Below are 54,011 nucleotides of genomic sequence, written 5' to 3' on the forward strand. Positions count from 1 at the left end.
TGGTCGCGGAATGCGACACCGCCCGGCCGACCACATTGCCGAAGAACTTGGTGCCGAACAGGCCGGCGATCGCCGAGCCCGCGAGCGGCGCCAATGGCACCGCCAGCAAGAGATTAGGGTTAATAATTTGCCCCGCCATTTTGAACCTTTGTCGTATTTATCAGGAGATCAGGAGGTTGACAGACAAACCGCTTAGCCCTTCAGGCTGTCGAGGTCTTCCACGTTGATCGTGTCCAGGTTACGGAACAGGACCACCAGGATCGCCAGGCCGATCGCCGATTCGGCGGCCGCGACAGTCAGGATGAAGAACACGAAGATCTGCCCTGCCGCGTCGCCCAGATAATGCGAGAACGCCACAAAGTTCAGGTTCACCGCCAACAGCATCAGTTCGATGGCCATCAGCAGGATGATGATGTTCTTCCGGTTCAGGAAAATGCCGATCACGGAGATCGCGAACAGGATCGCGCCCAGGATCAGGTAATGAGCGAGCGATAAAGTCATTGCGCCTCCTTGGTGTTCGCTTGTGCCGCGGCAGCGGCGGCGGCGACGGCCGCGGCAGCGGCGGCGGCGACGGCCGCGTCGTCGATGGCCTTCTGGTTCACCACAGGCATCTTGACGATCTTCAGGCGGTCGTTACGCTTGACGCGGACGGCGAGGCCCGGGTCGATTGCTTTGGTGTCCTTGCGCTTGCGCAGGGTCAGCGCCACGGCGGCGATGATGGCGACCAGCAGGATCAGGCCGGCGATCTCGAAACCGTAGATGTACTGGGTGTAGATCAGGCGGCCCAGTTCGTGCGTGCCGCCGATGTGGCCCACGGCCGTTTCGGCCGGCGCATCGGCCTGGCCCAGGAAGCCGCGCCACAGGACGGCGGCCATCTCCAGCACGATCAGCGCGCCGACGCCCGACGCCACCGGCAGGTAGCCCCAGAAACCTTCGCGCATGCGGTCGATGTTAATGTCGAGCATCATCACGACGAACAGGAACAGCACCATGACGGCGCCGACGTAGACCAGTACCAGCACGATGGCCAGGAACTCGGCCTTGAGCAGCATCCAGATACCGGCAGCGTTGAAGAACGCGAGCACCAGGAACAGCGCGGCGTGCACCGGGTTCTTGGCGGTAATGACGCGCAACCCGGCCAGCACCATCACGGCCGAGAAGACGTAGAACAGAACAGTTGTGAAATCCATGACTTTACGCAGGAGCCCTTTTGTTATTAGCGGTACTTGGCGTCAGCTTCGCGCGCCTCGGCGATCTGCGACTCGTAGCGATCGCCCACGGCCAGCAGCATTTCCTTGGTGTAGTACAGGTCGCCGCGTTTCTCGCCGTGGTATTCCAGAACCTGGGTCTCGACGATCGAATCGACCGGGCACGATTCTTCGCAGAAGCCGCAGAAGATGCACTTGGTCAGGTCGATGTCGTAGCGGGTGGTGCGGCGGGTGCCGTCCTCGCGCTGCGCCGACTCGATCGTGATGGCCATCGCCGGGCACACGGCTTCGCACAGCTTGCACGCGATGCAGCGCTCTTCCCCGTTCGGGTAGCGGCGCAGCGCATGCAGGCCGCGGAAGCGCGGCGAGATGGGGGTTTTTTCTTCCGGGTACTGGACCGTGATCTTGCGCGAGAACGCGTACTTGCCGGTCAGGGCCAGGCCCTTAATCAGCTCGGACAGCATCAGGCTGCCGAGGATCTCTTTAACTCGTGTCATTTTGTGTGCTTCCTTACTTCCAGATGTTCCACGGCGTCTGCATCCAGCCAGCGACCAGCACCAGCCAGATCAGGGTCAGCGGAATGAACACTTTCCAGCCGAGGCGCATGATCTGGTCGTAGCGGTAACGCGGGAACGTGCCGCGGACCCAGATGAACAGGGAGACGATCAGGAACATCTTGGCGAACAGCCAGAAGAAGCCGCCGAAACCGCCGCCGAATTCGAGGAACGAGAACGGTGCGGCCCAGCCGCCCAGGAACATGATCGATGCCAGTGTGCCGACGAGGATCATATTGGCGTACTCGGCCAGCATGAACATCGCGTACGACATGCCCGAGTATTCGACCATGTGGCCGGCCACGATCTCCGATTCGCCTTCCACCACGTCGAACGGGTGGCGGTTGCACTCGGCCAGGCCGGACGTGATGTAGATGATGAACAGCGGCAGCAGCGGCAGCCAGTTCCACGACAGGATGTTGATGCCGTGCTCGACGAAGTAGCCGCGGGTCTGGGCGCCGACGATGTCCGAGAAGTTCAGCGAGCCCGACACCATCAGCACGACGACCATCACGAAGCCCATCGGGATTTCGTACGAGATCATCTGCGCCGATGCGCGCATGGCGCCCATGAACGAGTACTTCGAGTTGGCGGACCAGCCGGCGATGATGATGCCGTACACCTCCATCGACGTGATCGCGAGCAGCAGCAGCAGGCCGGCGTTCACGTTGGCGAGGGCAGCCTGCGGGCCGAACGGGATGACGGACCACGCGGCCAGCGCCGGCATGATGGTCATCAAGGGGCCGATCACGAACAGGCTCGGCGTGGCTTTCGCCGGGATCACGATTTCCTTGAGCAGCAGCTTCAGGGCATCGGAGATCGGCTGCAGCAGGCCGGCGGGGCCCACGCGGTTCGGGCCGATACGGATGTGGATCCAGCCGATCAGCTTGCGCTCCCACAGCACCAGATAGGCCACGAGGCCCATCAGCGGCAGCAGGACGACGACGATTTTCAGCAGCGTCCACACGAGCGGCCAGGCCGTCGTGCCGAGCAGGCTCGCGCCGCTGCTGTTCAGGTTGTTGATCATGTCAGGTACCGACATTTTGCTTGGGCTCCCCTGCTTTATGCTTTAGCTACATTGATCGGACCGAACATATCGCCCAGTACCGAAGTCGATTCGTGGGCGGCCGCGACACGCACGACGTTCGCCGGCAGGCGCGCGTCGATCGTTGCGGTCAAGACCACACTGCCCTGCCCTTGCGACACCGTCACCGCGTCGCCGGCCTTCACGCCCAGCTTCTCCGCCAGCTTGGCCGAGATGGTGGCCAGCGGCGCCTGGCCGTCGGCCGTGCGCAGCAGCGGTTCGGAACGGCGCGCGACGGCGTCGGCGAAGTGGATCGGCACATCGGCCAGGCGTTCCAGCTGCTCGCCGTTGCCGAAGAAGGCGCCGGTGGGCGCGATCTTGGCGACGTTGTTCAGCTTCGCGGACAGGTCCGTGTTGCCTTTGCCCAGGGCTTCGTCGCGGATCGTTTCCGAATTCTCGTAATCGAAGCCCGAGAGGCCCAGCAGGTTGCCCAGCACGCGCAGCACTTTCCAGGCCGGACGGGTCTCGCCCAGCGGCTTGACGGTGCCGTTGAAGCTCTGTGCGCGGCCTTCGCAGTTGACGAACGTGCCGGCGGTCTCGCTGAACGGCGAGATCGGCAGCAGCACGTCGGCGTAGTCGGTGCCGTGCTTGAACGCGGACATCGCGACGACCATCTCCGCGCCACGCAGCGCCTTGACGGCTTGTTGCGGGTTGGCCGCATCCAGTTCCGGCTCGGCGTTCAGCAGCACGTACGCTTTCTTCGGCTGCGCGAACAGGTTCGCCGCGTTCTTCGACGTGGCGTTCACCAGGTAACCGCCGACCGTGTTGGCGGCGTCGACGAAGTAACCGAACTTGGCGCCGGTCTGTTCAGCGATCCACTCGGCGACGGCGTGCAGCTTCGATGCCTGCGGGTGGTACATCGCGGCATTGCCCAGCAGGACGGCGCCCGGCAGGTCGGCAGCGTTCTCGACGACCAGCGTCGCGGCCACGGCCTTGGCGGCATCGCCGGCGGTCACGCCTTCGAAGCCTGCCGGCGCGGCAATACCTTTTGCTGCAGCGACGGCGACGGCGATTTCCGTCAGCGCCGCGAGCCAGTCGCTCGGTGCGGCGATGATGCGGTTCGCGGTCGGGATCAGGTTGTCGTCAGCCGAGCCGTGGACGATCGACAGCTTGGCGCCCGATTTCACGGCGGCGCGCAGGCGCGTCGCGGCCAGCGGGTGGTCCTTGCGCAGGAACGAGCCGACGACCAGCACGCGCGCCAAGGTCGACAGTTCGGCGATCGGCATGCCCAGGTGCGGGACCACTTTACCGTCCAGCGCGAAGTCGGTCTGGCGCAGGCGGAAGTCGACGTTCTCGATGCCGAAGCCGCGCATGGCTTTCTGCAGCAGGAACAATTCTTCGACGGTCGAGTGGGCCGTGCCGATGGCGGCGATGCTGTCCGCGCCGTGCTCGTGGCGGATGTTGCGCAGGCCGTGGGCGACGTATTCCAGCGCCGTCTGCCAGTCGGTCTCGATCCACTTGCCGTCCTGCTTGAGCATCGGCGTGGTCAGGCGCGAGGCGTTGTCCAGCGCTTCGTACGAGAAGCGGTCCTTATCCGACAGCCAGCACTCGTTGATGTTCTCGTTTTCCAGCGGCAGCACGCGCATGACCTTGCCGCCCTTGACCTGGACGATCAGGTTCGAGCCGAGCGAATCGTGCGGCGACACCGAACGGCGGCGCTGCAGTTCCCACGGACGTGCCGAGTAGCGGAACGGCTTGCTGGTCAGCGCGCCGACCGGGCACAGGTCGATCATGTTGCCCGACACTTCCGAGTCGACCGACTTGCCCACGAACGTCGTGATTTCCGAGTGCTCGCCGCGACCGACCATGCCGAATTCCATCACGCCGGCCACTTCCTGGCCGAAGCGCACGCAGCGGGTGCACTGGATGCAGCGGCTCATCTCTTCCATCGAGATCAGCGGACCGGCTTCCTTCGGTGCCACGACGCGTTTTTCTTCCGCGTAGCGCGATTCGCCCTTGCCGTAGCCGACGGCCAGGTCCTGCAGCTGGCATTCGCCGCCCTGGTCGCAGATCGGGCAATCCAGCGGGTGGTTAATCAGCAGGAATTCCATGACGGACTTCTGCGCCTGCACGGCCTTGTCGCTGTGCGTGCGCACGATCATGCCCGGGGAGACCGGGGTGGCGCAGGCAGGCAGCGGCTTCGGCGCTTTTTCCACTTCCACGAGGCACATACGGCAGTTGGCCGCGATCGACAGCTTCTTGTGGTAGCAGAAGTGCGGGATGTACGTTCCCAGTTTGTTTGCGGCGTCCATCACCATCGAACCTGGTGGGACTTCGACTTTCTTGCCGTCTAATTCGATTTCAACCATTTGATCGTTACCTGACCTGGTTTAGAGGTAAGTCGGCACCAGGCAGTGCTTGTGCTCGACGTGATATTCAAATTCTTCGCGGAAGTTCTTGATCATGGCGCGAACCGGCATCGCGGCGGCATCGCCCAGTGCGCAGATGGTGCGGCCCTGGATGTTGTCGGCGATCGAGTTCAGCATGTCCATGTCTTCCGGACGACCCTGGCCATGTTCGATGCGGTGGACCATGCGGTACATCCAGCCCGTACCTTCACGGCACGGCGTGCACTGGCCGCACGATTCCTCGTAATAGAAGTAGGACAGGCGCAGCAGCGACTTGACCATGCAGCGGGTCTCGTCCATGACGATCACGGCGCCCGAACCCAGCATCGAACCGGCCTTGGCGATCGAGTCGTAGTCCAGGTCGGTCTGCATCATGACATCGCCGCGCACGACCGGTGCCGACGAACCGCCCGGGATGACGGCCTTGATCTTCTTGCCGCCACGCATGCCGCCGGCCAGTTCCATCAGCTTGGAGAACGGCGTGCCCAGCGGGACTTCGTAGTTGCCCGGACGCTCGACGTCGCCGGAGATCGAGAAGATCTTCGTACCGCCGTTGTTCGGGCGGCCCAGCGCCATGTACTCGGCGGCGCCCAGGTTCAGGATGAACGGGACGGCTGCGAACGTTTCCGTGTTGTTGATCGTGGTCGGCTTGCCGTACAGGCCGAACGAGGCCGGGAACGGCGGCTTGAAGCGCGGCTGGCCCTTCTTGCCTTCCAGCGATTCCAGCAGCGCGGTTTCTTCGCCGCAGATGTAGGCGCCGTAGCCGTGGTGCGCGTGCAGCTGGAACGAGAAGCCCGAACCCAGGATGTTATCGCCCAGGAAGCCGGCGGCGCGCGCCTCTTCCAGCGCCTCTTCGAAGCGCAGGTATTCCTGGAAGATCTCGCCGTGGATGTAGTTGTAGCCCACGGTGATGCCCATCGCGTACGCACCGATGGCCATGCCTTCGATCAGCGCGTGCGGGTTGTAGCGGATGATGTCGCGGTCCTTGAACGTGCCCGGCTCGCCTTCGTCGGTGTTGCAGACGAGGTATTTCTGGCCCGGGAACTGGCGCGGCATGAAGCTCCACTTCAGGCCGGTCGGGAAGCCCGCGCCGCCGCGGCCGCGCAGGCCGGACGTTTTGAGGTCGGCGATGATCTGCTCGGGCGTGATCTTCTCTTCCAGGATGCGGCGCAGCGCGGAATAGCCGCCGCGCTTGACGTAGTCTTCCAGGTGCCAGTTGTCGCCGTTCAGGTCCTTCAGGATCAGCGGATTGATGTGGCGGTCGTGCAGGCTGGTCATTTGTTCAGTTCCTCCAGCAGGGCGTCGATCTTCTCGTCCGACATGAACGAGCACATGCGGTGGTTATTCACCAGCATGACCGGCGCGTCGCCGCAGGCGCCCATGCATTCGCCTTCGAGCAGCGTGAACTGCCCGTCTTCGGTCGTGTCGCGGAAATTGATGCCCAGGGCATCCTTGATGCGCTGGGCGGCGCGCTCGCCGCCCGACAGCGCGCACGGCAGGTTGGTGCACACGGTGATCTTGTGCTTGCCGACCGGCTTGATGTTGTACATGTTGTAGAAGGTGGCCACTTCCTGCACGGCGATGGCGGGCATGCCGATGTAGTCGGCCACTTCCTGCATCGTTTCCGGCGACAGCCAACCCAGTTCGACCTGCGCGTGGGCCAGCGCGGCCATCACGGCCGACTGGCGCTGGTCGGCCGGATACTTGGCCAACTCGCGGTCGATTTTTTTCAAGCACTGCTCAGATAACATAATCTTTTCTACCCTTCTTATCGGTCGATCGAGCCGAACACGATGTCCTGCGTGCCGATGATGGTGACGGCGTCGGCGATCATGTGGCCGCGCGCCATTTCATCCAGGCTCTGCAGGTGGACATAGTCCGGGGTGCGGATCTTCAGGCGGTACGGCTTGTTGGCGCCGTCCGAGACGATATAAATGCCGAACTCGCCCTTCGGATGTTCGACGGCCGCGTAGGCTTCGCCCGGCGGGACGTGGAAGCCTTCGGTGAACAGCTTGAAGTGGTGGATCAGCGATTCCATGTTGGTCTTCATGTCCACGCGCGACGGCGGGGCGACCTTGTGGTTGTTCGTCATCACCGGGCCCGGGTTCGCCTTCAGCCAGGCGACGCACTGCTTGATGATGCGGTTGGCCTGGCGCATTTCCTCGACGCGCACGAGGTAGCGGTCGTACGAGTCGCCGTTGGTGCCGACCGGGACGTCGAATTCCACCTTGTCGTAGGCGGCGTACGGCTGCATCTTGCGCAGGTCCCAGGCGATGCCCGAGCCGCGCAGCATCGGGCCCGAGAAGCCCATGCCCATCGCGTCTTCCGGCGTCACGACGCCGATGCCGACGGTACGCTGTTTCCAGATACGGTTGTCGGTCAGCAGGGTCTCGTATTCGTCGACATAGCCGTCGAAGCGCTTCGTGAACGACTCGATGAAGTCGAGCACGGAACCCTGGCGGGTCTCGTTCAGTTCGTCGATGGCCTTCTTGCTGCGCAGCGGCGATTCGCGGTGGCGCGGCATCACGTCCGGCAGGTCGCGGTACACGCCGCCCGGGCGGTAGTAGGCCGCGTGCATGCGCGCGCCCGACACGGCCTCATAGACGTCGAACAGGTCTTCGCGGTCGCGGAACGCGTACAGGAACGGGCCCATGGCGCCGATGTCCAGCGCGTGCGCGCCCAGCCACATCAGGTGGTTCAGGATGCGGGTGATCTCGTCGAACATCGTGCGGATGTACTGCGCACGGATCGGCACTTCGATGCCCAGCAGCTTCTCGATGGCCAGCACGTAGCCGTGCTCGTTGCACATCATCGAGACGTAGTCGAGGCGGTCCATGTACGGCACGGACTGCAGGTAGGTGCGGGTCTCGGCCAGCTTCTCGGTCCCGCGGTGCAGCAGGCCGATGTGCGGGTCGGCGCGCTGGATGACCTCGCCGTCCAGCTCCAGCACGAGACGCAGCACGCCGTGCGCTGCCGGGTGCTGCGGACCAAAGTTCAGGGTGTAATTTTTAAGCTCAGCCATTATTTCATCCCGTAGGTTTCTTCGCGGATCACGCGCGGGATGTTCTCGCGCGGCTCGATCGTCACGGGTTGGTAGATCACGCGTTTCTGCTCGGGGTCGTAACGCATCTCGACATAGCCCGAGATCGGGAAGTCCTTGCGGAACGGATGGCCGATGAAGCCGTAGTCGGTGAGGATGCGGCGCAGGTCGCCGTGGCCCTCGAACAGGATGCCGAACAGGTCGAACGCTTCACGCTCGAACCAGTTGGCGTTGCGCCAGATGCCGGTGATCGAGTCGACCAGCGGCATGTCGTCGTCCGGGCAGAACACGCGGACGCGCACGCGCCAGTTGTGCTCGATCGACAGCAGGTGCGATACGACCGCGAAACGCAAACCGTCCCACGTGCCTTCGCCGTAGGACGAATAGTCGACGCCGCACAGGTCGACGAGTTCCTGGAAACGCAGCGCGGGATCGTCGCGCAGCTTCTGCATGGAGGCCAGGTAGTCGGCGGCCTTCACAACTACCGTTACTTCGCCCAGCGCCACGGTAATGGCAGCGCCCTCGCCCAGAGCATTCTTCAGGGCGAGTTCGAGGGCTTCGATTTTTGTCGTCATGGTTGAAACCGGCTTGGATTATCGCGCGATGGTATTGGTGCGCTGGATCTTATTCTGGAGCTGGATGATGCCGTACAGCAGAGCCTCGGCGGTCGGCGGGCAGCCCGGGACGTAGACGTCGACCGGCACGATGCGGTCGCAGCCGCGCACGACGGAGTACGAGTAGTGGTAGTAGCCGCCGCCGTTGGCGCAGGAGCCCATCGAGATGACCCAGCGCGGCTCGGCCATCTGGTCGTAGACCTTGCGCAGTGCCGGCGCCATCTTGTTGCACAGGGTACCGGCCACGATCATCACGTCGGACTGGCGCGGCGACGGGCGGAACACGACGCCGAAACGGTCGAGGTCGTAGCGCGCGGCGCCCGCGTGCATCATCTCGACCGCACAGCAAGCCAGGCCGAACGTCATGGGCCACATCGACCCGGTGCGTGCCCAGTTGATCAGCTTGTCGGCTGTGGTGGTGACAAAACCTTCGTTTAAAACGCCTTCAATAGCCATGGCTTATTCCCAATCAAGGGCACCTTTCTTCCAGATGTACCAGAAGCCGACGACGAATTCGACGATGAACACCATCATCGTGACGAATCCGGTCCAGCCCAGGTCGCGCATCGAAACGCCCCAAGGGAAGAAGAATGCCGTTTCCAGATCAAACAAAATAAACAGGATCGCGACCAGGTAGTACCGGACGTCGAACTTCATGCGCGCGTCTTCGAACGCTTCGAAGCCGCATTCATACGGGGAGAGTTTTGCCGCATCCGGGCGATGGGGACCGACCACGCGGCCGAGGACTTGCGAGGCGACGCCGACGACGGTGCCGATCACAATGAAGAGAAGAACGGGGAAATAGTTCTCGAGGTTCACGATGAAGCCTTAGTTGAACGATCGGTTGAAAAAACACTGCAGGGGCTGCAGTACCGCATCGCGCAATCCTGGCTTTTTGCCTACACCAGGATCGTACGACTGGAGACACTGAATCATCCGCTTCGCGTTGCCGATCCCGACCTTCGAGGCTCGCCGCACGTTCGTACGACCGGGCTTCTCGGGCCAGAAGCGCCGCCGCTGGGACGGTTCTTCAAAGCCTCCGACAGATCCTCGTAAAAAAGCCAGCTAGGCCTGAGAGCGGAAGCTCATGCGCCCTAGCTGGCTTCTTGTATCTTGGTGCCGACGGCGAGACTCGAACTCGCACAGCTTTCGCCACTACCCCCTCAAGATAGCGTGTCTACCAATTTCACCACGTCGGCTGGAGACCAGTATTCTACCCTGCCTTAGCAGCATTTTTCAATGCTCAAATTGCGCTAAACCAAGAAAAAATACTCTTTTTCCCAACTTTTCAAAATCCGTGTTTACGACGACCGAGTCGGGAAAGCCGGTCGCCGGCGCTGGCGGACCGAAGCCCGCCGAATAGTACACCACCCTGCGTGCGCTTGCAGGAAGTGGCTGCGCCGCAAAATTACTTGGCGGGCGCGGGTGCCGGTGCGGCCGGCGTGGCGACGCCCGGCACGTCTTGCGTAGCGGCCGGAGCCGGCGCCGCAGGTGCGGCAGGCGCAGGAGCCGGCGTGGTGGCCGGGACGGCATCGCCGGCGCCGGCGGGCACCTTGTTCGCGGGAACGGTCACGTGTTCCATCACGCCGCCGCCGACGCTCGCATGCGGACGGTTGGTGCCGAAGTACGCCAGGCCCAAGGTCGACGCGAAGAAGATCGCGGCGGCGACGGCCGTCGATTTCGACAGGAAGTTCGACGAGCCGCTGGCACCGAACAGGCTGCCGGACGCGCCGGAACCGAAGGCGGCGCCCATGTCGGCACCCTTGCCGTGCTGGACGAGCACGAGACCGATGATGGCCAGCGCGGAGACGACCTGTACGACGACGATCAGATTGAACAACACGTTCATTGTTTATTCCATTCCAAGGTTGACTACTACGTTTGCAAAAAACTTTGCTACTGCGTCGTCCCCGCGAAGGCGGGGCCCCATACCGAGCCGACCAGGCACGCTCGGCATGGGCTCCCGCCAAGGCGCCCGGCTAGGGCGGGAACGACGGTTTTGCCTCATCTCCCGGACTGGAATTCCAACCCGGAACAATCAGGCCGCGTGAATGATGGCAAGAAAATCTTCCGCCTTCAAGGCCGCGCCGCCGATCAGCCCGCCGTCGATATCCGGCTGGGCCAGCAGGTCCTTCGCATTCTCCGGCTTCATGCTGCCGCCGTACAGGATCGGCACGACGTCCGCCGCCTCCGCATTGCGCGCCCGCAGTTGCGCGCGCAGCTGCGCATGCACTTCCTGCGCCATCGCCGGCGTCGCGTTCCGGCCGGTGCCGATGGCCCACACGGGCTCATAGGCCACGACGATTCTATCCACCGATGCCGCGTCGAGCGCTTCCAGCACCGCGTCAAGCTGGGCGCCGACCACCTGCGCCGTCTCGCCCGCTTCGCGCTGCTCCAGCGTTTCGCCGACGCACACGATCGGGGTCATGCCCTCGGCCAGCACCGCCAGCGCCTTCTTCGCCACCAGCGCGCTGTCTTCGCGATGGTAGGCGCGGCGCTCGGAGTGGCCGACGATCACGTAGCGGCAGCCGAACTCGGCCAGCATCTGCGCGCACACCTCGCCGGTGTAGGCGCCGGGCGCATGCATCGACACGTCCTGCGCGCCCCACGCGACCGGCGTACCGGCCAATACTTCCTCGCACTGCTGCAGGAACGGGGCCGGCACGCACACGGCACAGGAAGCGCGCGCGTTACCCAGTCCGGCCACGATGCCGTTCAACAGCGTCACGTTGGCTGCGCGGCTGCCATTCATCTTCCAGTTGCCTACGATGAGTTTGGCGCGCATCACAACCCCACGGTCAAATAACCCGCTATTGTAACGGGCGTTGAAAAACCGGTCAAACCGGGCCTGGCATGGTTGTTCAGTTCTTTATTCATTGTATTGTTCTCAGTTCCCGGCGACATTCAGCATGATCTTGCCGACGTGCGCGCTGCTTTCCATCAGCGTATGCGCGGCGGCCGCTTCCTCGAGCGGGAAGGTTTGATAAATGACCGGTTTGATCTTGCCCGCCTCCAGCAGCGGCCACACGCGCTCGCGCAGCTCGCGGGCGATTTGCGCCTTGAACGCCACCGGACGCGGGCGCAGCGTGGAACCCGTGATGGTGAGACGGCGGCGCAGCACCTGGCCCAGGTCGACGTTGGCCTTCGCGCCGCCCAGCAGGGCGATGATGACGATGCGGCCGTCGTCCGCCAGGCAGCCGATCTCGCGCGCCACGTAGTCGCCGCCGACCATGTCGAGCACGACGTCGACGCCCTTCCCGTTCGTCAGCTCCTTGATGACGGCGGCGAAATCCTCGGTCTTGTAATCGATCGCGCGTTCGGCGCCCAGGTCTTCGCAGGCACGGCATTTATCCTTGCTGCCGGCCGTGGCGAACACGCGGTGGCCGAGGGCCTTGGCCAGCTGGATCGCCGTGGTCCCGATGCCGGAACTGCCGCCCTGCACCAGCAGCGACTCGCCCGCAGCCAGCGCTGCGCGCTGGAACACATTGCTCCACACGGTGAAATAGGTCTCGGGCAGCGCCGCCGCTTCGAGCGGGGACAGGCCCTTGGGCACCGGCAGGCATTGCGCCAGCGGGGCCGCGCAGTACTCGGCATGCCCGCCGCCCTGCACGAGGGCGCAGACGAGGTCGCCCTTCCGGAATCCGCTGTCGCCGAGGTCGCCGTCGACGATCTCGCCGGCCACTTCGAGACCCGGCAGGTCGGACGCGCCGGGCGGCACGGGATACTGGCCGAGCCGCTGGAACACGTCCGGCCGGTTGACCCCGGCCGCGAGGACGCGGATAAGGATTTCACCCGGCTTCAACTGCGGCACGGGGCGCTCGCACAGCTTGAGCACCCCGGGCCCGCCGGGTTGGATGATTTCTATTGCACGCATGGCATACCCTAGTTAAATAACTAGCAATTGTACGCGAGCGGACCGGATCGCCCAATATGGCCGCGCCAGAAAATGGCCGCTAACGCTAACAATGAGCAACAAAATGCTCAGATGCGCGCAAAATGTAGTAAATTTACTGCAAATATGTGAGATCGTGTAGTAACCACGCCAGGCGGCGGACGCACGAAACGACACCGCCAGCCTCGAAGGGCTGGCGGTGTCGGAAACGTTGTGTGTGCGATACAGAACGGCCAGGCAGCATGCGAACTCACCGGCGGCGCCGGCGGACGCCTGCCTGCGGCGTTCAGGGCACGCGCATCACGTCACTTCTTGTTGTCGTTCTTGTGGCTCTGCGAGCCGGCCTTGGCATGCTGCTCCGGCGTGCCGCCGCGGGTGCTGTTGCCGCTCTGCTGGCTGCCGCCGCCCTGGCTCTGCTGGCTGCCGCCGTCGTTCTTGTGGCTCATCGAGCCGGCACGGCGTGCCTCTTCCGACGTGAACTCGTGGGCGTTGCCCGAAGCGTGGGCAGCCTTGCCGCCTTCCGAGGCGATTTCGCGCTGCTTCTGCGGGTCCATCGATGCGAAACCGCGGTTGCTGGTGTCGCCGCTCTGGTTGTTGCCCTTGTTGCCGCCTTGGTTACCTTGGTTTGCCATGATTGCCTCCAAATGGTTGAGTTGTCGTACTGCTCATGAAAACTGCTTGAGAGGTCACAATCGTAGTCCCGACGAGGCGACCGGGACACCAAGGATTCGCCATGCGCGCGTAGGACAATGCCTCATACCTGCGTCGGTATCCTCCTTAGATCAGGAAGCAACTCAACCGTTCAGGAACCGCCGCCGCCCGTGTGCGACGACGTCGGCAGCGGCATGCCGGGCTTCCAGTTGCGCGACATCGCCTGCGCCTCGTCGATCTGCTCCTGGGTCATCTGCTTGACGAGCGAGGCGCGCTGTTCGATCGCGTTGCGGTGCCCGTTGGCGGCGGCGAGGTTGCACAGCATGTAGGCGATGACGAGGTCCTGGGGCATCCCCGCCACGTGGTAGCGGTACATCAGGGCGAGCGCGTGCTGGGCGTCCGGATGGCCCTGCTCGGCGGCCTTGCGGAACCATTGCACGGCCAGTTTCTGATCCTGGGGGACGGCATTGCCGGTGTAGTACATGGCGCCGATGACGTACTGCGCATCGGCCTTGCCCTGCACGGCGGCCTTGTAGTGCCAGGAAAACGCCTGCTTGTAGTCGCGCGGCACGCCGCGGCCCATGTAGTACATCAGGCCGAGCAAATGCTCCGCGTCCGCGTTGCCGGCCTTGGCAAGCGGCGTGATTTCCTTCAGGGCCAGCGCGTAATTGCGGGCATTGTAGGCATTGGCGCCTTCCGCGAGGCCGGCCATCGCACTACCGTGCAGGCCCAGCGCGAACAGGATCGCAACGGTCTGTTTTCTCATTGTCTCGTTCGGATCGTGAGGCCTTCGCCTCTTTATTCTTTTACTTCGAGATACGTCTATTTCCAGCTCACCTTGCCCAGCCCGTCGACTGCGACCTTGCGGTTCTGGGGCTTGCCGTACACCGTCACCGACCCCATGCCGGACAAGTTCAGGTTCGCGGTCTGGCGCGCCGTCACGCTCGCATTGCCGAGGCCGGACAGGTCGATGTCGACGGAGTCCGCATTACACTGCTGGGCGTCCAGGTTGCCCAGGCCGCCGAGGTCCGCCTTGAGCCATTTGGCGCGCCCGGCCAGCGAGATATAGCCGGCCCCCTGCAGATTCAATTCGATACCGTCCCCGTTCAATCCCTGCATCTGCATGCTGCCGATGCCGCCCAGGCTGGCCCGCACGAGCCGGTAGCTGCTGGAAATCTTCATCGAGCCGGCGCCGTCCAGTGTCAGGTCCAGTTCGTCGCCCGAAAAGCCGGTGATCTCCGTCGTCCCCAGGCTCTCGGACGTCACCGCGCGCAGCGCCGGCAGCACGAGTTCCGCATGCAGCGACCCGGTACGCACGTGCCCCCGGATGTCCGTATCGATGTGCAGCGTATCGCCGCTCTGCGACGTGACCGTCCGCTGCAGGTAGCGCGGTTCGCCCGTGAGCGTCAGCGCCGGCGTGCCGCCCTGGCGGATCTTCAGGTCGACGGCGCCGTCCACATTGACCCGCACGACGCGGGCATCGACGGGACGCGTCTCGGTCGCGACGTCGGGCGCGGCGTGCGCGGCACCGAGGGCGGCACACAGGGCGGCGCCCACTGGAGCGAGCGCGAAAATCTTGTTCATCCGAATCTCCGAATCCTGTTTTTGTTTTGTGAAGGTAAGTAGGTTGAAAACAGGATACGCGGACCTACCGTGCCCACCCAGCGGATTGCGACGAACTGCAAAAATGACCGCCTGAGCGACACGGGGACGTGGCTGGCATGCATAAGCCAGCCGGTCATTATCGCGCGCCCGCATGCGTCCAAATGTCACCGTTTGTCACCGTTTGTCATCGATGTATGCATCAACAAATCATGCCATTCATGCATTTGTTGCGTTAAGATAAATTTGAAGCCCCCAACCCATAACGATAAAAGGTGATCAATGCGCTTGCGCCACGTGCCCGCCCTGCTGGCCGGCTTGTCGCTCTCGCTGACCGCGTACGCCGCGACCAGCGACCAGTGGACCCTGCCGGTCAACGTCAAGAAGCTCGACAACGGCCTGACGGTCGTCGTCTCCGAAGACCATAGCTCGCCGACCGTCGGCGTGTCCGTCGTGTACCACGTCGGCATGCGCCTCGAGCCGCGTAACCGCACGGGCTTCGCCCACTTGTTCGAGCACCTGATGTTCCAGGGCACGCCGAACGCGCCGAAGGGTGTGTTCGACCGCGCCATCACGGGCGGCGGCGGCCGCAACAACGGGTCCACGCGCCCCGACTTCACCAACTACATCGAGACGGCGCCCGTGTCGTCGCTCGAGCCGATCCTGTGGCTCGAAGCGGACCGCATGAAGACGCTCGACTTCAACCCGGCCACCTTGAAGAACCAGCAGGACGTGGTCAAGGAAGAGATCCGCGTGAACGTCAAGAACCAGCCGTACGGCGGCTTCTACTGGCTCGACATCAGCCAGCTCGGCTTCCAGAAATGGGAGAACAACCACGACGGCTACGGCAGCTTCGAAGACCTCGAAGGCGCCAGCCTCGACGACGTGCGCGCCTTCCACCGCGACTACTACGGCCCGAACAACGCCGTGCTGGCGATCGCCGGCGACGTCACGCCCGCGCAGGGCTTCGCGCTGGCGCAGAAATACTTCGGCGGCATCCCGGCCCGGCCCGGCCCGAAAGGTTCGGATTTCTCGGAAGGCTTGAACACACAGGAAAAGCGTATCGAGCAAAGCGACGCGCTGGCCCAGGTACCGGCCGTCGCCGTCGGCTGGAAGGTGCCGCCGCAGGGCAGCCCCGACCAGGCCCCGATGGCCGTGCTGTCCGAACTGCTGGCCGGCGGCGACGCCTCGCTGTTCTACCAGAACATGGTGAAGGGCCGCGAGATCGCGCTGAACGTCCAGGGCGGCTTCGGCCTCACCGGCCCGTTCGAGTACGGCGGCCCGACGCTGTTCACCGTGTTCGGCCTGTACAAGCCGAACAGCAGCGCCGACGCGATGCTCGCCGCGATGGACGAGCAGATCGCGAAGGTCGCCAAGGGCGGCGTCGACGCCGCGACGCTGAAGCGCGTGAAGACCCGCATGCTGGCCGACTGGAACAACGACCTGGAAAACATCCTGTCGCGCGCCGACACGCTCGCCAAGCTGCAAACCTTGTGGGGCGACGCCAACGTCGTCAACAAGGTGCCGGGCTGGATCGAGGGCGTCACGTCCGCCGACCTGCAGCGCGTGGCGGCCACGTACCTGACGAAGACGAACCGCACCGTCATCGACCGTAAGCCCGCAGTGAAGCCGACAGTGAAGAAATGAGGAGCGCCCCGATGAATAAACTGATGCTGACCATGATCGTGGGCGCTTTGTTCGCCCATTCGGCCCAGGCGGTCGACGTGCCGAAAGACGCCATGCCGGCCGCGATGCCGGCCTATGCGAAGGACAAGCCCCTGCCCGTCCCGCACATCGGCAAGAAGACCCTGCCGAACGGCCTGCAAGTCTGGATCGTGCCGCGCACCGGCATCCCGCGCGTGGACATGGTGCTAGCCGTGCGCGACGCCGGTCTCGCCGCCGACGATGCGGCTCACCCGGGCTTCGCCAACCTGCTGGCCGGCCTGCTGAACGAAGGCACGGCCAAGCACGACTCGCGCGCGATCGCGGAAGGCGCGCAAGGCATGGGCGGCTCCGTCGCGGCCAGCGCCAGCGCGGATGGCATCTCGGTCCAGGCCAGCGCCCTCGCGTCGCAGGCCGGGCCGATGATGCAGCTGCTGGCCGAAGTCGTGCGCACCCCGTCCTTCCCTGCCAACGAAGTGGCGCTGGCGAAGGCGAACGCGCTGCAAAGCCTGCGCGTGTCCGAGACGCAGCCGCGCTTCCGCGCCGAGCGCGCGATCAACCGCGCCATCTACGGCGACCACCCGTACGGCCACACGACGCCGACCGCGGAATCGATCGAGTCGACGACCGAGGAACTGCTGCGCGGCGAGCACGCGAAGCGCTTCCGTCCGGAGCGCGCCCTGCTCGTGATTACGGGCCGCATCAAGGAAGCCGACGCGTTGAAGCTCGCCCGGCAGGCGTTCGGCGACTGGAAAGCGAGCGGCCCGGCCGCGGCCGAGACCCGCAAGGCCCCATCCAGCGCGAAGCCGGTGCACGTGCTGCTGGAGCGTGGCGGCAGCGTGCAGTCGACGATCCGCCTGGGCAGCCCGGGCATCGCCGCGACAAGCACCGACCAGATCCCGCTGCGCCTGGCCAGCACGATCCTGGGCGGCGGCTTCTCGAGCCGCGTGAACATCAAGCTGCGCGAGGAAAAGGGATACACGTACGGCGCCTCGGCCGGCGCGCGCCTGCTGCGCGAAGGCGGCAGCATCGTCGGCGGCGCGGACGTGCGCAACGAGGTCACGGGCGCCGCGCTGACGGAGTATTTCAACGAATACAAGCGCATCGGCGCCGACGAGGTCTCGCCGGACGAGATGCGCATGCACAAGCGCTACGTGGCGGGCGGCTACCTGCTGAGCAACCAGATGCAGCGCGCGGTCGCCGGCACGCTGGCCGCCAACTGGCTCGTGGGCCTGCCGGCCGAGTTCCTGGGCCAGTACGTGCCGCTGATCGAAAAGGTCACGCCGGAGCAGGTCCGCGACGTGTCGAAGAAGTATTTTGCGCCGGAGAACCAGTCCATCGTCGTCGTAGGGGATCCGAAAGCCGTCAGCGAGCAGCTGAAGGCGTTCGGGGATTTTACGGTGACCGACAAGTAAGCCGTTCCGTGCGCACGGGCCTCCCGGGTCGAACCCCGGGAGGCTTTATTTTTTCGCGGATTGCTTCGACCCGCCGCTCGACGACTGCTTCGTCTCGCCGTGTTCGGCGCGCTGCTTGTTCACGATGCGCGACGCGACCTCTTCCTCGCGGCCGGGATAGCGGTGTTCCTTCTTGAATTCCGTCTCGAGCTTCTTGTACTCGCGCTCGCGTTTCGGGCTGGCTCCCTTGGGCATGATGGCCTCCATTGGCTGCATTAGTGGCGCCAGCTTAGGCCGATGGAGTGCGAATGTACGTGCGCTGACGCACGTTGAACGCGTGGACGGCCGAGCCGCCCACGCGTCCAGCCAGCTCAAAGGCGGCCGAAAGATCAGCCCTGCAGGGCTTTCTCCAGATCCGCCAGTTCGGCCGGCTTGACGAGGTGCGCGTCGAAACCCGCCTCCTGCGCCTTGCGCCGGTCCTCCGGCGAACCGTAGCCCGTGTGCGCCACGAGCCGGATGGAGGCCAGCTGCGGCTGCCGCTTGATCATGCGCGCCAGCTCGTAGCCGTCCACGCCCGGCAGGCCGATGTCGAGCACGATCACGTCCGGCCGCAGCGACAGCGCCATCTGCACGAGGTTGCCCGCATCCGCCGTCGTGTGGGCCTCGTAGCCCATCTCGGCCAGCAGGAACGCCATCATCTCCATGGCGTCCACGTTGTCGTCGACGAGGAGGACCTTGCGCCCGCCGGACGACGGCGCCGGTTGCGTCGACGGGGCATGGACCGCATCCGTCCCCACCGCGGCCGTGCGCAGCACCGGCAGTTCGACGGTGAACGTGGAGCCGAGCCCGATGCCCGGGCTCGTCGCGGACAGCCGGCCGCCGTGCATCTCGAGCAGGCGCGAGACGAGCGACAGGCCGATGCCGAGGCCTTCCGGCGCGCGGTCCGGCGGGACGGCGGCCTGGGCGAACATGCCGAAGATGCGCGACAGGTTGTCCTCGGCGATGCCGATGCCGTTGTCCTGCACGGCGATGCGCACGGCGCCGTCAAGCAGCGTGACCTCGACCTTGATGCGGCCGCCCTTGGACGTGAACTTGGCCGCGTTGTGCAGCAGGTTGCCCATCGACTGCGCCAGGCGCACCGGGTCGCCCATCAGCCAGATCTGGCGGTCGGGCTGGATCACCTCCAGCTTGTGCTCGCGCGCCGCGATCAGGGGGCCGGCCGTCTCGACGGCTTGCGCGATCACGCCTTTCAAGTCGACTTCTTCCTGGCGCAGCGCGATCTTGCCCTCGGAGATGCGCGCCACGTCGAGCAGGTCGTCGACGAGGTGCGCGAGGTGGTCGACCTGGCGCGTGATGACTTCGCGCGCGCGCGCCTGGCGCTCGATGGCGCCGTGGCCGGACGCGCCCAGCAGCGCCGCCGCATTGCGGATCGGCGACAGCGGATTGCGCAGCTCGTGCGCGAGCGTCGCGAGGAATTCGTTCTTGTTGGCGTCGGCCGCGCGCAACAGCGCTTCCATCTCCTTGCGGCGCGTGATGTCGCTCGTCACGCGCGCGACGCGATACACCTCGTCGCGATAGTCGCGCACCGGGAACAGGCGGTCGCGCATCCAGCGCAGCGAGCCGTCCGGCAGCGTGACGCGGAACTCGGCGTCGTAATGCGGCGCGGACGGCAACCGCTCCCACAGCGACGCGACGTAGGCGCGGTCGTCCGGATGCACCGCCGTCATCCAGCTGGACGGCTCGCGCGTAAGTAGCTCGACGGGACGGCCCCACATCGCCGCGTACCCCGGGCTCACGTATTCGAGCGTGCGCGCCGGCACGGAGAACATCCAGAACACGTCCTCGATGTTGTCGGTCAGCTGGCGGAAGCGCTCCTCGCTCTCGCGCAGCGCGCTCTGGGTCTGACGCATGCGCAAGAGCGCGTTGACGTTGGCGATCAGCTCGTCGGCCTCGATCGGCGCGGCGAGATAGTTGTCGGCGCCGCCTTCCAGCCCGCGGATCTTGTCGGCGCGGCCCGTCAGCGCGGCCGACGTCTGCAGCACGAGCACCATCGCGCTGTCCGGATCGGCCTTGATGCGGCGGCACACTTCGATGCCGTTGATGTCCGGGAGCTTCACGTCGAGCAGCACGAGCGCGATGCCGCCGCGCTTGACGACGGCCAGCGCGTCGGTGCCATTGCTCGCCTCGACGACCTCGAAGCCGGCGCTCTGCAGGATGCGGGTCTTGGCGTAGCGGGCGCCGTCGTTATCGTCGACGTTGAGGATCAAAGTCGGGGTAGTCATGGTGCGTTCCTCAGATTCCTTCGTTGCGCGGCGAGGGTTGGGCCGGGAAGAGGCGCGGCAGCACGAGGCTGAACGTGGAGCCGGCGCCTGGCTGGCTGACCACGTCCACACGGCCGCCGAGAAGATCCGCCAGCTTGCGGCACAGTGGCAGGCCGAGGCCGGTGCCCTTGCTGCGCCGCTGCAGCGGATGTTCGATCTGGCTGAACTCTTCGAAGATCAGCTGCAGGTTGTCCGGGCTGATGCCGATCCCGGTATCGGCCACCGCGAAGGTGATGGTGTCGGCGGCGCGGTCGTGGAAAGCCGACACGGTCACCGCGCCCTGCTCGGTGAATTTCAGGGCGTTCGAAATGAAGTTGCGCAGCACCTGCGAGATCTTGCCCTCGTCCGAATCGAACGGCTCGGTGAAGTCGGAGTACTCGAAGACCAGGTCGACTCTCGCCTCGTCGACGAGGGGGCGCAGCATCGCCTTGAGCGCGCGGAACAGATTGTCCACGACGACGGGCGCCACCTGCACCTCGACGCGGCCCGCCTCGATCTTGGCCAGGTCGAGCAGGTCGTTGACGAGTTCCGACAGGTCGGCGGCGGCGGTCTCGATGAAGCGCACCTGGCGCTCCTGCTCGGGCGTCAAGTCGCCGTCCATGCGGTCCAGCAGCAGCTTGGCCAGCGCGCGGATCGACGACAGTGGCGTGCGCAGCTCGTGGCTCGTGTTCGACAGGAAGCGCGACTTCATCTCGTCGGCGCGGCGCAGACGCTCGGCCTTGTCCTCGATCTCCGCGTACAGCGCGACGATGCCGCGGTTCGTGTCTTCCAGCTCGCGCGTCAGCGACAGCAGGTCTTCCTGGCGCTCGCGCAGCTCGGCCAGCGTGGTGACCAGCTCGCGGTTCTGCAGCTGCAATTCGTTGTAGGTGTTCGCGACGGGGCTGTCCTTGGCCAGCTGCGCCGCGATCTCGGACAGGCGCCCGGAGCCGACCCACGACTGCGGCGGCAGCAGCTTGCGCATGGTGATCACGCCCTCCGCCGCCTCGCACTCGTCCATCAGGCGGTGCGCCGTGACGACCGCGTCGTCCTTCAACGGCATGCCGTTGCCCGGACCCTGCGCGCCGCTACCGGCGCCGATCGTCACCTCGAGATACTGGCGCCGCTCGACGTCGCGGATGAGGAAGTTGGCGCGGCCGCCGAAGCCGGCCTGGCTGGCGCCGCGCGCCACTTCCGAGACGGCGGTGGCGATGCGCACCTGGTCCTGCTGCGAAAACCCGAGCAGGTGCGAGACCTGGCGCGCGCGCTGGCGCACGAGCACGATGTCCTGTTCGTTGCCCAGGCCGATGGCGAGGATGCGCTGCACGTTCGTCATGTGATTCTCCGGCGCGCGACCAGCACCATCGCGTCGTCGCGGCGGCGGATGAAGTCGCGCATCAGGATGGCCGCCACGAGCGCGGGCGCGCGCGCGCGCAGGCCGGGATAATCGTCCAGGTCCCACTGCGTCTGGATGCCGTCGGAGGTCAGCACGCACAGCGCGCCGGGCGGGAACGGGGCCGTGAATTCCTGCACCTTGCGCATGTTGTGCCCGACGATGCCGTTGTGCGAGACGAGCGCGCGGCGCACCGTGCCGTCGTGGACGATGGCGTTCACGTTGCCGATGCCGGCGAAGCGCACCTCGCCGACGCCGTAATCGACGCGCGCGACGGACAACGCCGCGCCGCGCGTGATGCGCAGCAGGTCGTGCGCCGTGTGCAGCACCTCGGAAGGCAGAGCGGCGGGCCGTTGTTCCAGCGCCTGGATCGCGCCCGCCGCGGCCTTCGCCGCTTCCGGACCGTGACCGAGACCGTCCACGCCGAGCAGGGTCGCGCCGTCGAGATTGCAGCTGACGGCCCAGCCGTCGCCGCACGCTTCCTCGCCCGCGAGCGGCGTGCACAGCGCGCCGACCTCCATGCCGCAGGGCTCCGGCGGCGTGGTGCCGCGCCACACGCGCATGAAGAACGCGGCGCCGCGGCCATGCCGGGTCCAGACGTCGAATTCGTCCGACTGGCGGCGCAGTGCGCCGAGGCCCGTGCCCGCCGTGCCGGCCGTCGAGATGCCGTCGCGCAGCGAAAATTCGAGGTCGCCGATGCCGGGTCCGTTGTCGACGGCGACGACGTCCACGCCCGGCATCGCGACGCCGGACTGCGTGCGCATGATCGTGACCGTGCCCTCGCCCGCGTGCTTGAGGATGTTGGTGGCGGCTTCGGTGATGACGATCGCGAGGCGGCCGGCCTGGACGTCGTCGAAACCGAGCGAATCCGCCAGTTTCTGTCCGGCGCGGCGCGCGGCCGCGACGTCGCTGGCGTGGGTTACGGAGAAGTTGAGCTGCGGAGACAGCGAGCTGATCAGCGTTTCCATTTGACGACCGACACCGCAGTGCCCTCCCCCGCACGGGAATCGATGTCGAATTCGTCGACGAGGCGCTTCGACCCGCCGAGTCCGAGCCCGAGGCCGCCGCCCGTCGTGAAGCCGTCGCGCAGCGCCATCGCGAGGTCGGGGATGCCAGGGCCGTCGTCGACGAAGATCAGGCCGACCCCCTTGCGGAAGCCGTCCGTCAGCACATCGAGGTAGACCATGCCGCCGCCGCCGTACTTGAGCGTGTTGCGCGCCAGCTCGCTGGCCGCCGTCACCAGCTTGGTCTGGTCGACGAGCGACAGCGCGATCGCGACGGCGCGCTCGCGCACGTGCTTGCGCAAGGCGACGACGTCCTCGTCCGAACGCAGCGGCAGCGCCGTGCGTTCGGTGCGATGCGGGCGGTGCCGTTCGAGCAGCTCGGACGCGAAGCTCACCGCATTGTTCAGAGCCGCGCTCATCAAAAATTAGTCTTTCCCAGCAGGGCCATGCCCTTCTCGACGTTGAGTGCCGTCTTCACGCCGTGCAGCGTGAGCCCCAGCTCGACCAGCGTGATCGCGACGGCCGGCTGCATGCCGACCACCACGGTCTGCGCATCGAGCACGCGCGCCATCGCGGCCGTGTTGCTGATCATGCGACCGATGAACGAGTCGACCAGGTCGAGGGCCGAGATGTCGATCAGCACGCCCTTCGCGCGGTCGCGCACGATGCGTTCGGTCAGGTCGTCCTGCAAGGTCATCGCCAGGCGGTCGTGCATGTCGACCTGGATCGTCACCAGCAGCAAGTCGCCCATGCGGAGAATCGGGATGCGTTCCATGCGCGGTCCTTACGCGGCGGCGGCGTGGCGCTTGACGACCGACGTGCCGGTGCGCTCCAGCGCGATGAGGAATGCGTCCGCCAGCGTGGCCTTGGTGACGACGTCCTCGAGGTTCACGCCCAGGTGCACGATGGTCTGCGCGATCTGCGGGCGGATGCCGCTGATGATGCAGTCGGCACCCATCAGGCGCGCGGCCGCGATGGTCTTCATGAGGTGCTGCGCCACGAGCGTGTCGACGGTGGGCACGCCGGTGATGTCGATGATGGCGATCGCGGCGCCCGTGTCGACGATCTTCTGCAGGATGTTTTCCATCACGACTTGCGTACGCGCCGAGTCCAGCGTGCCGATCAGCGGCAGCGCCAGGATGCCGTCCCACAGCTTCACGACGGGTGTCGACAATTCCAGCAATTCCTGCTGCTGGCGCACGATGATCTGGTCGCGGGCGCGCTGGAACACCTCGATGGTGTACAGGCCCAGTTTGTCGAGCAGCGAGCTGATGGTCCAGGACGCGCTGGCCAGCGCGGCCGGATCGTTCGCGAAGCCCTGGTTCAGGCGCGCAAACACCGGTTGCTTCAGCGAGAACACGAACGTCGCCGTCTCGCTCGGGGTCGAGCCGCCCCTGGCGCGGGTCGACGAAATCTCGCTCAGGATGTCGCGCACCTCGTCCCACGAACGGTGCTCCATGTTCTGCAGCTCGCCGCCGCGCGTGGCGGTGGAGAAAGCGGCCAGGAATTGCTGGCAGTGCTTGCGCAGCTGTTCTTTCGAGACGGCATTCGACCGCAAGGTCAACGCTTCGAGCTGCTCGATCCACTCCGCGCCGATGTCGGCCTGGTGATCCTGGATGAGCTGGCTGATGCGGTTTGCGTAGTCTTGGCTCGTCATCTGTTGTCCTTTTTCGTCGTGAAAAGTTGTGCCCTATGGAGACCTTTAGGTTCCAGGCAACTCTGTCAAATGACCAACTATACCATCCATTTCCTGGACTACACGACACGATAGGCGGGGAAACCTGAATTTATTTTGCAGTTTAAGGACGCGCGGCGTCACACGTTTCACCAACTCGTAACTTGGGGAAATTTCTTTTAGTAAAAGCGGAAGGGGGGTGAATTCTGCGGGGGGACGGGCGTCCCGTGCAGGACGCGGCGGGGGTAGGCGGCGAAGGATTACAGACTGCTGCTACAGCAGGCGACGCCGCCATGGAGGGCGTCGCTGCTGATTGACACGACCATCAGACGGTGCGCTTGGCTTTCTGTGCGGCCGTCAAGCGCTTGCCGACGACCACGATGGTGATGGCCGGCGCTTCCGGGGCCGGCGCTTTCACGAAAGCGGACGTGGCGGCCAGTTCGAGCGGGGCGGCGGGCGCCGCGAACGCGTTCGCCAGGCTCGTGGCGACGACGACTGCTGCGATAAAAACGAATTCCATGTTTTTTGCGACGTTCATTTCTCATCTCCGTTTCGTTGGACTGTATGGACAGTATGCGAATGGATGAGATATAAATCCAATTTCATGTTCAAATACTGGTCATTCCAGTTTGCAATATCTCGGTTGCGCGCAATGACCGAGATATCAAGCGTGTCAATGACCCGTTTTGATCTCATGAATAAAGCGACCATAAAAAAACCGCCAGGCTCACGCACTGGCGGTTTTGTTCGGCCGAACAGCCGGCTGGGGGCTTACTGCGCCACAGCCGCGTCATCCGCAGCCGCTGCCTTCATCGACAGCTTCAGGCGGCCGCGCTCGTCGGTCTCGAGGACCTTCACGCGCACCTGCTGGCCTTCTTTCAGGTAGTCGGCCACGGCGTTGACGCGCTCGTTGGCGATCTGCGAGATGTGCAGCAGGCCGTCCTTGCCCGGCATGACCTGGACGATGGCGCCGAAGTCCAGCAGCTTCAGCACGGTGCCGTCGTAGGTCTTGCCCACTTCGACCGATGCGGTCAGCTCTTCGATGCGGCGCTTGGCTTCCTGGCCGGCGGCGGCGTCGACCGAAGCGATGGTCACGATGCCTTCGTCGGTGATGTCGATCTGCGTGCCGGTTTCTTCGGTCAGCGCGCGGATGACGGCGCCGCCCTTGCCGATCACGTCACGGATCTTCTCCGGGTTGATCTTGATGGTGATCAGGCGCGGTGCGAAGTCCGACAGCTCGGTCTTCACGGTCGGCATGGCCTTCTGCATCTCGGCCAGGATGTGGTGGCGGCCTTCCTTGGCTTGCGCCAGTGCCACCTGCATGATTTCCTTCGTGATGCCCTGGATCTTGATGTCCATCTGCAGCGCCGTGATGCCGTTCGCGGTGCCGGCCACCTTGAAGTCCATGTCGCCCAGGTGGTCTTCGTCGCCCAGGATGTCGGTCAGGACGGCGAACTTGCCGCCTTCCTTGATCAGGCCCATCGCGATGCCGGCCACGTGGGCCTTCATCGGGACGCCCGCGTCCATCAGCGCCAGGCAGCCGCCGCAGACGGAAGCCATCGACGACGAACCGTTCGATTCCGTGATTTCCGACACCAGGCGGACCGAGTAGCTGAACTCTTCCGGCGCCGGCAGCGCGGCGACGAGCGCGCGCTTGGCCAGGCGGCCGTGGCCGATTTCGCGGCGCTTCGGCGTGCCCACGCGGCCCGTTTCACCGGTGGCGAACGGAGGCATGTTGTAGTGCATCATGAAGTCGTCGGTGTACTCGCCCATCAGCGCGTCGATCTTCTGGCTGTCGCGGCCGGTGCCCAGCGTGGCGATCACGAGGGCCTGGGTTTCGCCGCGGGTGAACAGCGCGGAACCGTGGGTACGCGGCAGGACGCTGGTGCGGATCGAGATCGGACGCACGGTGCGGGTGTCGCGGCCGTCGATGCGCGGCTCGCCTTCCAGGATCTGCGAACGCACGACCTTGGCTTCCATGTCGAACAGGATGTTGCCGACTTCGGCCGCATCCGCTTCGATGCCCTGCTCCGCCAGGCCGGCCATCACTTCACCGGACAGCGATTTCAGTTTCTCCTGGCGCGCCGATTTTTCGCGGGTCTGGTAGGCGTCGCGGATCTTCGCGTCGGCCAGTTGCGCGACCTGGGCAATCAGGGATTCGTTCTTGGGTGCCGGTGCCCATTCGACTTCCGGCTTGCCGCCTTCTTCGACCAGCGCGTGGATCGCGTCGATCACGGCCTTCATCTGCTCGTGGCCGTAGACGACCGCGCCCAGCATGATTTCTTCCGACAGCTGCTGCGCTTCCGATTCGACCATCAGCACGGCGTGCTCGGTACCGGCGACGACCAAGTCCATCTGCGAGGTCTTGAGCTGGGTGGTGGTCGGGTTCAGGATGTACTGGCCGTTCGCGTAACCGACGCGGGCCGCGCCGATCGGGCCGTTGAACGGGATGCCGGCCACGCACAGGGCGGCCGAGGCGCCGATCATCGACGGGATGTCCGGATCGATTTCCGGGTTGACCGACAGGACGTGGATGATTACCTGGACTTCGTTCAGATAGCCTTCCGGGAACAGCGGACGGATCGGACGGTCGATCAGGCGCGACGTGAGGGTCTCCTTCTCCGACGGACGGCCTTCACGCTTGAAGAAACCGCCCGGGATCTTGCCGGCGGCATAGCTCTTCTCGATGTAGTCGACGGTCAGCGGGAAGAAATCCTGGCCCGGCTTGGCATCCTTCTTGGCCACCACGGTCGCGAGAACGACGGTGTCTTCGACCGACACGAGGACGGCGCCACTGGCTTGACGGGCGATCTCGCCGGTCTCGAGGGTGACGGTATGGTCGCCGTACTGGAAGGTTTTCGTAACTTTGTTAAACATGGGTAATCCCTTTCTATTTGCCGACAGATTTTCAGGCGCTGTCGTTCACCTCAACTACTTTTTCCTACTTTTCTTTCGGGGTCAGAGCCCGGTTTTCACGGGTGTGCCCTGACCTCGACTGACTTCCAACTTACTGCAGGGTAAAACTCAACAACGGCTAAAACGAAAAATGCCCGCGGCAGTGAAACTGACGCAGGCATTTCGAAGCTTGAGCCGTCTGGCGCAATGCTCGGGAACTGCTGATTACTTACGCAGGCCGAGCTTGGCGATCAGGTCGCGGTAACGGTTCAGATCCTTGCGCTTCAGGTAAGCCAGCAGGCTCTTACGACGGTTGACCATCATGATCAGACCACGGCGGGAGTGGTGATCCTTCTGGTGTTCCTTGAAGTGGCCGTTCAGTTCGTTGATGCGGGCGGTCAGCAGTGCGACCTGGACTTCCGGCGAACCGGTGTCGTTCTGGCCACGTGCGTTGTCCGCGATGATCGCGGCCTTGTTGATGTTTTCTACGGTCATGATGTTGCCTTTCACATGCGGTGCAAGAGTCGGAACCCAGCGCACCGTGAATTGATAAAAATCCTGGCCGGAAGGCCAAGACCGGGAAGTATAGGGGAAAACGCGAGGCGAAGCCAGTTTTTCCGCCGCTTCCGCTAAAATCCCCCAGGTTGGCGATGCCGTTTTGGCATGCCCGATGACGCGACCATACAATGACCACTCAGACCAAGATCCTTGCCGCCTGCGCCCTCGCCCTCTCCCTGTCCGCCTGCGGGACCTTCAGCCGCACGCCGCCGGCCGGCACGCCGCTGGCCGAGGTGACTGCGAAACTGGGCAGGCCGGACGCCGTCTATCCCGATCCCGACGGCGGCCAGGTACTGGAATACCGCGGCCAGCCCATGAGCCAGTACCAGCACATGGCGCGCATCGGCGCCGACGGTCGCCTCGTGTCGTACGACCAGGTGCTCACCAGCGCGAACTTCGCCAAGGTGCAGCCCGGCCGCTGGATGAAGGACGACGTCCTGCGCAACTTCGGCCGGCCGGCCGAGATGGGGCGCGAGCGCGCGAACGGCTACGAGGTGTGGTCGTACCGCTACAAGCAGGACGGCGTCTGGGATTCGTACATGAACGTTTATTTCAACGGACGGGGCGAGGTACATCACATGGACAACACCCCCGACCCGCTGCTCGACACCCGCTCGAAAGGCATGTGACGCCGATGACTACCTCGTTCCCTTCCACCTTGCGCGCGGCCGGCGTGGCACTCGCCGCCGCGCTGGCCCTGTTGGCCTGCACCACGCTGTTCCGGCAACCGCCGCCCGCGGGCGCGCCGCTGGCTGAAGTCACGGCGGCATTGGGCCAGCCGAACGCCGCCTATCCGTTGCCGGACGGCGGGCAGATGCTCGAATACCGCGGCCAGCCGATGGGGCAATTCCAGTACATGGCGCACATCGGCCCGGACGGCCGGCTGATCTCGTACGACCAGGTGCTCACCAGCGAGAACTTCGCGCAGGTGAAAGTCGACCACTGGACCCGCGATGACATCCTGCGCCACTTCGGCCGCCCCGCCGAGATCGGGCGCGTGCACGTGCACAACTACGAAGTCTGGTCCTACCGCTACAAGGAAGCCGGCGTGTGGAACTCGCTGATGAGCGTGCACTTCGACGAACAGGGCGTCGTGCGCCAGATGCTCAACGGACCGGACCCGATGTACGACGAGCGCTTCCGCTTCCGCTGACCGCTCGCGCCGGCACCGGCGCAACAATCTGTGAGAATCCGGCGGCGGGCGCTGGCTATACTGGGGCGATATGTTCGCCACCGCTCCTGCCCTGCCGCCGCCGCGCGACCGCCGCCACGTCGGCATCGCGATGACTGTTCTCGTGCATGCCCTGCTGATCCTGGGCTGGCAGGCGACGCGCCACACGTTCACCGTCGCGCCGGAACCGCGGCGCACGACGATCCAGTGGATACGGTTGCCGGCACCGGCCGTGCCGACGCCGCGCCGCGAGGAAGAACGTGCGGTGCCCGCCCGGTCGCACGCGGTTGCGCGCGCGAACGCGATCACGCTGGCGCGGCCCACCGCGCCGGCCACACCGCCCACCGTGAACGCCCCGGCCGCGGACGCACTCGCGCCGCCGGCGCCGCCCGCCCCGCCCGCCGCCGGCACGCTGCTGGAACGCGCGCGCCGCGACGCCGGCGCCGTCGACCGCGCGCTGCGCAAGGAAAACCGACCCTACATCGTGGCACCGCCGGACAGTCCGCAGATCCGCATGCGCAACGGGATCGCGGCCGCGGCCCGCCTGGCCCCGGGCATGGACGAACTGGTTAACAACACGGGCGACGGCGCCCGCCGCACGCGCATCGTCACGGGCGGCAGCACCTATTGCATGACGGAGCGCTCGCCCGCGACCAGCATCGACATGATCGAGAAGCACGGCAAGTGGCGGCAGACCAACTGCCCGGAGCACGAGTCGACGGCCAACGCACAGGAATGGCGCACGGCGCGCGACTGAATGGCGCACGGCGCACGACCGATACCCGGCTATTCGGCCGGCAACGTGCTCCCTCGACAGACCTGCTGCAATGCAGCAATACGTCGTTAATGCCCAACAGATTTAGAACAAAAAAATATATTGACCGACAAAGCGGGAAAACGACGATACAGGTCAAACATGTGGCGCGCACGATTGAAAACGCGCTTGAAATCTCGCGAAAAACGTCTAGCCTAACGAACTCGCGCTTGAACGCACTTTTGCAGTGCAGCGCGATTGTGCGGTGCAGTATCGTCGATATCAATTGACTTTAAGCATCTTTGTGCCAAGGCATCGCATTTTATAGAGCGGATACACTTTTATGAGGTCATCCATGTTCCTATTCCCGCAATCCGTTACGCCCGCAGTTCGTTCGCACCTGGATGCACAGGTCGCCTTTCTCAACGATGTGTCGAAGTCGTTCTCGCGTTCGATCCAGAACATCGTCGAAGCCAACATCCAGCTGAGCCAGACGCTACTCGAAGAGACGAATATCGCCAGTCAACAACTGTTGACCACCACGCGTCCGACCGAGGCGCTCTCGGCCGCCGCATCGCGCGCCCAACCGGCAGCGGAAAAGCTGCGCGCCTACCAGCAGCATCTGTCGCGCGTCGTGGCCGACTCCCAGGTCGAACTGGCCCGGGTCGCCGAGCAGCACGTGCCCCAGACGTCGCGCACGGCCAAGTCCCTGGCCGACGAGGTGGCACGCGCCGCGTCCGAAGAAACGCAGAACAGCCTGCGCACCCAGCAGGACACGCTGAAGAATTTCCGCGATCCGTTCCAGCAGGGTGACGCGAATAGCAGTATCCACCGCGGCAACCTGCAAAGCGCCGGCAACGGCGCGGAGGGCGGCGTGCACGTCGAAGCCGATGCGCGCGACGGTACGTTCCGTGGCAACGTCCAGGGCGGCGCGCAGGCCGGTCAACAAGGCCAGCAACAAGGCAAGTCTGGTACGAAGGCAAGCTGACGCCGGCAGAAAACGACGACGGGACCGTCAACGGTCCCGTTCCATACGATGCCCCGCCCGGGGCATTTTTTCTTGGCCCCGCGTCAGCGCCGCTCGCTGGGATCGAGCGTTTCCTCATCCGTCTGGATGATGCTGACGGGCTTGCCCTTGGCGAGACGCCACAGGTACACGGCGTAGCCGGACAGGCCGTACATCACGAACAGCGGCCACAATACCTTGGGCGGGTCGATCGCGAGCAGCGCCAGCGCGAGGGCGATCAGGAACACGACGATGAACGGCACCGACTTGCGGAAATTGACGTCCTTGAAGCTGTAGAACGGGACGTTGGTGACCATCGTCAGGCCGGCGAACAGCGCGATGCCCCACGAGATCCAGTCGACCTTGCGCGCGCTGACGTTGATGTCCGGGTCCGTCATCATCATCACGAAACCGACGACGAGGGCCGCCGCGGCCGGGCTCGGCAAGCCCTGGAAGAAGCGCTTGTCGACGACCTCGATGTTCGTATTGAAGCGGGCCAGGCGCAGCGCGGCGCCGGCGCAGTAGACGAAGGCGGCGATCCACCCCAGCTTGCCCAGGCCGCGCAGCGACCATTCGTAGATGACGAGGGCCGGCGCGGCCCCGAACGACACCATGTCGGACAGGCTGTCGTACTGCGCGCCGAACTCGGATTGCGTGTTCGTCAGGCGGGCCACGCGGCCGTCCAGGCTGTCCAGCACCATGGCGATGAACACGGCCCAGCAGGCGTGGTCGAAGCGCTGGTTCATCGCCATCACGATCGCGTAGAAGCCGCCGAACAGCGCGGCCGTCGTGAAGGCATTCGGCAACAGATAAATGCCCCGGCGCGGGCGGGCCGCGGCGGCGTCGGACTTGCGGACGCGGCTGAAGCGGGCGAAGCGTGGCGCCTTGATGGCGCCTGGTTTGCGGCGTCGGGGAAGTGTCGGCATAGGTTTCTTTTTCTAAACAATGCGCCGGCGGCGCGGACCACGTCATTATATCTTTGGCACCCCCGTGTTAGCGAACGGCTACCGTCAGCGGAATTTCACCTTGCCGACCAGACGCATCTGCAACGTCGTCTCGCCCGGCTCGAAGCTCGGTTCCGGCATCTCGGCCGCATCAAAGCGCTTGGCCGACATGCGCATCATCGCCGGCGCCGCCGCCTCGGCCTGCCCGCCCGCGTAATTGCCGCTCCCTTCGAAGTCGACCGTGTCGATGACGGCATCGCCCACATTGCGGCCCATCGCGCGCGCGATGGACGCGATGCGCTCGTTCAGGTTGCGGTATGTCGCGGCGATGCGCTCGTCGTCGAGGCGTTTCGCCAGTTCCGGGCTCAGGTGATAGTCGATGCCGTTCAGGTTGAGGATCTTCTGCGCCGCGGCGGCCGTCCTGGGCAGCGCCTGCAGGTTGCGCGTCTTCACTTCGAGATATTGCCCGACGCGCCAGCCGATCGGCGCGCGGCGCGCGGCCTGGTTCGCCAGCGGGCGCGGGCCCTCCGGCGCTTCCGGATACACCGGGTATGTGTAGTAGCCGACGGTCTTGAGCTGGGCTTGCGGGTCTTCGTGGCGCACGACGTCCGTGCCCTGCTTCATCTTCTGGTTGACGCGCGCGGTGGCCGCGGCGCGGTCCTTGTCCTGCTCCTCGACGGCGAACGTGACGGTGGCTTCGTCGTTGGCATGCTTCACTTCGCCGAACGCGGGCACGATGACGAGGGTGCCGCCCGTGGCGGCGGCCGGGGCCGTCTGGGCTTGCGCGGACAGCGCGACACTCAGCGCCGACAACAGGGCGAGTTTTTTGATGGACATCGTTGTTCTCCTTGATGGCATGCGCGGCTGCTGCCGCGGCAGGAGAACGATAACCGGTTTGGCGCGAAAGTCGAGTTTATGTAATGGAAAGTTGCAAATGATTGCAAACGAAGGACACAAAAAAAATCGCCCCGGCAAGCGGGGCGACTTTGATATCAGCTGAGAATGCCGATCAGTTCTTCGACTGGTCGACCAGCTTGTTCTTGGCGATCCACGGCATCATCGCGCGCAGCTTGGCGCCGACTTCTTCGATCTGGTGCTCGGCCGTCAGGCGGCGGCGCGAGATCAGGGTCGGGGCGCCGGCCTTGTTTTCCAAGATGAAGGACTTGGCGTATTCGCCGGTCTGGATGTCCTTCAGGCACTGGCGCATCGCGTTCTTGGTGTCTTCGGTCACGACGCGCGGGCCGGTGACGTATTCGCCGTATTCCGCGTTGTTCGAGATCGAGTAGTTCATGTTGGCGATGCCGCCTTCGTAGATCAGGTCGACGATCAGCTTCAGCTCGTGCAGGCACTCGAAGTAGGCCATTTCCGGCGCGTAGCCGGCTTCCACCAGCGTCTCGAAGCCGGCCTTGATCAGCTCGACGGTACCGCCGCACAGCACGGCCTGCTCGCCGAACAGGTCGGTTTCGGTTTCTTCACGGAAGTTGGTTTCGATGATGCCGGCCTTGCCGCCGCCGTTGGCCATCGCGTACGACAGGGCGATGTCGCGCGCTGCGCCCGACTTGTCCTGGTAGACGGCGATCAGGTGCGGCACGCCGCCACCCTGGCGGTAGGTGCCGCGCACGGTGTGGCCCGGGGCCTTCGGTGCGACCATGATGACGTCGAGGTCGGCGCGCGGCACGACCTGGCCGTAGTGCACGTTGAAGCCGTGCGCGAACGCCAGCACGGCGCCCTGCTTGATGTTCGGCTCAACATTGTTCTTGTACACGTCGGCGATGTTCTCGTCCGGCAGCAGGATCATGACGACGTCGGCGGCTTTCACTGCCTCGTTGACTTCAGCGACCTTGATGCCGGCCTGCTCGACCTTGCTCCACGACGCGCCGCCGCGGCGCAGGCCGACGGTGACGTTGACGCCCGATTCCGTCAGGTTCTGGGCGTGTGCGTGGCCTTGCGAGCCGTAGCCGATGATGGCGACATTCTTGCCTTTGATGAGGGAGAGGTCGCAGTCTTTGTCGTAGAAAACTTTCATTTTTTAATCCTGTGCTTTTATGTGTCGTGTTATTCGAACATTGGGTGGGCACTTCGTTTTTGAGGCCACTGGCCTCAAAAACCCCACACTACATGTTTTTGTGCCGTACGGTGGGCATCCCGTGCCCACCGGAACGAGCACCGGCCTCAAACCTTGAGGATGCGCTCGCCGCGGCCGATGCCGGAACCGCCCGTACGGACGGTCTCGAGGATCGAGGCGCGGTCGATGGCGTCGATGAAGGCGTCCAGCTTGGTCTTCGCGCCCGTCAGCTCGATCGTGTACGTTTTTTCCGTCACGTCGATGATGCGGCCGCGGAAGATGTCGGCGGTGCGCTTCATTTCCTCGCGCTCCTTGCCCACCGCCCTCACCTTGATCAGCATGAGCTCGCGCTCGATATGCTGGCCTTCGGTCAGGTCGACCACCTTCACCACTTCGATCAGGCGGTTCAGGTGCTTGGTGATCTGCTCGATGATGTCGTCCGAGCCCGTGGTCACGATGGTCATGCGCGACAAGGTGGCGTCTTCGGTCGGCGCCACGGTCAGCGTCTCGATGTTGTAGCCGCGTGCCGAGAACAGGCCCACGACGCGCGACAGCGCGCCGGCTTCGTTTTCGAGCAGAACGGAGATGATGTGTCGCATTACAGGTCCTCCGATCCGAGCAGCATTTCCGACAAGCCCTTGCCCGTCTTGACCATCGGCCAGACGTTTTCGCTACGGTCGGTAATGAAGTTCATGAACACCAGGCGGTCCTTCATGGCGAACGCGTCACGCAGCGCGCCGTCCACGTCGCCCGGCTTCTCGATGCGCATGCCGACGTGGCCATAGGCCTCGGCCAGCTTCTCGAAGTCCGGCAGGGAATCCATGTACGACTCGGAATAGCGCGAACCGTAGTCGAGTTCCTGCCACTGGCGCACCATGCCCAGGAAGCGGTTGTTCAGGAGGATGATCTTCGGCGTCAGGTGATACTGCTTGCAGGTCGCGAGTTCCTGGATGTTCATCTGGATCGACCCCTCGCCGGTGACGCAGGCGACGGTCGCGCCGGGGTTCGCCATCTGCACGCCCATGGCGTACGGCAGGCCCACGCCCATCGTGCCCAGGCCACCGGAATTGATCCAGCGGCGCGGCTTGTCGAACGGATAGTATTGCGCGGCCCACATCTGGTGCTGGCCCACGTCCGACGTGATGAACGCGTCGCCGCCGGTGACTTCCCACAGCTTCTCGACGACGGACTGCGGCTTGATGAGCTCATCCGAGGTCGCATAGCGCAGGCATTCGCGGCCGCGCCAGTCTTCGATCTGCTGCCACCATTTCTGCACGGCCGGGTTCGGACGCTGCTCGGCGGCATCCAGCTGCGACAGCAGTTCGATCAGCACGTCCTTGACGTTGCCGACGATGGGGATGTCCACCTTCACGCGCTTCGAAATCGACGACGGGTCGATATCGATGTGGATGATCTTGCGCGGATTGGTCGCGAAGTGCTTCGGGTTGCCGATCACGCGGTCGTCGAAGCGGGCGCCGATGGCGATCAGGACGTCGCAGTGCTGCATCGCCATGTTCGCTTCATAGGTGCCGTGCATGCCCGGCATGCCGACGAATTTCTTGTCGGTGGCGCGGTAGGCACCCAGGCCCATCAGCGTGTTCGTGACCGGGAAGCCGAGCTTGTCGACCAGCTTGTTCAGTTCGTTCGATGCATTGGCCAGGATGACGCCGCCGCCCGAGTAGATCATCGGACGCTCGGCCGCCAGCAGCAGCTGCACCGCCTTGCGGATCTGGCCGGCGTGGCCCTTGTCGACAGGGCGGTAGGAACGCATCTCGATCTCTTTCGGATACGAGTACGTGGCCTTCTGCATGCTCACGTCCTTCGGGATATCGACGAGAACCGGGCCCGGACGGCCGGTGCGTGCGATATAGAAGGCTTTCTTGATGGTCTCGGCAAGGTCTTTGACGTCCTTGACGAGGAAATTGTGTTTCACCACCGGGCGCGTGATGCCCACGGTGTCGCATTCCTGGAACGCGTCCTGGCCGATCGCCGCGGTCGGCACCTGGCCGGAAATCACGACCATCGGAATCGAATCCATGTATGCGGTGGAGAGGCCGGTGACGGCATTGGTGACGCCCGGACCGGACGTGACCAGGCAAACGCCGACTTCGTTCGAGCTGCGCGAATACGCGTCGGCCGCGTGCACGGCTGCCTGCTCGTGGCGTACCAGGATGTGCTGGAATTTGTCCTGCTTGAAGATGGCGTCGTAGATGTAGAGAACCGCTCCGCCGGGGTAACCGAAGACGTGCTTCACGCCCTCTTCCGCCAGGCAACGGACTACGATCTCAGCGCCCGTGATGGGAGCTGCTGCGTCGTTACTCATGATACGTTCCTTTCAAAACCCATAGGGAGATTGATCGGATGCTCGTCCCTGACGAGATACGTGTCACGCAACAGTGCTCATGCTTCCCTTCTCTCTGCGGTCACGTCGATCTTTCAGGATGCCGTAGGATCCTTACGAACCGGCGCTGGACGCAACTCGTTCAGCTTGAGTTACTGTAGCGGAATGCGAATCTCTCGCGCTTGTGGCACGGGTTGGAGCAAACTGCCTACATTGTGAAAGCGCGTCATGCCGAGTTTGACTTTGTGTGACAAGCTGGCTTGACAATATGCTTCGGGGGTGCAAAGCGTTCTATACCTTACTGCGTTGCACCATTCCGGTCAAGATAAATAATTATTTTTTCACGACTTTTTCCCGCGGCAGTTCAAGGCGTACCGTTCGTGCACCACTCGCCGCATCCGGGCCGTCGCTGCAGACGGTTCATCCAAGCGTCGATGGCGGGCAGGGCAGGCCGTTCGATGGGCGTCATGCGCCAGCGGTTGGTGGACAGGCCGAGTACGATGTCGGCCAGTGTGAACTTGGAACCTGCCACGTACGCGCCCGATTTCTCGAGCTGGCGTTCGAGGATGCCCATGTGACGGTTCCAGCCATCGACACTCGCCGCGATCAGGCCGGCGTCCTGATGCGCGGCACTGTTCCGCACCAAGCCCATGAAAGCATAGCGCCAGGCATTGTTCAGCTCTGTCGCCTGCCAGTCCATCCACTGCTCCACGTACGCGCGAAGGAGCGGGTCGCGCGGCAGCAAACTGTTATCGCCGTAGCGCGTGGCCAGGTAGCGGCAGATCGTGTTCGATTCCCACAGCACGGCATCGCCATCGACCAGCACCGGCACCATCGCATGCGGATTCAGCGCGAGGAATTCGGGCTCCTGCGTCGAACGGAAACCGCTGCCCCAGTCTTCCCGCTCGAATGCGACACCGAGTTCGGTACAGGTCCACAATACTTTGCGGACATTGATCGAGCTTGCCTTGCCGAGGATGCGTACCACGTTTATCTCCTGAAACGATGTCAATCCGACCATTCTAGAGTCAATAAGGGAAGACCGCACACGCCTGCCTGCCGGTTTCGGGTGCGGTCATCCATAATTTTTGCTAGGATTCGAAAGTTTTCCGAAAAGCCACAGGCAACGTACCGGTGGCGTCCACCACTTATCGCATGGCCACTGATAAAGAACTCAACGACTTCCTCGAGAGTGTCGAGCGGCGCGCCTTCAAGCAGGCGGCGTACGCGGTCCGCAAGGACGAGGCAGCGCTCGACATCGTTCAGGACGCCATGATCAAGCTCGCAGAGAAATACGGCGACAAGCCCCTGGCCGAATTGCCGATGCTTTTCCAGCGCATCCTGCAGAACACCATCCTCGATTACTTCCGCCGCGAAAAGGTCAGGAACACCTGGGTCAGCCTCTTCGGAGGCCTCGGCCGCCGGGACGAAGACGACGAGGAATTTGATATACTTGCATCTTATGAGGCCGAGGAAGGAACGTCCGCCGCGGAGTCGAGCGCGGATCAGGTGGAACGGGCGGAAACCCTGCGCCTGATCGAGGAAGAGATACAAAAACTCCCGGCGCGTCAACGGGAAGCGTTCCTCATGCGTTACTGGCAGGACATGGATGTGGCCGAGACGGCCGAAGCGATGGGATGCTCCGAGGGCAGTGTAAAAACACATTGTTCTCGCGCTACGCACGCCCTGCAGAAAGCCCTGGAGGCCAAGGGAATTAAACTATGAACACCGACGACATCAACCTGGCGTACAAGATCCGCCATGCCCTGAACGACAACCTCGACAACCTGCCGGCGTCGACGACGGACCGCCTGGCCGCTGCGCGCGCGCAGGCGCTCGCACGCAAGAAGGCCGACGCGCCGGCCCGTGCCAAGCAGCAGCGTACGTCGTTCGACCTGGGCGCGCTGTTCTCGATGCAATGGGTGGCGCGCGCCGCCGTCGTGGCACCGCTGCTGGCGATGGTCGCCGGCATGGTCGGCGTCTACCAGTACGAACGCGAGCAGCGCGTCGCCGAACTGGCCGAGCTGGATGCGGCCGTGCTGTCCGACGACCTGCCCCTGACCGCCTACACCGACCACGGCTTCAACGCTTACCTGGCCCAACAGCAGCAAGCACAGCAACAGCCGCAGCGAGCCCAGTAAAGGATGACGGCTAACAAGCTCAAAGTTGCCGGCGCGGCCGCTGCCGTCGTGCTCGTTGGCGCGGCCGCACTGACCATCCACCAGCAAGACGGCTCCCAGCCTGCCGCCTCCAGCCCGGCCGCGCGCGAAGCCTCGGCCGGCGCGGCCCCGCACGGCCAACCGGGCAAGCCGGCCGGCAGCAGCCGCAAAGGCGGCGACAAGCCACTGTGGCGCAGCCTGAGCCCGGCCCAGCAGGTGGCCCTGCAGCCCTTGCAGGCCGAATGGGACCAGATGGATGGCGTGCGCAAGCAGAAATGGCTGCAGCTCGCGAACCGGTTCGCGGGCATGAAGCCGGAAGAGCAGGAGCGCGTGCACGAACGCATGCGCGAATGGGCCAAGCTGACGCCCGAACAGCGCGAACTGGCGCGCGAGACTTATACGCGCACCCGCAAGATCGCCCCCGAGCAAAAGAACGCCACCTGGGAAAGCTACCAGCAGCTGCCGGAAGAGCAAAAGAAAAAACTGGCCGCCTCGGCCACCGCCCGCAAGACGCCGCGCGTCGTGCCGTCGCAAGCCAACGGCAAGGTCGTCGCGCCGCTGGGCCAGGGCGCCACGTCGTGCCCGGCCGGCATGGTCAAGAACACGGTATCGGCCGCTCCGCCCTGCGTGTCGCCGCCGGCCCCCGCAACGCCCGCGCCACCGCCGCCGGTCCAGCCGCCGGCCAATCCGCAGCCCGCGCCGGAACCGGAAAAGCAGGTGCCGGCCAACTGGGGCATCACGCCCAACAACGCATGACAGGACCTGCTTCATGCACGACACGCCAAGCATGACGCCAAGCGTAAAGCGCCGCCTGATCGCGATGGTCTACGAGACCTTCCTCCTGCTGGCGGTGGAGATGCTGGCGGTGGCCCTGTACCTGCTCATCACGCGCAACAATCACGCGCCCGTGTTCCAGTACGGCCTGAAGGTCTGGCTGTTCGTCGTCACCGGCGCCTATTTCGTCTGGGGCTGGACCAACAGCGGCCACACCCTGGCGATGAAAACCTGGCGCATGCAGGTCGTCACGAACGGCCACGCGCGCCTGCCGCTGCACACGGCCGTCGCGCGCTACCTGCTGGCCTGGGGCTGGTTCCTGCCCGCCCTCCTCGCCTGCACGCTGCTGGGCCTGAAGGACAAGGGGCAGATCGGCGCGGCCGTCGCCGTGGGCGTGGTCGGCTGGGGCCTGACGGCCTTCCTCGACCGCGACCGCCAGTTCCTGCACGACCGCCTGGCCGGCACGCGCATCGTCGCGCTGCCGAAAAAGAAGACGGCGCCGGCCGCGGCCGAAGCGTCCTGACTCACGGCGCGGCCAGCAGCTTGCGGATCGTCGCCTCGGTCTGCGCGTAGTCGCCCTCGCCGAAGTGCGTGTACACGACCTGTCCCTGTTTATCGACGAGGTAGAACGCCGGCCAGAACTGGTTGTTGTACGCGCTCCAGGTGGCATACCGGTTGTCCTGCGCGACCGGGAACGTGATGCCGTTGCGCTGCACGGCCGTCTTCAGATTGTTCAGGTTGCGCTCGAAGCCATACTCCGGCGTATGCACGCCGACGACGACCAGGCCCTGATCCTTGTACTTCTGGTGCCAGCCTTTCACGTACGGCAGCACGTGCTGGCAGTTGATGCAGTCATACGTCCAGAAATCCACGAGCACCACCTTGCCGCGCAACTGCTGCATGCTGAGCGGCGTGCTGTTGATCCAGTTGTCGATGCCCGCGAAGTCCGGTGCGGGGGCGGCGTGTGCACCGGCCGCGGCGATGAAGGCGGCAGCGGCGGCGAAGGAACGGATGGCGCAGTTCATGGTGAACTCCTTACAGGGTTGGGAAGATGGACGGGATATGCGCGGCGATCTGCGTATCGACCTGGAACCAGATCGCGGCCGCGCTGGCCAGCACGAGCACGCCGAATGCGCGCTGCAAGGCCACCGCATGACGGGCCAGGCCGCGCACACGCCGGACGATCGCCTGGCCGCCGTGGATCAGCGCCAGCATCGGCAGCGCCGCGCCCAGCGCATACAGGCCGATGAGCCGCACGGCGCGGGCCGGATCGTGCGCCTGCACGACGAGCGCGAGAATCGAGGCAAGGACGGGACCGGCGCACGGCGTCCACACGGCGCCCAGCGACAGGCCCAGCACGAACGCCCCGCCCTGCTTCGGCACGGCATCGACGCCCGCGCCGCGCAGCCTGGCCCACAACGGGCGAACGCGTTCGACGAGCAGGTCCCACGGCCGCGGCCAGATGCGCAGCAGGCCCGACAATCCCAGCAGCACGATCGCCACATTGCGCAGCGTTTCCTGCGCCAGCTGCGCGGCGCTCGACACGGCGCCCAGCGCCAGCGCGAACGCGGAAAACGACAGCACGAAGCCGGCCACGATCAACAGCGGCCTGCGGCGGCTCGATCGTTCCACGGTCGCGCCGAGCAAAAACGGCAGCACGGGCAGCACGCACGGGGACGCCACGGTGGCCAGGCCGGCCAGCAGGGCGAGCGGGAATTCGATCGAGTCGGTCATGCGAGCCTCCTGTGTTTGCGAGCCACCATTGGACGCCCGCGATGTGTGCGCGATGTGTCCGCAACCGCCCATTTTTGTCAGGCCGTGTGTCCTGTCCCGCCCTCGACACATTCGGACATAATGACGCCGGGATGGCGCGCTACATTAGTCCCGCAACCACCGAAGGAGAATCGATGAACGAGACAGACCACGTGCTGGTCGTCGACGACGACCGCGGCATCCGCGAACTGGTCGGCGCCTACCTGGAAAAGCAGGGCTTGCGCGTGACGCTGGCCGCCAACGGCCGCGAGATGCGAAACGCGCTGATGCACGCGACGCCGGACCTGATCCTGCTCGACATCATGATGCCCGGCGAGGACGGCCTGACCCTGTGCCGCGAACTGCGGGCCGGCAAGCACCGCGCGGTCCCCATCGTGATGCTGACGGCGCGCGACGACGAGACCGACCGCGTCGTCGGCCTGGAGCTCGGCGCCGACGACTACGTGCCGAAGCCGTTCGCCGTGCGCGAACTCCTCGCGCGCATCCGCGCAGTGCTGCGCCGCACGCGCATGCTGCCGCCGAACCTGCAGGTGACGGAGGCCGCGAAACTGCTCGCGTTCGGCGACTGGCGCCTCGATACGGTCGGGCGCCACCTGCTCGATGCCGACGGCGTCGAAGTCGCGATGAGCGGCGCCGAATACCGCCTGCTGCGCGTGTTCCTCGACCATCCGCAACGCGTGCTGTCGCGCGACCAGCTGATGGGCCTCACGCACGGCAACGATGCCGAATTCTTCGACCGCTCGATCGACCTGCTCGTGAGCCGCCTGCGCCAGCGCCTGGGCGACGGCGCGCGCGAACCCTGCTACATCAAGACCCTGCGCAACGAGGGCTATGTGTTTTCGGCCGAGGTGACGATCCTGGAAGGCAGGACATGAACACGCAGTTGCCCATCCCTTGGCCACGCAGCCTGTATGCGCGCCTGGCCCTGATCCTGTTCGCGGGGCTCGCGCTGGCGCAGGGCCTGTCCGTCGCGCTCACGTTCACGGAACGCGACCAGGCCACGACGCAGCTCATGATGGGGTATGTGGAACGCGAGGTCGCGAGCTCCGTCGCCCTGCTCGACCTGCTGCCGGCGGCCGAGCGCCCGGCCTGGCTGCCGCGGCTCGCGCGGCGCAGCTACCGCTTCATCCTCGGACCGGGCGAGACGATAGGCACGATGCCCGACGAAAAACTGTCGGCGCAGATCGCGCACTCGATCGAACAAGGCATCGGCCGCAGCTATCCGCTCACCGTGAACGGTCTCGGCGACAGCGGGCGCATGCAGGTGCACCTGCGCCTGTCCGACGGCTCGCCCTTGACCATCGACGTGCAGCCGATGCGCGGCGTGCCGCTGTCGCCGTGGCTGCCGTATGTGCTGGCCGCGCAGCTGGCGATCCTCGCCGCGTGCTGCTGGCTCGCCGTGCGCCAGGCCGTGCGGCCGCTGCGCGCACTGGCCGAGGCGGCCGACGCGCTCGGGCCCGATCTGCGCCCCGTCGAACTGCCTGAACGCGGACCGTCGGAAGTCCTGCGTTCGGCGCGCGCGTTCAACGCCATGCAGCGCCGCATCGCCGCGTACGTCGACGAGCGCGTGCGCATCCTCGCCGCCATCTCGCACGACCTGCAGACGCCGATCACGCGCATGCGCCTGCGCGTGGACATGATGGACGACGACGCCCAGCAACCGAGACTGCGCGCCGACCTCGAGGAATTGCAGGGCCTCGTCAAGGACGGCATCGGCTATGCGCGCGCCATGCACGGTGAACGCGAACCTGCGCGCGCCATCGACCTCGACGCCCAGCTGGACAGCCTCGTGCTGGACTACCGCGACGCCGGCAGCGCCGTAATCCTCCAGGGCCGCATCGGCTCTCCAGTACAGACACGCCCGAAAGCCTTGCGCCGCATCGTCGGCAACCTCGTCGACAACGCGCTGCGCTACGGCGGCAGCGCCGCCATCGTGGCCGGGCGCGACAGCCAGGGCGCGGTGCTCGTCCGCGTGCTGGACGACGGCCCCGGCATCCCCGCCGAGCAGCTGGAAGCCGTGTTCGAACCGTTCTTCCGATTGGAAGCGTCACGCAACCGCGACACGGGCGGCACGGGGCTCGGCCTGGCCATCGCGCGCCAGCTGGCGGGGAGCCTCGGCGGCACGCTCACGCTGCACAACCGCCCGGAAGGCGGACTGGAAGCGCGCCTGACGCTGCCGTAGGGGGCATCGGCCCGGGAGCCCGATGGACGGATTCCCGTCCACACGGTGATTGTCGGGGCCGATCGCACCCTGCACGAAATCGGCGCCTTTATCTGTCACCGCGTGGACGGCGGAGCCGTCCACCCTGCCGTGGCCTGCGCGTGATCCCTGAATGCAGCTGCGCGGCCGACGAGATGGCGGCGGCGTACAGTTTCATCGTTGGCTCCGTGGTTGGTGATTGAAATATTGCTTGCCGAAATAAGTATGTTCGCGAAGTCCGCCAGCGCATGTGGCGGATTTCAAGTACGATAATCGTTATCACGATAATTTCTTGAGATCATGCCTAAAGACAACGACACCCGCGCCAAAACCGCCCGCATGGCGGACTTCATGTGCTTCGCGATCTATTCGACCAATCTGGCCTATTCGCGCGTGTACAAACCCGTGCTGGATGCGCTGGGCCTCACGTATCCGCAATACCTCGCCATCATCGCGCTGTGGGAAGAAGATAACCAGACGGTGAAAGCCTTGAGCGAAAAGCTGTTCCTGGAGCCGAGCACGGTGACGCCGATGCTCAAGCGCCTGGAAGCGATGGGCTATGTGCACCGCGAGCGCGACAAGGAGGATGAGCGCAACGTCCGCATCTCCCTCACGGACGCGGGCCGCGCGCTGCGCGAAAAGGGACTCGGATTCGGCAAGCAGACGGTCGCCGCGTCGGGCCTCGGCCCGGAAGAATTCCCCGCCCTGCAACAGGCCATCGTGCGCCTGCGCGACAACCTGATCGAGGCGGCCGCCAGGACCGTAGACTGAACGTCGGCTTGCGCGGATTACCCGCCATAGCCGCTGGCCTTGAGGATCGCCGCCGGATCCCGCAATTCGATGAGTTCACGGATCGCGGCACGCTTGTCGGACCCACGCGCGACGTACGCTTCGGCGATGCGCATGCCGACCCAGTAGCCGGCCTCGCACGGCCAGCCCGCGGGCGCGGAACCACAATTCGCGAACCAGCGCCGGAAGTGGGGGCTGGCGACCAGCTTGTTCACATCGTCGCTGCTGCCCCGGATGGCCTCGCGGTCGCGCTGGAACGCTTGCCACAACGAGGCTTCCTGTGGACGCGCCCAGGCGTCGCGATCCTGATGCGGGATCGTGCCCGTGACCAGCGTCGCGAGATAATCGGCGACGCCCTCCGTCAAGGCTTGGCCCAGCAGGAAATCGGCCAGTTTCGCCGGCGTGTCGCCGTCCTGCCAGGTGTGCACGGTTTCGTGCGCGAAGAAGCCGCGCATCGTAGTGCGGAACTGCTCGGGGGTCGTACCGGGCGGGCAAGTCACCTCGAGGCCGATCACCTGCCTGTCGTCGCCGGCCGTGCCGCCCGACGTGCCGGCACCGAAGACGACGTCGATCGCGGGCAGCGGACGTTCCGGCACCAGGCCGGCAAACGCGAGATAGATCGCGCGCAGATCGCTGCGCAATGCCGGCAACCGCGGCAGGCATTCGCGGATCGCGTAGCGGTAGGTATCGGGCCGCGCAGCGACCGCCTTCGCCAGGCGCTGCGCGTCGACGATCCGCGGCGCCGGCGTGAAGATCTTGACGCCGGGTCCGGCCCCGTCCAGATAACCGCGCTGCAGCGCGTCGGCCGTCGGCACGGCGCCATCCTTCATGAGATTCGCGAAACGCAGCGCGTCGCGCGCGTCGATATCGACCGTCAGCGGGTCGACGCCCGCGCCAAGAACGGCGCCCGACCACAGCGCCAGCATGGGTAGAAGCAGCTTACTGAACTTCATCCATCGATCCTCTCTGTCACGCCGATCGCGTGCGGGGCAGTGTACAGGAGGGGTTGCCTTTCCGGCAAGTCAGAACCGTTCGGTCTCGTGCAGATAGCGCCAGCGTCCGGCCGGCAGCTGGCCCAGCGCCACGCGGCCGATGCGCAGCCGGCGCAGTGACGTGACCGTGAGCCCGACCTCGGCGCACATGGCGGCGACCTGCCCCGGCCGGATGTCCTTGCCGGCCAGGCGCAGCCGCGCCTCGCTCTGCCAGCTGGCCTTCAGCGGCACGGTCGCCCTGCCCTGCACGCGCATGCTGCCGTTCAGCCGCGCGAGACCATCGGCGGCGATGGCGCCCGTCACCTCGGCCACGTATTCCTGTTCGACGCGCGCGCCGTCCTCCACCAGCTTGCGGGTCACGCGCCAGTCCTGGCTCAGCACGAGCAGGCCGCTCGCTTCCGGTTCCAGCGGCGTGACGATGGCGAGGCGCGCCAGGTGCCGGCGCAGGAAGCGTGCGTTGGGGGACGCGGCCAGCGTCTCGGGTCCGACCAGCGCCAGCGCGCCGGCCGCGTCGATGCCGGCCGGCTTGTGCAGCACGATCGTCACCGGCGCCGGGTCGACCGGCTCGGCGCCGGGCAGCAGCGCCACGGTTTGCGCGGCCGTCACGCGCGTGGCCGGGTCTTCGACGACGACGCCGTCGACCGTCACCCAGGCGCCCGCGATATAGCGCTCGGCCTCGCCGCGCGAACACGGCACGGCTTCGGCCACGCGCTTGGCCAGGCGGATGCCTTCCTCATTGACCGGCTGTGTCATTGCGCTTTCCAATCGCGGAAGAACGCTTCGAATGCGGCGACGGTCTTGTTCACGTCGGCGCTCGAGACGTCCAGGTGCGTCACGAGGCGCGTGTGCGGAGCGATCGATGCGCGGATGCCCTGGCGGGTCAGCGCCTCGCGCAAGGGCGCGCACGCGGCTTCCGGGATCTCGACGTAGAAGATGTTCGTCTGCGGCGTCGTCACCTTCAACGCGTCGATGCGCGCGAGGCCGGCCGACAGCTCCGCCGCGTTCTGGTGGTCTTCGGCCAGGCGCTCGACGTTGTGTTCCAGCGCATAATGCGCCGCGGCCGCGATGACGCCGGCTTGCCGCATGCCGCCGCCCAGCATCTTGCGCCAGCGCTTGCCCTGCTCGATGAGGGCCTTGGGGCCCAGCAGCACGGAACCGACCGGCGCGCCGAGACCCTTCGACAGGCACACGGACACGGTATCGAAACCGGCCGCCGCGTCGCGCAGGCTCAAGCCCTGCTTGACCGCGGCGTTACAGACGCGCGCGCCGTCCAGGTGCGTGGCGAGACCTTGCGCGTGCGCGAAATCGGTCGCGGCCTTCACATAATCCTGCGGCAGCACGCGGCCGCCGATCGTGTTTTCCAGCGCCAGCACGCGGGTGCGCGCGAAGTGCATGTCGTCCGGCTTGATGTACGCGGCGATGTCGGTGATGGCGATCGAGCCGTCGGGCTGGTTGGCGATGGGCTGCGGCTGGATGGAACCCAGCACCGCGGCGCCGCCGCCTTCGTACTTGTACGTGTGCGCCTCCTGGCCGACGAGGTATTCATCGCCGCGGCCGCAGTGCGTCATCAGCGCGATCAGATTCGTCTGCGTGCCGCTCGGCGCGAACAGGCCGGCCTCGAAGCCGAACAGCTCGGCCGCGAAGTCCTGCAGGCGGTTGACGGTCGGGTCGTCGCCATAGACGTCGTCGCCGACGGGCGCATCGGCCATCGCGGCGCGCATCGCGGCGGACGGTTGGGTGACGGTGTCGCTGCGCAGGTCGATCCAGCGGTCGTGGTGGTCGCTCATGGTCTGGTGATCAATCGGTCGTTGATTCGGCTTCCTGCGCTTGTGGCGCGGGCTGGCCGGTGTAGAAACGCGAAGACAATTCTTCGAGGCCGACTTCGGCCAGCACCTGCTGCAGGCGCTCGGCCGGCCGGCGGCGCGGCAGGTTTTTATACGTGGCGACGATCAGCTCGTTCTTCATCGAGTGCTCCCAGCCCACCAGTTCCGTCACGGTGACCTGGTAGCCGTGCGCCTCCAGCTGCAGGCAGCGCAGCACGTTCGTGATCTGGCTGCCGAATTCGCGCGTGTGGATCGGGTGGCGCCAGATCTCCGTCAACGCGCTGCGGCCCAGATCCTTGCCTTTATTCTTGCGCAGCACGGACGCGACTTCGGCCTGGCAGCACGGCACCAGCACGATGTGCTTCGCGTGCTTCTTGAGCGCGAAGTCGATGGCGTCGTCCGTCGCCGTGTTGCAGGCGTGGAGCGCCGTGACGACGTCGATCGTGGCGGGCAGCTTGTCCGACCCGGTCGATTCGGCCACGGACAGGTTCAGGAACGACATGCCCGGGAAGCCCAGGCGCGCGGCGAGTTCCGTCGATTTCTGCACGAGTTCCTCGCGCGTCTCGATGCCGTAGATATGGCCGCCGTTGTCCCGTCCTTTGAAGAACAGGTCGTACAGGATGAAGCCGAGGTAGGACTTGCCGGCGCCGTGGTCGACCACGGTCGCGCCTTCGCCGTTCTTCTGCACCTCGACGTCCTTCAGCAAAGGCTCGATGAACTGCACGAGGTGGTAGACCTGCTTGAGCTTGCGGCGGCTGTCCTGATTCAGCTTGCCGTCGCGCGTGAGGATGTGCAGTTCCTTCAGCAGCTCGATCGACTGGCCCGGCTTGATTTCCGGCGCTTGCTCGTAAATCGTCGGTGCGTCTTTTTTAGCGTGCCTCATTTAGCGAACCTCGGCGATCCAGGCCGCCTGAATCGCTTCCAGAACGCGCTCGCCGCCGCGCGTGCGGTCGTCGTCGAAGCCGTCCAGCGCGACGACCCAGTTATGCAGGTCGACGAAGCGCACGGTGGCCGGATCGACGTCCGGATAGGTTTCGTACAAGGCCTCGGCGATGGCCGTGACATCGGTCCACTTCATGGCGTCTCCCTACGTGCTCAGTGATTCTCGGCGGCGTGGTTGATCGTGTATTTCGGGATCTCGACGACGAGGTCTTCGTCGGCGATGATGGCCTGGCAGGACAGGCGCGAGTTCGGCTCCAGGCCCCAGGCCTTGTCGAGCATGTCCTCTTCCTTCTCTTCCTGCTCGTTCAGCGAATCGAAGCCTTCGCGCACGATCACGTGGCACGTCGTGCACGCGCACACGCGGTCGCAGGCGTGCTCGATCTCGATGTCGTTCTCGAGCAGCGTGTCGCAGATCGACTTGCCGCTCTGGCCGTCGAGCACGGCGCCTTCGGGGCAGAAGACGGGATGGGGGAGGATGACGATTTGTGGCACTTCTTTTACCTCACTGATGTGTTCATATGCCGTCGTTCGCGCGCAAGCGGGAACCCATGCTGAGCATCCGACACCCCTTCCCACGACATGCCGCGGGACTGCGGACGACCGATTCCAGTGCTTCAGTATGGCCCCCCGCCTGCGCGGGGGCGACGTTCTTCTTATACCTGATCCAGCGACTTGCCGGCCAACACCTTGCGCACGCTCTTGTCCATGCGCCGCGCCGCGAATTCCTCGGTGCCGTGCGCCAGCGCCTGCACGGCGTCGTGCAGCACGTTCTGGCGCGAGTCGGCGGGGATGTCCGCGTCGTTCGACCGCATCATCGCGTCGCGCACGGCGTGCACCAGCTTCGCGATCGCGTCCTGCTCGTCGTCGCTCAGCAGATCCGCGTCCGTATCGAGCGCGGACTGCGTGGCGAGCAGGATGCGCTCGGCCTCGACCTGTTCCTCGCGCAGCGCGCGCGCGACCATGTCGACCTGCGCCGAGTTGTACGAGTCCTGCAGCATGCGCGCCACCTCGTCGTCGCCGAGGCCGTACGACGGCTTCACGGTGATCGACGCTTCCACACCGGAGCGCGTCTCGCGCGCCGACACCGACAGCAACCCGTCCGCGTCGACCTGGTACGTGACGCGGATGCGCGCCGCGCCGGCCGCCATCGGCGGGATGCCGCGCAGTTCGAAGCGCGCCAGCGAACGGCAGTCGGACACGAGTTCGCGCTCGCCCTGCACCACGTGCACGGCCAGCGCCGTCTGGCCATCCTTGAACGTCGTGAACTCCTGCGCGCGGGCGCACGGGATCGTCGAGTTACGGGGGATGATCTTCTCGACCAGGCCACCCATCGTCTCGATGCCGAGCGACAGCGGGATCACGTCCAGCAGCAGCCAGTCGTCGCCGGCCGCGCGGTTGCCCGCCAGGAGGTTCGCCTGGATCGCGGCGCCCAGCGCGACGACCTTGTCCGGGTCGATGTTCGCGTGCGGGATCGTCTTGAAAAAGTCGCCGACGGCGCGGCGGATGTGCGGCATGCGCGTGGCGCCGCCGACGAGCACGACGCCGTCGACGTCTTCGACCGACACGTTCGCGTCGCGCATCGCCTTGCGCACGGCGTTCATCGTCTTCGCGACGAGCGGCTGGGTGATCTCGGCGAAGGTTTTCGCGGTGACGGTCACCTGTACGACTTCGCCCGATTTCAGGATCGCCTCGACGGTCGTCTCTTCGTTCGTCGACAGCAGTTCCTTGGCCTGGCGCGCCTTGACCATCAAGGTCGCGGTGTCCACTTCGGACAGCGGCGCGAGGCCGGCCTGCTGCGTAATGTAGCAGAACAGGCGCTGGTCGAAGTCGTCGCCGCCGAGCGCGGAATCGCCACCCGTGGACAGCACTTCGAACACGCCTTTCGACAACTTCAGGATCGAGATGTCGAACGTGCCGCCGCCCAGGTCGTACACGGCGAACACGCCTTCCTTGCCGTGGTCGAGGCCATACGCGATGGCGGCGGCCGTCGGTTCGGACAGCAGGCGCAGCACGTTCAGGCCGGCCAGCTGGGCCGCGTCCTTGGTCGCCTGGCGCTGCGCGTCGTCGAAGTACGCGGGCACGGTGATGACGGCGCCGACCAGTTCATCGCCGAGCGCATCCTCGGCCGTCTGGCGCAAGGTGGCCAGGATCTGCGCGGAGACTTCGACGGGCGACTTCACGCCGGCCACCGTCTTCAATTGGACCATGCCCGGCGCATCGACAAAATCGTACGGCAGGTTCTCGACGTGCGCGATGTCCTTCAGGCCGCGGCCCATGAACCGCTTGACGGAGACGATGGTGTTCTTCGGGTCGGTGGTGCGGGCCGCCATGGCCTTGTAGCCGATATTGGCGTGGCCGTTCGGCAGGTAGCGCACGACCGATGGCAGCAGCGCGCGGCCGTCCTCGTCGGAGAGCACTTCCGGGATCGAGTGGCGCACGGTCGCGACGAGGGAGTTGGTGGTGCCCAGGTCGATACCCACCGCCAGCCGGTGCTGGTGCGGCGCGGTCGACATGCCGGGTTCGGAGATCTGCAATAGTGCCATGGTCGTGTTACCTGGTTTTATTATTGGATACGTCGGCGTTTCGTGTAGGGTGAACGGGTCCCCCGTCCACGCGGTGATCGTTTGCGTCTGCCGGTCGGTGTTCGAGAGCGGAGCCGTCACGTATCGACGCGTGGACGGCAAAGCCATCCACCCTACGACTCCAGCGCCTCGAACGCGTAATGCAATTCGTCGCCGAATTTATCGAGGAACATCAGCGCCCGCACGCCCTGCGCCGCCTGGGGATAATCGCCCGCGTCGAGCAGCTTGCCGACCTGCGCCAGGCGCTGCTTGCGCTCGCCGCGGATGCGCGCGTCCAGCTCGTCGAGCGCGCCGGCATCCTTCGCGACGCGCGCGTCGGACAGCGCTTCGCGCAGCTCCATCTGCTCCATCAGGAAGTCCATCGGCATCGCCGTGTTCGACTCCGTCTGCAGGTCGACGCCATTCAGCTCGCACAGGTAGCGCGCGCGCAGCATCGGATTGCGCAAGGTCTGGTAGGCCTCGTTGGCGCGCGTGGCCCATTGCATCGCGACGCGTTTTTCCGCGTCGCTCGCGTTCACGAAACGGTCCGGATGGACGCGGCCCTGGACTTCGCGATAAGCGGCGTCCAGCGCCTCCATGTCGACGTCGAACCTGGCCGGCAGCTGGAACAGCTCGAAGTGGTTTTGCACGTTCCGGCGCTCCCGGTCAGACGCGGAAGCTTTCGCCGCAACCGCAATTGTCCTTGACGTTCGGGTTGTTGAAGCGGAAGCCCTCGTTCAGGCCTTCGCGGGCGAAATCGAGCTCGGTGCCGTCGATGTACGGCAGGCTCTTGGGGTCGACGAAGACTTTCACGCCATGCGACTCGAAGACCGCGTCTTCGGCCGCCGCTTCGTCGACGTATTCCAGCTTGTAGGCCAGGCCGGAGCAGCCGGTCGTGCGCACGCCGAAACGCAGGCCCACGCCCTTGCCCCGGCGCTCGAGGTAACGGTTGATGTGCTTTGCGGCTTTTTCGGTGAGGGTCACAGCCATTTCAAAAATCTCCAGCTTCGGTATTGCTTGTGGTCGAACGGTGGGCACGTTTCATTTGAGGCCACAGGCCTCGAATGCCCGCCCTACCGCAGCGAAATCGTCGGGTGGGCATCCCGCGCCCACCCACCGATCACGCGGCTTTTTCTTCGGCGCCGTGCTTCTGCTTGTAGTCGGCGACAGCCGCCTTGATGGCGTCTTCGGCCAGGATCGAGCAGTGGATCTTCACCGGCGGCAGCGCCAGTTCTTCGGCGATCTGCGTGTTCTTGATCGACAGCGCTTCGTCCAGCGATTTGCCCTTGACCCATTCGGTCACGAGCGAGCTCGACGCGATCGCCGAGCCGCAGCCGTAGGTCTTGAATTTCGCGTCTTCGATGACGCCCGCTTCGTTGACCTTGATCTGCAGCTTCATCACGTCGCCGCAGGCCGGTGCGCCGACCATGCCGGTGCCGACGTCGTCGGCGTTCTTGTCGAACGAGCCGACGTTGCGCGGGTTTTCGTAGTGGTCGAGGACTTTGTCGGAATATGCCATGGTAGTGCTCCTTGGTGTGCTGTTCGGTGAATTAGTGGGCTGCCCACTGGATGGAGTTCAGGTCGATGCCGTCCTTGTGCATTTCCCACAGCGGCGACAGTTCGCGCAGCTTGCCGACCTTTTCCTTCAGCAGCTTGACGGCGAAGTCGATGTCCTCTTCGGTCGTGAACCGGCCGATGGTGAAGCGGATCGAGCTGTGTGCCAGTTCGTCGCTGCGGCCCAGGGCGCGCAGCACGTACGACGGCTCCAGCGACGCCGAGGTGCAGGCCGAACCCGACGACACGGCGATGTCCTTGACGGCCATGATCAGCGATTCGCCTTCGACGAAGTTGAACGACACGTTGAGGTTGTGCGGGACGCGGTGTTCCATGTCGCCGTTGATGTAGACCTCTTCGATCTCCAGCAGGCCCTTGGCCAGGCGGTCGCGCAGCGCCTTGATGCGCGCGAGTTCGGTGTCCATTTCTTCCTTGGCGATGCGGAAGGCTTCGCCCATGCCGACGATCTGGTGGGGTGCCAGCGTGCCCGAACGCAGGCCGCGCTCATGGCCGCCGCCGTGCATCTGCGCTTCCAGGCGCACGCGCGGCTTGCGGCGCACGTACAGGGCGCCGATGCCCTTCGGACCGTAGGTCTTGTGCGCGGAAAAGCTCATCAGATCGACCTTCAGCTCTTCCAGGTTGATCTCGACCTTGCCGGTGGCTTGCGCCGCGTCGCTGTGGAAGATGATGCCCTTCTTGCGGCACAGTTCGCCGATTTCCTTGATCGGCTGGATCACGCCGATCTCGTTATTCACGAACATCACCGAGACGAGGATCGTGTCCGGACGGATCGCCGCTTCCAGCTGCTCCAGCGAGATCAGGCCATTGTCCTGCGGTTCCAGGTAGGTCGCCTCGAAGCCCTGGCGTTCCAGTTCGCGCACGGTATCCAGCACGGCCTTGTGCTCGGTCTTGACCGTGATGATGTGCTTGCCCTTCGACTTGTAGAACTGCGCCGCGCCCTTCAGCGCGAGGTTGTTCGATTCGGTCGCGCCCGAGGTCCAGATGATCTCGCGCGGATCGGCGCCGACGAGGCTTGCCACCTGCGCACGCGCTTCCTCGACGGCCGCCTCGGCGCTCCAGCCGTACGCGTGGCTGCGCGAGGCCGGGTTGCCGAACTGCTCGCGCAGGTACGGGATCATCTTGTCCGCGACGCGCGGGTCGATCGGCGTCGTGGCCGAATAATCCATGTAGATCGGGAAATGCGGCGCAGTCGCGAAGCTCTGCTCGATTTTTTTGTCCAAAGGCGCGTTCATCAGTTCACTCCAATATGCTTAGCTTCAGTATTTTCCGACGGCGCGTGACGGTGCATCACCACGACGTTCTGATCTTTTTGCTTCTGCTGGTCGACGAGATCCTGCAAGGTGACGGAATCGAGGAAATCGACCATCTTGGCATTCAGCGTCGCCCACAGTTCATGAGTCATGCAGCGGGTGCCGCTGGCGGCATCGGCGCCGTGGCAGTTTTCCTTGCCGCCGCACTGGGTCGCATCGATCGGTTCGTCGACGGCGATGATGATGTCGGCGACGGTCACCTTGTCGGCGCTGCGCGCCAGGCTGTAGCCGCCGCCCGGGCCGCGCACCGACTCGACGATCTCGTGCCGGCGCAGCTTGCCGAACAGTTGCTCCAGGTAGGACAACGAAATGGCCTGGCGCTGGCTGATGCCCGACAGCGTGACTGGACCATTGCCCTGGCGCAGGGCAAGATCGATCATCGCGGTAACAGCAAAACGGCCTTTGGTGGTCAGACGCATCACAACCCCGGTTGGTTTTCCAGACAGTGTTAAAATCTTGCTTCTCTTCAACCGATTCAAGTTTTCATCTGTCCTCCAGGACATCCAGAAAAACCTGATTAGTTGATCGATTTAGTCAAGTATAGCGTATTTCGCCATCCTTTGCTTGGCCCCTAAAATTCGGGGTCAGAGCCCTGTTTGTGGCAATGGTTTCCTGCCACGTTCGGATGTACTCATCCACACTCACCTTTGCGCAACGACCGGGTCACCGGTGGCCTTCCATGGTGGCAGACGGCTGGCGAGCAATGCGACGCCGGCATGCGACGTGGAATCAATTGCTCAAAAAAGGGCTCTGCCCCCGCATTACCGGCGCAGCAGGTGCATTGGGCCGAACAGCTTTTGCATGCCTTCGTGGCGGATGAACGACAGGTTGTACGGGTGCTCGGCGTGGATCTGCGGAAAACCGGCCGTCTCCGGCACCTTGTTCAACTGCTCGGCGATCTTGCCCCACAACACCAGCGTCGGCTTGTCGGCTTTCTCCGCCAGCGCGGCGAACACGGCGC

The 54,011-nt window shown here is 65.0% G+C and carries 62 protein-coding genes and 1 tRNA gene (2 of these 63 running past the window's edge); 13 read left to right on the plus strand and 50 right to left on the minus strand.

Features of this window, described 5'->3' with window-relative positions:
- The 19 genes from nuoL to BVG12_RS11235 all read right to left on the minus strand — a co-directional run.
- On the minus strand, positions 1-139 hold the 5' portion of the coding sequence (gene nuoL, locus BVG12_RS11145) for an NADH-quinone oxidoreductase subunit L (RefSeq protein ID WP_075792446.1). It extends 1,982 nt beyond the left edge of the window; 139 of the gene's 2,121 nt are visible here — the first part of the coding sequence; its start codon is at positions 137-139; the stop codon falls past the left edge of the window.
- A gap of 53 nt (positions 140-192) precedes the next feature.
- A complete protein-coding gene (nuoK, locus tag BVG12_RS11150) occupies positions 193-501 on the minus strand; it encodes an NADH-quinone oxidoreductase subunit NuoK (RefSeq protein ID WP_029757428.1) in 309 nt (102 codons plus the stop codon).
- The gene (locus BVG12_RS11155) at positions 498-1,190 is read right to left on the minus strand and encodes an NADH-quinone oxidoreductase subunit J (RefSeq protein WP_075792447.1); all 693 of its coding nucleotides are present in this window, start codon (positions 1,188-1,190) and stop codon (positions 498-500) included. Before BVG12_RS11155 ends, nuoK begins: the two co-directional genes overlap by 4 nt.
- A gap of 26 nt (positions 1,191-1,216) precedes the next feature.
- Complete coding sequence (gene nuoI / locus BVG12_RS11160) at positions 1,217-1,705, minus strand: NADH-quinone oxidoreductase subunit NuoI (RefSeq protein WP_075792448.1); 489 nt, start codon at positions 1,703-1,705, stop codon at positions 1,217-1,219.
- A gap of 13 nt (positions 1,706-1,718) precedes the next feature.
- A complete protein-coding gene (nuoH, locus tag BVG12_RS11165) occupies positions 1,719-2,789 on the minus strand; it encodes an NADH-quinone oxidoreductase subunit NuoH (protein WP_370662836.1) in 1,071 nt (356 codons plus the stop codon).
- A 35-nt stretch (positions 2,790-2,824) separates the two neighbouring features.
- Positions 2,825-5,155 (minus strand): NADH-quinone oxidoreductase subunit NuoG, encoded by a 2,331-nt coding sequence (gene nuoG / locus BVG12_RS11170; RefSeq protein ID WP_075792450.1) that lies wholly within the window; start codon positions 5,153-5,155, stop codon positions 2,825-2,827.
- A 21-nt stretch (positions 5,156-5,176) separates the two neighbouring features.
- Complete coding sequence (gene nuoF / locus BVG12_RS11175; RefSeq protein ID WP_075792451.1) at positions 5,177-6,472, minus strand: NADH-quinone oxidoreductase subunit NuoF; 1,296 nt, start codon at positions 6,470-6,472, stop codon at positions 5,177-5,179.
- Positions 6,469-6,945 carry an NADH-quinone oxidoreductase subunit NuoE gene (gene nuoE / locus BVG12_RS11180; RefSeq protein ID WP_075792452.1) on the minus strand — a complete coding sequence of 159 codons (477 nt, stop codon included), beginning with the start codon at positions 6,943-6,945 and terminating at the stop codon, positions 6,469-6,471. The genes nuoF and nuoE overlap by 4 nt, the downstream gene beginning before the upstream one ends.
- 17 nt (positions 6,946-6,962) lie before the next feature.
- Positions 6,963-8,216, minus strand: coding sequence for an NADH-quinone oxidoreductase subunit D (locus tag BVG12_RS11185; RefSeq protein ID WP_075792453.1), 1,254 nt, complete (start codon positions 8,214-8,216; stop codon positions 6,963-6,965).
- Positions 8,216-8,809: an NADH-quinone oxidoreductase subunit C gene (locus BVG12_RS11190; RefSeq protein WP_075792454.1), complete on the minus strand. Its 594-nt coding sequence runs from the start codon at positions 8,807-8,809 to the stop codon at positions 8,216-8,218. Before BVG12_RS11190 ends, BVG12_RS11185 begins: the two co-directional genes overlap by 1 nt.
- Positions 8,810-8,827: 18 nt before the next feature.
- Complete coding sequence (locus BVG12_RS11195; protein ID WP_036230641.1) at positions 8,828-9,304, minus strand: NuoB/complex I 20 kDa subunit family protein; 477 nt, start codon at positions 9,302-9,304, stop codon at positions 8,828-8,830.
- Positions 9,305-9,307: 3 nt separating this feature from the next.
- A complete protein-coding gene (locus BVG12_RS11200) occupies positions 9,308-9,667 on the minus strand; it encodes an NADH-quinone oxidoreductase subunit A (protein ID WP_075792455.1) in 360 nt (119 codons plus the stop codon).
- 295 nt (positions 9,668-9,962) lie between these two features.
- Positions 9,963-10,047 (minus strand) — tRNA-Leu (locus BVG12_RS11205).
- 209 nt (positions 10,048-10,256) lie between these two features.
- A complete protein-coding gene (gene secG, locus BVG12_RS11210; RefSeq protein ID WP_075792456.1) occupies positions 10,257-10,697 on the minus strand; it encodes a preprotein translocase subunit SecG in 441 nt (146 codons plus the stop codon).
- Between the two features lie 189 nt (positions 10,698-10,886).
- Positions 10,887-11,633 (minus strand): triose-phosphate isomerase, encoded by a 747-nt coding sequence (tpiA, locus tag BVG12_RS11215; RefSeq protein WP_075792457.1) that lies wholly within the window; start codon positions 11,631-11,633, stop codon positions 10,887-10,889.
- Between the two features lie 102 nt (positions 11,634-11,735).
- Positions 11,736-12,722 (minus strand): NAD(P)H-quinone oxidoreductase, encoded by a 987-nt coding sequence (locus BVG12_RS11220; protein ID WP_075792458.1) that lies wholly within the window; start codon positions 12,720-12,722, stop codon positions 11,736-11,738.
- A gap of 323 nt (positions 12,723-13,045) precedes the next feature.
- Positions 13,046-13,372 (minus strand): KGG domain-containing protein, encoded by a 327-nt coding sequence (locus BVG12_RS11225; protein ID WP_075792459.1) that lies wholly within the window; start codon positions 13,370-13,372, stop codon positions 13,046-13,048.
- A 170-nt stretch (positions 13,373-13,542) separates the two neighbouring features.
- On the minus strand, positions 13,543-14,157 hold the full coding sequence (locus BVG12_RS11230) for a tetratricopeptide repeat protein (protein WP_075792460.1): 615 nt from the start codon (positions 14,155-14,157) through the stop codon (positions 13,543-13,545).
- A 56-nt stretch (positions 14,158-14,213) separates the two neighbouring features.
- Entirely contained in the window at positions 14,214-14,975 is a 762-nt protein-coding gene (locus BVG12_RS11235; protein WP_075792461.1) for a GIN domain-containing protein, read from the minus strand.
- A gap of 300 nt (positions 14,976-15,275) precedes the next feature.
- Between BVG12_RS11235 and BVG12_RS11240 the strand changes: the two genes are divergently transcribed.
- A complete protein-coding gene (locus BVG12_RS11240) occupies positions 15,276-16,640 on the plus strand; it encodes a M16 family metallopeptidase (RefSeq protein WP_075792462.1) in 1,365 nt (454 codons plus the stop codon).
- An 11-nt stretch (positions 16,641-16,651) separates the two neighbouring features.
- On the plus strand, positions 16,652-18,070 hold the full coding sequence (locus tag BVG12_RS11245) for a M16 family metallopeptidase (RefSeq protein WP_075792463.1): 1,419 nt from the start codon (positions 16,652-16,654) through the stop codon (positions 18,068-18,070).
- 45 nt (positions 18,071-18,115) lie between these two features.
- Here the strand turns inward: BVG12_RS11245 and BVG12_RS11250 are convergent, their stop codons facing one another.
- From BVG12_RS11250 to rpsO, 10 genes are all read right to left on the minus strand, one after another.
- Positions 18,116-18,304 (minus strand): hypothetical protein, encoded by a 189-nt coding sequence (locus BVG12_RS11250; protein WP_075796307.1) that lies wholly within the window; start codon positions 18,302-18,304, stop codon positions 18,116-18,118.
- Between the two features lie 134 nt (positions 18,305-18,438).
- Positions 18,439-20,331 (minus strand): hybrid sensor histidine kinase/response regulator, encoded by a 1,893-nt coding sequence (locus BVG12_RS11255; RefSeq protein ID WP_075792464.1) that lies wholly within the window; start codon positions 20,329-20,331, stop codon positions 18,439-18,441.
- A gap of 10 nt (positions 20,332-20,341) precedes the next feature.
- The gene (locus BVG12_RS11260; protein WP_075792465.1) at positions 20,342-21,682 is read right to left on the minus strand and encodes an ATP-binding protein; all 1,341 of its coding nucleotides are present in this window, start codon (positions 21,680-21,682) and stop codon (positions 20,342-20,344) included.
- Positions 21,679-22,707 carry an ATP-binding SpoIIE family protein phosphatase gene (locus BVG12_RS11265; protein ID WP_075792466.1) on the minus strand — a complete coding sequence of 343 codons (1,029 nt, stop codon included), beginning with the start codon at positions 22,705-22,707 and terminating at the stop codon, positions 21,679-21,681. The genes BVG12_RS11260 and BVG12_RS11265 overlap by 4 nt, the downstream gene beginning before the upstream one ends.
- The gene (locus BVG12_RS11270) at positions 22,695-23,162 is read right to left on the minus strand and encodes an anti-sigma regulatory factor (protein WP_083684913.1); all 468 of its coding nucleotides are present in this window, start codon (positions 23,160-23,162) and stop codon (positions 22,695-22,697) included. Before BVG12_RS11270 ends, BVG12_RS11265 begins: the two co-directional genes overlap by 13 nt.
- On the minus strand, positions 23,162-23,518 hold the full coding sequence (locus BVG12_RS11275) for an STAS domain-containing protein (protein WP_036230674.1): 357 nt from the start codon (positions 23,516-23,518) through the stop codon (positions 23,162-23,164). The genes BVG12_RS11270 and BVG12_RS11275 overlap by 1 nt, the downstream gene beginning before the upstream one ends.
- A gap of 9 nt (positions 23,519-23,527) precedes the next feature.
- Entirely contained in the window at positions 23,528-24,400 is an 873-nt protein-coding gene (locus BVG12_RS11280; protein WP_075792467.1) for an STAS domain-containing protein, read from the minus strand.
- 343 nt (positions 24,401-24,743) lie between these two features.
- On the minus strand, positions 24,744-24,956 hold the full coding sequence (locus tag BVG12_RS11285; protein WP_075792468.1) for a hypothetical protein: 213 nt from the start codon (positions 24,954-24,956) through the stop codon (positions 24,744-24,746).
- Between the two features lie 233 nt (positions 24,957-25,189).
- A complete protein-coding gene (gene pnp, locus BVG12_RS11290; protein ID WP_075792469.1) occupies positions 25,190-27,295 on the minus strand; it encodes a polyribonucleotide nucleotidyltransferase in 2,106 nt (701 codons plus the stop codon).
- A 243-nt stretch (positions 27,296-27,538) separates the two neighbouring features.
- Entirely contained in the window at positions 27,539-27,808 is a 270-nt protein-coding gene (gene rpsO / locus BVG12_RS11295; protein ID WP_036230908.1) for a 30S ribosomal protein S15, read from the minus strand.
- Between the two features lie 191 nt (positions 27,809-27,999).
- Here rpsO and BVG12_RS11300 point away from each other — a divergent pair, with 191 nt between their 5' ends.
- The 4 genes from BVG12_RS11300 (at position 28,000) to BVG12_RS11315 (ending at position 30,784) form a co-directional block, all read left to right on the plus strand.
- Positions 28,000-28,500, plus strand: a complete 501-nt coding sequence (locus BVG12_RS11300) for a hypothetical protein (protein ID WP_075792470.1) — start codon at positions 28,000-28,002, stop codon at positions 28,498-28,500.
- A gap of 5 nt (positions 28,501-28,505) precedes the next feature.
- Positions 28,506-29,024, plus strand: coding sequence for a hypothetical protein (locus BVG12_RS11305; protein ID WP_075796309.1), 519 nt, complete (start codon positions 28,506-28,508; stop codon positions 29,022-29,024).
- Positions 29,025-29,094: 70 nt separating this feature from the next.
- Entirely contained in the window at positions 29,095-29,799 is a 705-nt protein-coding gene (locus BVG12_RS11310; protein WP_075792471.1) for a hypothetical protein, read from the plus strand.
- Positions 29,800-30,151: 352 nt separating this feature from the next.
- Positions 30,152-30,784, plus strand: a complete 633-nt coding sequence (locus BVG12_RS11315; protein WP_075792472.1) for a phasin family protein — start codon at positions 30,152-30,154, stop codon at positions 30,782-30,784.
- An 83-nt stretch (positions 30,785-30,867) separates the two neighbouring features.
- On the opposite strand, the gene pssA is transcribed toward BVG12_RS11315, so the two are convergent.
- The 6 genes from pssA to BVG12_RS11345 all read right to left on the minus strand — a co-directional run bounded on the left by pssA (position 30,868) and on the right by BVG12_RS11345 (position 37,140).
- On the minus strand, positions 30,868-31,728 hold the full coding sequence (gene pssA / locus BVG12_RS11320) for a CDP-diacylglycerol--serine O-phosphatidyltransferase (protein ID WP_075792473.1): 861 nt from the start codon (positions 31,726-31,728) through the stop codon (positions 30,868-30,870).
- A gap of 84 nt (positions 31,729-31,812) precedes the next feature.
- Positions 31,813-32,583, minus strand: coding sequence for an SIMPL domain-containing protein (locus tag BVG12_RS11325; RefSeq protein ID WP_075792474.1), 771 nt, complete (start codon positions 32,581-32,583; stop codon positions 31,813-31,815).
- Between the two features lie 172 nt (positions 32,584-32,755).
- Positions 32,756-33,772 (minus strand): ketol-acid reductoisomerase, encoded by a 1,017-nt coding sequence (ilvC, locus tag BVG12_RS11330; RefSeq protein WP_075792475.1) that lies wholly within the window; start codon positions 33,770-33,772, stop codon positions 32,756-32,758.
- Positions 33,773-33,918: 146 nt separating this feature from the next.
- Complete coding sequence (ilvN, locus tag BVG12_RS11335; protein ID WP_056136997.1) at positions 33,919-34,410, minus strand: acetolactate synthase small subunit; 492 nt, start codon at positions 34,408-34,410, stop codon at positions 33,919-33,921.
- Positions 34,410-36,134, minus strand: coding sequence for an acetolactate synthase 3 catalytic subunit (locus BVG12_RS11340; protein WP_075792476.1), 1,725 nt, complete (start codon positions 36,132-36,134; stop codon positions 34,410-34,412). Before BVG12_RS11340 ends, ilvN begins: the two co-directional genes overlap by 1 nt.
- Positions 36,135-36,516: 382 nt before the next feature.
- Positions 36,517-37,140 (minus strand): glutathione S-transferase family protein, encoded by a 624-nt coding sequence (locus BVG12_RS11345; RefSeq protein ID WP_075792477.1) that lies wholly within the window; start codon positions 37,138-37,140, stop codon positions 36,517-36,519.
- 167 nt (positions 37,141-37,307) lie between these two features.
- Between BVG12_RS11345 and BVG12_RS11350 the strand changes: the two genes are divergently transcribed.
- From BVG12_RS11350 to BVG12_RS11365, 4 genes are read left to right on the plus strand one after another with little or no spacing between them, the layout of a single operon-like run.
- Positions 37,308-37,877, plus strand: coding sequence for an RNA polymerase sigma factor (locus BVG12_RS11350; protein ID WP_075792478.1), 570 nt, complete (start codon positions 37,308-37,310; stop codon positions 37,875-37,877).
- Complete coding sequence (locus BVG12_RS11355; protein WP_075792479.1) at positions 37,874-38,293, plus strand: DUF3619 family protein; 420 nt, start codon at positions 37,874-37,876, stop codon at positions 38,291-38,293. The genes BVG12_RS11350 and BVG12_RS11355 overlap by 4 nt, the downstream gene beginning before the upstream one ends.
- Before the next feature lie 3 nt (positions 38,294-38,296).
- Positions 38,297-39,067, plus strand: coding sequence for a DUF3106 domain-containing protein (locus tag BVG12_RS11360; protein ID WP_075792480.1), 771 nt, complete (start codon positions 38,297-38,299; stop codon positions 39,065-39,067).
- Between the two features lie 31 nt (positions 39,068-39,098).
- The gene (locus tag BVG12_RS11365) at positions 39,099-39,608 is read left to right on the plus strand and encodes an RDD family protein (protein WP_229503859.1); all 510 of its coding nucleotides are present in this window, start codon (positions 39,099-39,101) and stop codon (positions 39,606-39,608) included.
- 1 nt (position 39,609) lies between these two features.
- On the opposite strand, the gene BVG12_RS11370 is transcribed toward BVG12_RS11365, so the two are convergent.
- The gene (locus BVG12_RS11370; RefSeq protein WP_075792482.1) at positions 39,610-40,110 is read right to left on the minus strand and encodes a thioredoxin family protein; all 501 of its coding nucleotides are present in this window, start codon (positions 40,108-40,110) and stop codon (positions 39,610-39,612) included.
- 10 nt (positions 40,111-40,120) lie between these two features.
- The gene (locus BVG12_RS11375; protein WP_075792483.1) at positions 40,121-40,819 is read right to left on the minus strand and encodes a cytochrome c biogenesis CcdA family protein; all 699 of its coding nucleotides are present in this window, start codon (positions 40,817-40,819) and stop codon (positions 40,121-40,123) included.
- A 173-nt stretch (positions 40,820-40,992) separates the two neighbouring features.
- Here BVG12_RS11375 and BVG12_RS11380 point away from each other — a divergent pair, with 173 nt between their 5' ends.
- The 3 genes from BVG12_RS11380 (at position 40,993) to BVG12_RS11390 (ending at position 43,829) form a co-directional block, all read left to right on the plus strand.
- On the plus strand, positions 40,993-41,733 hold the full coding sequence (locus BVG12_RS11380; RefSeq protein WP_075792484.1) for a response regulator: 741 nt from the start codon (positions 40,993-40,995) through the stop codon (positions 41,731-41,733).
- The gene (locus BVG12_RS11385) at positions 41,730-43,040 is read left to right on the plus strand and encodes an ATP-binding protein (RefSeq protein WP_075792485.1); all 1,311 of its coding nucleotides are present in this window, start codon (positions 41,730-41,732) and stop codon (positions 43,038-43,040) included. Before BVG12_RS11380 ends, BVG12_RS11385 begins: the two co-directional genes overlap by 4 nt.
- 318 nt (positions 43,041-43,358) lie before the next feature.
- Positions 43,359-43,829, plus strand: a complete 471-nt coding sequence (locus tag BVG12_RS11390) for a MarR family winged helix-turn-helix transcriptional regulator (protein ID WP_075792486.1) — start codon at positions 43,359-43,361, stop codon at positions 43,827-43,829.
- A 17-nt stretch (positions 43,830-43,846) separates the two neighbouring features.
- On the opposite strand, the gene BVG12_RS11395 is transcribed toward BVG12_RS11390, so the two are convergent.
- The 13 genes from BVG12_RS11395 to BVG12_RS11455 form a co-directional block, all read right to left on the minus strand.
- Positions 43,847-44,800, minus strand: coding sequence for a DUF2268 domain-containing putative Zn-dependent protease (locus tag BVG12_RS11395; RefSeq protein ID WP_156895609.1), 954 nt, complete (start codon positions 44,798-44,800; stop codon positions 43,847-43,849).
- Between the two features lie 69 nt (positions 44,801-44,869).
- Positions 44,870-45,592, minus strand: a complete 723-nt coding sequence (locus BVG12_RS11400; protein WP_075792488.1) for an RNA pseudouridine synthase — start codon at positions 45,590-45,592, stop codon at positions 44,870-44,872.
- Entirely contained in the window at positions 45,589-46,626 is a 1,038-nt protein-coding gene (gene ltaE / locus BVG12_RS11405; RefSeq protein WP_075792489.1) for a low-specificity L-threonine aldolase, read from the minus strand. Before ltaE ends, BVG12_RS11400 begins: the two co-directional genes overlap by 4 nt.
- Before the next feature lie 10 nt (positions 46,627-46,636).
- Positions 46,637-47,545: a class I SAM-dependent methyltransferase gene (locus tag BVG12_RS11410; protein WP_075792490.1), complete on the minus strand. Its 909-nt coding sequence runs from the start codon at positions 47,543-47,545 to the stop codon at positions 46,637-46,639.
- Entirely contained in the window at positions 47,546-47,740 is a 195-nt protein-coding gene (gene iscX / locus BVG12_RS11415; protein ID WP_075792491.1) for a Fe-S cluster assembly protein IscX, read from the minus strand.
- Between the two features lie 17 nt (positions 47,741-47,757).
- Complete coding sequence (gene fdx / locus BVG12_RS11420; RefSeq protein WP_036230756.1) at positions 47,758-48,096, minus strand: ISC system 2Fe-2S type ferredoxin; 339 nt, start codon at positions 48,094-48,096, stop codon at positions 47,758-47,760.
- 161 nt (positions 48,097-48,257) lie between these two features.
- A complete protein-coding gene (hscA, locus tag BVG12_RS11425; protein ID WP_075792492.1) occupies positions 48,258-50,147 on the minus strand; it encodes a Fe-S protein assembly chaperone HscA in 1,890 nt (629 codons plus the stop codon).
- A 152-nt stretch (positions 50,148-50,299) separates the two neighbouring features.
- A complete protein-coding gene (hscB, locus tag BVG12_RS11430; protein WP_075792493.1) occupies positions 50,300-50,815 on the minus strand; it encodes a Fe-S protein assembly co-chaperone HscB in 516 nt (171 codons plus the stop codon).
- Positions 50,816-50,831: 16 nt separating this feature from the next.
- Positions 50,832-51,155 (minus strand): iron-sulfur cluster assembly protein IscA, encoded by a 324-nt coding sequence (gene iscA, locus BVG12_RS11435; RefSeq protein ID WP_075792494.1) that lies wholly within the window; start codon positions 51,153-51,155, stop codon positions 50,832-50,834.
- A gap of 130 nt (positions 51,156-51,285) precedes the next feature.
- Complete coding sequence (iscU, locus tag BVG12_RS11440; RefSeq protein ID WP_075792495.1) at positions 51,286-51,684, minus strand: Fe-S cluster assembly scaffold IscU; 399 nt, start codon at positions 51,682-51,684, stop codon at positions 51,286-51,288.
- A 31-nt stretch (positions 51,685-51,715) separates the two neighbouring features.
- Positions 51,716-52,972 (minus strand): IscS subfamily cysteine desulfurase, encoded by a 1,257-nt coding sequence (locus BVG12_RS11445; protein ID WP_075792496.1) that lies wholly within the window; start codon positions 52,970-52,972, stop codon positions 51,716-51,718.
- Positions 52,972-53,469, minus strand: coding sequence for a Fe-S cluster assembly transcriptional regulator IscR (iscR, locus tag BVG12_RS11450; RefSeq protein WP_075792497.1), 498 nt, complete (start codon positions 53,467-53,469; stop codon positions 52,972-52,974). Before iscR ends, BVG12_RS11445 begins: the two co-directional genes overlap by 1 nt.
- A gap of 342 nt (positions 53,470-53,811) precedes the next feature.
- Positions 53,812-54,011, minus strand: the 3' end of a protein-coding gene (locus BVG12_RS11455; protein WP_075792498.1) for a uracil-DNA glycosylase family protein. 559 nt of this gene lie beyond the right edge of the window; only the last 200 of its 759 coding nucleotides appear in the window; its start codon lies beyond the right edge, outside the window; its stop codon occupies positions 53,812-53,814.

The sequence above is a fragment of the Massilia putida genome (assembly GCF_001941825.1).
GTDB classification, from domain to species: domain Bacteria; phylum Pseudomonadota; class Gammaproteobacteria; order Burkholderiales; family Burkholderiaceae_D; genus Telluria; species Telluria putida.

What these genes read in the sequence shown, in the direction of transcription:
- nuoK (WP_029757428.1), bottom strand. Translation starts at nt 501, where the DNA reads ATGACTTTATCGCTCGCTCATTACCTGATCCTGGGCGCGATCCTGTTC.
- BVG12_RS11155 (WP_075792447.1), bottom strand. Translation starts at nt 1,190, where the DNA reads ATGGATTTCACAACTGTTCTGTTCTACGTCTTCTCGGCCGTGATGGTG.
- nuoI (WP_075792448.1), bottom strand. Translation starts at nt 1,705, where the DNA reads ATGACACGAGTTAAAGAGATCCTCGGCAGCCTGATGCTGTCCGAGCTG.
- nuoH (WP_370662836.1), bottom strand. Translation starts at nt 2,789, where the DNA reads ATGATCAACAACCTGAACAGCAGCGGCGCGAGCCTGCTCGGCACGACG.
- nuoG (WP_075792450.1), bottom strand. Translation starts at nt 5,155, where the DNA reads ATGGTTGAAATCGAATTAGACGGCAAGAAAGTCGAAGTCCCACCAGGT.
- nuoF (WP_075792451.1), bottom strand. Translation starts at nt 6,472, where the DNA reads ATGACCAGCCTGCACGACCGCCACATCAATCCGCTGATCCTGAAGGAC.
- nuoE (WP_075792452.1), bottom strand. Translation starts at nt 6,945, where the DNA reads ATGTTATCTGAGCAGTGCTTGAAAAAAATCGACCGCGAGTTGGCCAAG.
- BVG12_RS11185 (WP_075792453.1), bottom strand. Translation starts at nt 8,216, where the DNA reads ATGGCTGAGCTTAAAAATTACACCCTGAACTTTGGTCCGCAGCACCCG.
- BVG12_RS11190 (WP_075792454.1), bottom strand. Translation starts at nt 8,809, where the DNA reads ATGACGACAAAAATCGAAGCCCTCGAACTCGCCCTGAAGAATGCTCTG.
- BVG12_RS11195 (WP_036230641.1), bottom strand. Translation starts at nt 9,304, where the DNA reads ATGGCTATTGAAGGCGTTTTAAACGAAGGTTTTGTCACCACCACAGCC.
- secG (WP_075792456.1), bottom strand. Translation starts at nt 10,697, where the DNA reads ATGAACGTGTTGTTCAATCTGATCGTCGTCGTACAGGTCGTCTCCGCG.
- tpiA (WP_075792457.1), bottom strand. Translation starts at nt 11,633, where the DNA reads ATGCGCGCCAAACTCATCGTAGGCAACTGGAAGATGAATGGCAGCCGC.
- BVG12_RS11220 (WP_075792458.1), bottom strand. Translation starts at nt 12,722, where the DNA reads ATGCGTGCAATAGAAATCATCCAACCCGGCGGGCCCGGGGTGCTCAAG.
- BVG12_RS11225 (WP_075792459.1), bottom strand. Translation starts at nt 13,372, where the DNA reads ATGGCAAACCAAGGTAACCAAGGCGGCAACAAGGGCAACAACCAGAGC.
- BVG12_RS11230 (WP_075792460.1), bottom strand. Translation starts at nt 14,157, where the DNA reads ATGAGAAAACAGACCGTTGCGATCCTGTTCGCGCTGGGCCTGCACGGT.
- BVG12_RS11235 (WP_075792461.1), bottom strand. Translation starts at nt 14,975, where the DNA reads ATGAACAAGATTTTCGCGCTCGCTCCAGTGGGCGCCGCCCTGTGTGCC.
- BVG12_RS11240 (WP_075792462.1), top strand. Translation starts at nt 15,276, where the DNA reads ATGCGCTTGCGCCACGTGCCCGCCCTGCTGGCCGGCTTGTCGCTCTCG.
- BVG12_RS11245 (WP_075792463.1), top strand. Translation starts at nt 16,652, where the DNA reads ATGAATAAACTGATGCTGACCATGATCGTGGGCGCTTTGTTCGCCCAT.
- BVG12_RS11250 (WP_075796307.1), bottom strand. Translation starts at nt 18,304, where the DNA reads ATGCCCAAGGGAGCCAGCCCGAAACGCGAGCGCGAGTACAAGAAGCTC.
- BVG12_RS11255 (WP_075792464.1), bottom strand. Translation starts at nt 20,331, where the DNA reads ATGACTACCCCGACTTTGATCCTCAACGTCGACGATAACGACGGCGCC.
- BVG12_RS11260 (WP_075792465.1), bottom strand. Translation starts at nt 21,682, where the DNA reads ATGACGAACGTGCAGCGCATCCTCGCCATCGGCCTGGGCAACGAACAG.
- BVG12_RS11265 (WP_075792466.1), bottom strand. Translation starts at nt 22,707, where the DNA reads ATGGAAACGCTGATCAGCTCGCTGTCTCCGCAGCTCAACTTCTCCGTA.
- BVG12_RS11270 (WP_083684913.1), bottom strand. Translation starts at nt 23,162, where the DNA reads ATGAGCGCGGCTCTGAACAATGCGGTGAGCTTCGCGTCCGAGCTGCTC.
- BVG12_RS11275 (WP_036230674.1), bottom strand. Translation starts at nt 23,518, where the DNA reads ATGGAACGCATCCCGATTCTCCGCATGGGCGACTTGCTGCTGGTGACG.
- BVG12_RS11280 (WP_075792467.1), bottom strand. Translation starts at nt 24,400, where the DNA reads ATGACGAGCCAAGACTACGCAAACCGCATCAGCCAGCTCATCCAGGAT.
- BVG12_RS11285 (WP_075792468.1), bottom strand. Translation starts at nt 24,956, where the DNA reads ATGAACGTCGCAAAAAACATGGAATTCGTTTTTATCGCAGCAGTCGTC.
- pnp (WP_075792469.1), bottom strand. Translation starts at nt 27,295, where the DNA reads ATGTTTAACAAAGTTACGAAAACCTTCCAGTACGGCGACCATACCGTC.
- rpsO (WP_036230908.1), bottom strand. Translation starts at nt 27,808, where the DNA reads ATGACCGTAGAAAACATCAACAAGGCCGCGATCATCGCGGACAACGCA.
- BVG12_RS11300 (WP_075792470.1), top strand. Translation starts at nt 28,000, where the DNA reads ATGACCACTCAGACCAAGATCCTTGCCGCCTGCGCCCTCGCCCTCTCC.
- BVG12_RS11305 (WP_075796309.1), top strand. Translation starts at nt 28,506, where the DNA reads ATGACTACCTCGTTCCCTTCCACCTTGCGCGCGGCCGGCGTGGCACTC.
- BVG12_RS11310 (WP_075792471.1), top strand. Translation starts at nt 29,095, where the DNA reads ATGTTCGCCACCGCTCCTGCCCTGCCGCCGCCGCGCGACCGCCGCCAC.
- BVG12_RS11315 (WP_075792472.1), top strand. Translation starts at nt 30,152, where the DNA reads ATGTTCCTATTCCCGCAATCCGTTACGCCCGCAGTTCGTTCGCACCTG.
- pssA (WP_075792473.1), bottom strand. Translation starts at nt 31,728, where the DNA reads ATGCCGACACTTCCCCGACGCCGCAAACCAGGCGCCATCAAGGCGCCA.
- BVG12_RS11325 (WP_075792474.1), bottom strand. Translation starts at nt 32,583, where the DNA reads ATGTCCATCAAAAAACTCGCCCTGTTGTCGGCGCTGAGTGTCGCGCTG.
- ilvC (WP_075792475.1), bottom strand. Translation starts at nt 33,772, where the DNA reads ATGAAAGTTTTCTACGACAAAGACTGCGACCTCTCCCTCATCAAAGGC.
- ilvN (WP_056136997.1), bottom strand. Translation starts at nt 34,410, where the DNA reads ATGCGACACATCATCTCCGTTCTGCTCGAAAACGAAGCCGGCGCGCTG.
- BVG12_RS11340 (WP_075792476.1), bottom strand. Translation starts at nt 36,134, where the DNA reads ATGAGTAACGACGCAGCAGCTCCCATCACGGGCGCTGAGATCGTAGTC.
- BVG12_RS11350 (WP_075792478.1), top strand. Translation starts at nt 37,308, where the DNA reads ATGGCCACTGATAAAGAACTCAACGACTTCCTCGAGAGTGTCGAGCGG.
- BVG12_RS11355 (WP_075792479.1), top strand. Translation starts at nt 37,874, where the DNA reads ATGAACACCGACGACATCAACCTGGCGTACAAGATCCGCCATGCCCTG.
- BVG12_RS11360 (WP_075792480.1), top strand. Translation starts at nt 38,297, where the DNA reads ATGACGGCTAACAAGCTCAAAGTTGCCGGCGCGGCCGCTGCCGTCGTG.
- BVG12_RS11365 (WP_229503859.1), top strand. Translation starts at nt 39,099, where the DNA reads ATGACGCCAAGCGTAAAGCGCCGCCTGATCGCGATGGTCTACGAGACC.
- BVG12_RS11370 (WP_075792482.1), bottom strand. Translation starts at nt 40,110, where the DNA reads ATGAACTGCGCCATCCGTTCCTTCGCCGCCGCTGCCGCCTTCATCGCC.
- BVG12_RS11375 (WP_075792483.1), bottom strand. Translation starts at nt 40,819, where the DNA reads ATGACCGACTCGATCGAATTCCCGCTCGCCCTGCTGGCCGGCCTGGCC.
- BVG12_RS11380 (WP_075792484.1), top strand. Translation starts at nt 40,993, where the DNA reads ATGAACGAGACAGACCACGTGCTGGTCGTCGACGACGACCGCGGCATC.
- BVG12_RS11385 (WP_075792485.1), top strand. Translation starts at nt 41,730, where the DNA reads ATGAACACGCAGTTGCCCATCCCTTGGCCACGCAGCCTGTATGCGCGC.
- BVG12_RS11390 (WP_075792486.1), top strand. Translation starts at nt 43,359, where the DNA reads ATGCCTAAAGACAACGACACCCGCGCCAAAACCGCCCGCATGGCGGAC.
- BVG12_RS11395 (WP_156895609.1), bottom strand. Translation starts at nt 44,800, where the DNA reads ATGAAGTTCAGTAAGCTGCTTCTACCCATGCTGGCGCTGTGGTCGGGC.
- BVG12_RS11400 (WP_075792488.1), bottom strand. Translation starts at nt 45,592, where the DNA reads ATGACACAGCCGGTCAATGAGGAAGGCATCCGCCTGGCCAAGCGCGTG.
- ltaE (WP_075792489.1), bottom strand. Translation starts at nt 46,626, where the DNA reads ATGAGCGACCACCACGACCGCTGGATCGACCTGCGCAGCGACACCGTC.
- BVG12_RS11410 (WP_075792490.1), bottom strand. Translation starts at nt 47,545, where the DNA reads ATGAGGCACGCTAAAAAAGACGCACCGACGATTTACGAGCAAGCGCCG.
- iscX (WP_075792491.1), bottom strand. Translation starts at nt 47,740, where the DNA reads ATGAAGTGGACCGATGTCACGGCCATCGCCGAGGCCTTGTACGAAACC.
- hscA (WP_075792492.1), bottom strand. Translation starts at nt 50,147, where the DNA reads ATGGCACTATTGCAGATCTCCGAACCCGGCATGTCGACCGCGCCGCAC.
- iscA (WP_075792494.1), bottom strand. Translation starts at nt 51,155, where the DNA reads ATGGCTGTGACCCTCACCGAAAAAGCCGCAAAGCACATCAACCGTTAC.
- iscU (WP_075792495.1), bottom strand. Translation starts at nt 51,684, where the DNA reads ATGGCATATTCCGACAAAGTCCTCGACCACTACGAAAACCCGCGCAAC.
- BVG12_RS11445 (WP_075792496.1), bottom strand. Translation starts at nt 52,972, where the DNA reads ATGAACGCGCCTTTGGACAAAAAAATCGAGCAGAGCTTCGCGACTGCG.
- iscR (WP_075792497.1), bottom strand. Translation starts at nt 53,469, where the DNA reads ATGCGTCTGACCACCAAAGGCCGTTTTGCTGTTACCGCGATGATCGAT.